Annotated in this window: 52 protein-coding genes (1 of these 52 cut by a window edge); 28 read left to right on the top strand and 24 right to left on the bottom strand. The window is 67.3% G+C overall.

What is annotated here, in order from left to right:
* The 3 genes from aliA to DDE23_RS19055 form a co-directional block, all read left to right on the top strand.
* Nucleotides 1-151: the end of a cyclohexanecarboxylate-CoA ligase gene (gene aliA / locus DDE23_RS19065; RefSeq protein ID WP_107754620.1), read on the top strand. Its footprint begins 1,493 nt before the window's first position; the window shows 151 of its 1,644 coding nt (coding positions 1,494-1,644); the start codon falls outside the window, past its left edge; its stop codon occupies nt 149-151.
* Nucleotides 148-906, top strand: a complete 759-nt coding sequence (locus tag DDE23_RS19060; protein WP_107754619.1) for an SDR family NAD(P)-dependent oxidoreductase — start codon at nt 148-150, stop codon at nt 904-906. The genes aliA and DDE23_RS19060 overlap by 4 nt, the downstream gene beginning before the upstream one ends.
* A 76-nt stretch (nt 907-982) precedes the next feature.
* The gene (locus DDE23_RS19055; protein ID WP_107754618.1) at nt 983-1,672 is read left to right on the top strand and encodes a GntR family transcriptional regulator; all 690 of its coding nucleotides are present in this window, start codon (nt 983-985) and stop codon (nt 1,670-1,672) included.
* Here DDE23_RS19055 and DDE23_RS19050 read toward each other — a convergent pair.
* The 6 genes from DDE23_RS19050 to DDE23_RS19025 all read right to left on the bottom strand — a co-directional run bounded on the left by DDE23_RS19050 (nt 1,669) and on the right by DDE23_RS19025 (nt 7,894).
* Nucleotides 1,669-2,118: a type II 3-dehydroquinate dehydratase gene (locus DDE23_RS19050; RefSeq protein ID WP_107754617.1), complete on the bottom strand. Its 450-nt coding sequence runs from the start codon at nt 2,116-2,118 to the stop codon at nt 1,669-1,671. The two genes, DDE23_RS19055 and DDE23_RS19050, sit on opposite strands and share 4 nt — an antisense overlap.
* Nucleotides 2,119-2,134: 16 nt before the next feature.
* On the bottom strand, nt 2,135-3,430 hold the full coding sequence (locus DDE23_RS19045; RefSeq protein ID WP_107754616.1) for a TRAP transporter large permease: 1,296 nt from the start codon (nt 3,428-3,430) through the stop codon (nt 2,135-2,137).
* On the bottom strand, nt 3,427-3,960 hold the full coding sequence (locus DDE23_RS19040; RefSeq protein WP_107754615.1) for a TRAP transporter small permease: 534 nt from the start codon (nt 3,958-3,960) through the stop codon (nt 3,427-3,429). The genes DDE23_RS19045 and DDE23_RS19040 overlap by 4 nt, the downstream gene beginning before the upstream one ends.
* Before the next feature lie 72 nt (nt 3,961-4,032).
* Entirely contained in the window at nt 4,033-5,022 is a 990-nt protein-coding gene (gene dctP, locus DDE23_RS19035) for a TRAP transporter substrate-binding protein DctP (RefSeq protein ID WP_107754614.1), read from the bottom strand.
* Between the two features lie 113 nt (nt 5,023-5,135).
* The gene (locus DDE23_RS19030; RefSeq protein WP_107754613.1) at nt 5,136-7,025 is read right to left on the bottom strand and encodes a bifunctional sugar phosphate isomerase/epimerase/4-hydroxyphenylpyruvate dioxygenase family protein; all 1,890 of its coding nucleotides are present in this window, start codon (nt 7,023-7,025) and stop codon (nt 5,136-5,138) included.
* Nucleotides 7,022-7,894, bottom strand: coding sequence for a shikimate dehydrogenase (locus DDE23_RS19025; RefSeq protein WP_238150057.1), 873 nt, complete (start codon nt 7,892-7,894; stop codon nt 7,022-7,024). The genes DDE23_RS19030 and DDE23_RS19025 overlap by 4 nt, the downstream gene beginning before the upstream one ends.
* Nucleotides 7,895-8,042: 148 nt before the next feature.
* On the opposite strand from DDE23_RS19025, the gene DDE23_RS19020 reads away from it, so the two are divergent.
* The 6 genes from DDE23_RS19020 to DDE23_RS18995 all read left to right on the top strand — a co-directional run bounded on the left by DDE23_RS19020 (nt 8,043) and on the right by DDE23_RS18995 (nt 14,258).
* Nucleotides 8,043-8,711 (top strand): TetR/AcrR family transcriptional regulator, encoded by a 669-nt coding sequence (locus tag DDE23_RS19020; RefSeq protein ID WP_107754612.1) that lies wholly within the window; start codon nt 8,043-8,045, stop codon nt 8,709-8,711.
* Nucleotides 8,712-8,805: 94 nt separating this feature from the next.
* On the top strand, nt 8,806-9,750 hold the full coding sequence (locus DDE23_RS19015) for a LysR substrate-binding domain-containing protein (RefSeq protein WP_211316898.1): 945 nt from the start codon (nt 8,806-8,808) through the stop codon (nt 9,748-9,750).
* A gap of 102 nt (nt 9,751-9,852) precedes the next feature.
* Nucleotides 9,853-11,370 carry an amidase gene (locus tag DDE23_RS19010; RefSeq protein WP_107754610.1) on the top strand — a complete coding sequence of 506 codons (1,518 nt, stop codon included), beginning with the start codon at nt 9,853-9,855 and terminating at the stop codon, nt 11,368-11,370.
* Between the two features lie 12 nt (nt 11,371-11,382).
* The gene (locus tag DDE23_RS19005; protein WP_107754609.1) at nt 11,383-12,666 is read left to right on the top strand and encodes a TRAP transporter large permease; all 1,284 of its coding nucleotides are present in this window, start codon (nt 11,383-11,385) and stop codon (nt 12,664-12,666) included.
* A gap of 23 nt (nt 12,667-12,689) precedes the next feature.
* On the top strand, nt 12,690-13,664 hold the full coding sequence (locus tag DDE23_RS19000; protein WP_107754608.1) for a TRAP transporter substrate-binding protein: 975 nt from the start codon (nt 12,690-12,692) through the stop codon (nt 13,662-13,664).
* Nucleotides 13,665-13,724: 60 nt separating this feature from the next.
* Nucleotides 13,725-14,258, top strand: a complete 534-nt coding sequence (locus DDE23_RS18995) for a TRAP transporter small permease (RefSeq protein WP_107754607.1) — start codon at nt 13,725-13,727, stop codon at nt 14,256-14,258.
* A gap of 351 nt (nt 14,259-14,609) precedes the next feature.
* On the opposite strand, the gene DDE23_RS18990 is transcribed toward DDE23_RS18995, so the two are convergent.
* Both DDE23_RS18990 and DDE23_RS18985 read right to left on the bottom strand, forming a co-directional pair.
* Entirely contained in the window at nt 14,610-16,526 is a 1,917-nt protein-coding gene (locus DDE23_RS18990; RefSeq protein WP_116548253.1) for a Hint domain-containing protein, read from the bottom strand.
* Nucleotides 16,527-16,648: 122 nt separating this feature from the next.
* Nucleotides 16,649-17,551 (bottom strand): LysR family transcriptional regulator, encoded by a 903-nt coding sequence (locus DDE23_RS18985; protein WP_107754885.1) that lies wholly within the window; start codon nt 17,549-17,551, stop codon nt 16,649-16,651.
* 159 nt (nt 17,552-17,710) lie between these two features.
* Between DDE23_RS18985 and guaD the strand changes: the two genes are divergently transcribed.
* On the top strand, nt 17,711-18,997 hold the full coding sequence (gene guaD, locus DDE23_RS18980; RefSeq protein WP_420330173.1) for a guanine deaminase: 1,287 nt from the start codon (nt 17,711-17,713) through the stop codon (nt 18,995-18,997).
* A 97-nt stretch (nt 18,998-19,094) separates the two neighbouring features.
* Here the strand turns inward: guaD and DDE23_RS18975 are convergent, their stop codons facing one another.
* Both DDE23_RS18975 and DDE23_RS24955 read right to left on the bottom strand, forming a co-directional pair.
* Nucleotides 19,095-20,216 carry a cobalamin-independent methionine synthase II family protein gene (locus DDE23_RS18975; RefSeq protein WP_107754883.1) on the bottom strand — a complete coding sequence of 374 codons (1,122 nt, stop codon included), beginning with the start codon at nt 20,214-20,216 and terminating at the stop codon, nt 19,095-19,097.
* 1,156 nt (nt 20,217-21,372) lie between these two features.
* A complete protein-coding gene (locus tag DDE23_RS24955; protein ID WP_133239594.1) occupies nt 21,373-22,062 on the bottom strand; it encodes a hypothetical protein in 690 nt (229 codons plus the stop codon).
* A 751-nt stretch (nt 22,063-22,813) separates the two neighbouring features.
* On the opposite strand from DDE23_RS24955, the gene DDE23_RS18970 reads away from it, so the two are divergent.
* Nucleotides 22,814-23,263, top strand: coding sequence for a hypothetical protein (locus DDE23_RS18970; protein WP_107754882.1), 450 nt, complete (start codon nt 22,814-22,816; stop codon nt 23,261-23,263).
* A gap of 155 nt (nt 23,264-23,418) precedes the next feature.
* Complete coding sequence (locus DDE23_RS18965) at nt 23,419-24,573, top strand: M20 aminoacylase family protein (RefSeq protein ID WP_107754881.1); 1,155 nt, start codon at nt 23,419-23,421, stop codon at nt 24,571-24,573.
* A gap of 349 nt (nt 24,574-24,922) precedes the next feature.
* On the opposite strand, the gene DDE23_RS18960 is transcribed toward DDE23_RS18965, so the two are convergent.
* The gene (locus DDE23_RS18960; protein WP_107754880.1) at nt 24,923-26,719 is read right to left on the bottom strand and encodes an ABC transporter transmembrane domain-containing protein; all 1,797 of its coding nucleotides are present in this window, start codon (nt 26,717-26,719) and stop codon (nt 24,923-24,925) included.
* Nucleotides 26,720-26,931: 212 nt separating this feature from the next.
* Here DDE23_RS18960 and DDE23_RS18955 point away from each other — a divergent pair, with 212 nt between their 5' ends.
* Complete coding sequence (locus tag DDE23_RS18955) at nt 26,932-28,860, top strand: DUF4139 domain-containing protein (RefSeq protein WP_107754879.1); 1,929 nt, start codon at nt 26,932-26,934, stop codon at nt 28,858-28,860.
* 68 nt (nt 28,861-28,928) lie between these two features.
* Here the strand turns inward: DDE23_RS18955 and DDE23_RS18950 are convergent, their stop codons facing one another.
* The 4 genes from DDE23_RS18950 to DDE23_RS18935 form a co-directional block, all read right to left on the bottom strand.
* Entirely contained in the window at nt 28,929-29,729 is an 801-nt protein-coding gene (locus tag DDE23_RS18950) for a DODA-type extradiol aromatic ring-opening family dioxygenase (protein ID WP_107754878.1), read from the bottom strand.
* A gap of 54 nt (nt 29,730-29,783) precedes the next feature.
* Nucleotides 29,784-30,212 carry a DoxX family protein gene (locus DDE23_RS18945; RefSeq protein WP_107754877.1) on the bottom strand — a complete coding sequence of 143 codons (429 nt, stop codon included), beginning with the start codon at nt 30,210-30,212 and terminating at the stop codon, nt 29,784-29,786.
* Nucleotides 30,213-30,308: 96 nt separating this feature from the next.
* Complete coding sequence (locus DDE23_RS18940) at nt 30,309-31,211, bottom strand: LysR family transcriptional regulator (protein ID WP_107754876.1); 903 nt, start codon at nt 31,209-31,211, stop codon at nt 30,309-30,311.
* Between the two features lie 72 nt (nt 31,212-31,283).
* A complete protein-coding gene (locus tag DDE23_RS18935; protein ID WP_107754875.1) occupies nt 31,284-31,673 on the bottom strand; it encodes a hypothetical protein in 390 nt (129 codons plus the stop codon).
* Nucleotides 31,674-31,753: 80 nt separating this feature from the next.
* Here DDE23_RS18935 and DDE23_RS18930 point away from each other — a divergent pair, with 80 nt between their 5' ends.
* The gene (locus DDE23_RS18930; protein ID WP_107754874.1) at nt 31,754-32,485 is read left to right on the top strand and encodes a Crp/Fnr family transcriptional regulator; all 732 of its coding nucleotides are present in this window, start codon (nt 31,754-31,756) and stop codon (nt 32,483-32,485) included.
* Between the two features lie 53 nt (nt 32,486-32,538).
* Here DDE23_RS18930 and DDE23_RS18925 read toward each other — a convergent pair whose 3' ends face one another.
* On the bottom strand, nt 32,539-34,029 hold the full coding sequence (locus DDE23_RS18925) for an amidohydrolase family protein (protein ID WP_107754873.1): 1,491 nt from the start codon (nt 34,027-34,029) through the stop codon (nt 32,539-32,541).
* A 250-nt stretch (nt 34,030-34,279) separates the two neighbouring features.
* Nucleotides 34,280-36,895 carry an ATP-dependent chaperone ClpB gene (clpB, locus tag DDE23_RS18920; protein ID WP_107754888.1) on the bottom strand — a complete coding sequence of 872 codons (2,616 nt, stop codon included), beginning with the start codon at nt 36,893-36,895 and terminating at the stop codon, nt 34,280-34,282.
* 175 nt (nt 36,896-37,070) lie between these two features.
* Here clpB and DDE23_RS18915 point away from each other — a divergent pair, with 175 nt between their 5' ends.
* From DDE23_RS18915 to DDE23_RS18865, 11 genes are all read left to right on the top strand, one after another.
* On the top strand, nt 37,071-37,358 hold the full coding sequence (locus DDE23_RS18915) for a PilZ domain-containing protein (protein WP_107754872.1): 288 nt from the start codon (nt 37,071-37,073) through the stop codon (nt 37,356-37,358).
* Nucleotides 37,355-37,702, top strand: coding sequence for a PilZ domain-containing protein (locus DDE23_RS18910; protein ID WP_107754871.1), 348 nt, complete (start codon nt 37,355-37,357; stop codon nt 37,700-37,702). The genes DDE23_RS18915 and DDE23_RS18910 overlap by 4 nt, the downstream gene beginning before the upstream one ends.
* Nucleotides 37,703-38,562: 860 nt before the next feature.
* Nucleotides 38,563-39,120, top strand: coding sequence for a NifU family protein (locus DDE23_RS18905; RefSeq protein ID WP_107754870.1), 558 nt, complete (start codon nt 38,563-38,565; stop codon nt 39,118-39,120).
* Nucleotides 39,110-39,691 carry a tRNA (adenosine(37)-N6)-threonylcarbamoyltransferase complex dimerization subunit type 1 TsaB gene (tsaB, locus tag DDE23_RS18900; protein WP_107754869.1) on the top strand — a complete coding sequence of 194 codons (582 nt, stop codon included), beginning with the start codon at nt 39,110-39,112 and terminating at the stop codon, nt 39,689-39,691. Before DDE23_RS18905 ends, tsaB begins: the two co-directional genes overlap by 11 nt.
* 352 nt (nt 39,692-40,043) lie before the next feature.
* Entirely contained in the window at nt 40,044-40,463 is a 420-nt protein-coding gene (locus tag DDE23_RS18895; protein WP_107754868.1) for a GNAT family N-acetyltransferase, read from the top strand.
* A gap of 169 nt (nt 40,464-40,632) precedes the next feature.
* Entirely contained in the window at nt 40,633-41,628 is a 996-nt protein-coding gene (locus tag DDE23_RS18890) for a BMP family lipoprotein (RefSeq protein ID WP_107754867.1), read from the top strand.
* A gap of 12 nt (nt 41,629-41,640) precedes the next feature.
* Entirely contained in the window at nt 41,641-43,203 is a 1,563-nt protein-coding gene (locus DDE23_RS18885; RefSeq protein WP_107754866.1) for an ABC transporter ATP-binding protein, read from the top strand.
* On the top strand, nt 43,200-44,291 hold the full coding sequence (locus DDE23_RS18880; protein WP_107754865.1) for an ABC transporter permease: 1,092 nt from the start codon (nt 43,200-43,202) through the stop codon (nt 44,289-44,291). The genes DDE23_RS18885 and DDE23_RS18880 overlap by 4 nt, the downstream gene beginning before the upstream one ends.
* Nucleotide 44,292: 1 nt before the next feature.
* Entirely contained in the window at nt 44,293-45,258 is a 966-nt protein-coding gene (locus tag DDE23_RS18875) for an ABC transporter permease (RefSeq protein ID WP_107754864.1), read from the top strand.
* A 123-nt stretch (nt 45,259-45,381) separates the two neighbouring features.
* Nucleotides 45,382-46,302 carry a sulfite exporter TauE/SafE family protein gene (locus DDE23_RS18870; RefSeq protein ID WP_107754863.1) on the top strand — a complete coding sequence of 307 codons (921 nt, stop codon included), beginning with the start codon at nt 45,382-45,384 and terminating at the stop codon, nt 46,300-46,302.
* Complete coding sequence (locus tag DDE23_RS18865) at nt 46,302-47,090, top strand: TIGR02186 family protein (RefSeq protein ID WP_107754862.1); 789 nt, start codon at nt 46,302-46,304, stop codon at nt 47,088-47,090. Before DDE23_RS18870 ends, DDE23_RS18865 begins: the two co-directional genes overlap by 1 nt.
* 3 nt (nt 47,091-47,093) lie before the next feature.
* Here the strand turns inward: DDE23_RS18865 and DDE23_RS18860 are convergent, their stop codons facing one another.
* The 4 genes from DDE23_RS18860 to thpR form a co-directional block, all read right to left on the bottom strand.
* Nucleotides 47,094-47,237: an entericidin A/B family lipoprotein gene (locus DDE23_RS18860; RefSeq protein ID WP_107754861.1), complete on the bottom strand. Its 144-nt coding sequence runs from the start codon at nt 47,235-47,237 to the stop codon at nt 47,094-47,096.
* 82 nt (nt 47,238-47,319) lie between these two features.
* A complete protein-coding gene (locus tag DDE23_RS18855; RefSeq protein ID WP_107754860.1) occupies nt 47,320-48,054 on the bottom strand; it encodes an SDR family oxidoreductase in 735 nt (244 codons plus the stop codon).
* Between the two features lie 3 nt (nt 48,055-48,057).
* The gene (locus tag DDE23_RS18850) at nt 48,058-48,294 is read right to left on the bottom strand and encodes an Lrp/AsnC ligand binding domain-containing protein (RefSeq protein WP_107754859.1); all 237 of its coding nucleotides are present in this window, start codon (nt 48,292-48,294) and stop codon (nt 48,058-48,060) included.
* A 53-nt stretch (nt 48,295-48,347) separates the two neighbouring features.
* Entirely contained in the window at nt 48,348-48,887 is a 540-nt protein-coding gene (gene thpR, locus DDE23_RS18845) for an RNA 2',3'-cyclic phosphodiesterase (protein ID WP_107754858.1), read from the bottom strand.
* A 98-nt stretch (nt 48,888-48,985) separates the two neighbouring features.
* Between thpR and DDE23_RS18840 the strand changes: the two genes are divergently transcribed.
* Nucleotides 48,986-49,357 (top strand): DUF6455 family protein, encoded by a 372-nt coding sequence (locus DDE23_RS18840; protein ID WP_107754857.1) that lies wholly within the window; start codon nt 48,986-48,988, stop codon nt 49,355-49,357.
* Between the two features lie 68 nt (nt 49,358-49,425).
* On the opposite strand, the gene DDE23_RS18835 is transcribed toward DDE23_RS18840, so the two are convergent.
* On the bottom strand, nt 49,426-51,048 hold the full coding sequence (locus tag DDE23_RS18835; RefSeq protein WP_107754856.1) for a BCCT family transporter: 1,623 nt from the start codon (nt 51,046-51,048) through the stop codon (nt 49,426-49,428).
* Between the two features lie 151 nt (nt 51,049-51,199).
* A complete protein-coding gene (locus DDE23_RS18830) occupies nt 51,200-52,732 on the bottom strand; it encodes an ATP-dependent DNA helicase (protein WP_107754855.1) in 1,533 nt (510 codons plus the stop codon).
* A 98-nt stretch (nt 52,733-52,830) separates the two neighbouring features.
* Between DDE23_RS18830 and DDE23_RS18825 the strand changes: the two genes are divergently transcribed.
* Both DDE23_RS18825 and DDE23_RS18820 read left to right on the top strand, forming a co-directional pair.
* Entirely contained in the window at nt 52,831-53,586 is a 756-nt protein-coding gene (locus DDE23_RS18825) for an HAD-IIB family hydrolase (RefSeq protein WP_107754854.1), read from the top strand.
* Nucleotides 53,579-54,805 (top strand): glycosyltransferase family protein, encoded by a 1,227-nt coding sequence (locus tag DDE23_RS18820; protein WP_107754853.1) that lies wholly within the window; start codon nt 53,579-53,581, stop codon nt 54,803-54,805. Before DDE23_RS18825 ends, DDE23_RS18820 begins: the two co-directional genes overlap by 8 nt.
* Here DDE23_RS18820 and DDE23_RS18815 read toward each other — a convergent pair.
* Nucleotides 54,802-56,469: a sugar phosphorylase gene (locus tag DDE23_RS18815; protein WP_107754852.1), complete on the bottom strand. Its 1,668-nt coding sequence runs from the start codon at nt 56,467-56,469 to the stop codon at nt 54,802-54,804. The genes DDE23_RS18820 and DDE23_RS18815 overlap by 4 nt on opposite strands.
* Nucleotides 56,470-56,739: the final 270 nt, after the last annotated feature.

Raw genomic sequence — 56,739 nt, 5'->3', positions numbered from 1 at the left:
GGCGATGCAGGCGCATCTGAAAGCGCATAATTTCGCCACGCAATACTGGCCCGAACGGCTGGAACTGCGCGAGGCGCTGCCCGCGACCGCCTCGGGCAAGGTGCAGAAATTCGCGCTGAGGCAGCTTCTGCGCGACGAGATGGGGCTGTGAGCCGGGGCCGGATCGCCCTGATCTCGGGCGCGGGCGGGCCGATGGGCCGGGCCGTGGCGCTGAGGCTCGCGGCCGAGGGGGTGGCGGGGCTGATGCTGACCGACATCTCCGCCCGCCGCCTGGACGAGACCGTCACCCTGTTGCGCGCCCTCCCCGATGCGCCCGTGGTGGCGGCCGAGCGCGCCGACGTGACCCTCGCGCCCGAGGCGCGGTCGGTCGCGGGCGCGGCGCTCGCGGCCTTCGGCCGGGTGGACCTGCTGGTCAATCTGGTCGGCGGCCTGCGCTCGCCCGACCTCTACCAGCCCTTCCTGACCATGGACGAGAGCCGCTGGCGGCAGACCTTCGATCTGAACCTGATGGGCGGTTTCCACCTGATGCAGGCGCTGGTGCCGGGGATGATCGACCGGGGCTTCGGCCGGGTGGTCAACACCGCCTCCATCGTTTTCGGTGGCGAAAGGGGGCAGGCCGATTACGCCGCCGCCAAGGCCGCCGTCGCCTCGCTCACCCGCACGCTCGCCGCCGAATTCGCGCCCCATGTCACGGTCAATTGCGTGGCGCCCGGCCTGACCAACACCTCGGTTACGCGCAACATGCCCCCGGCCGAAGTCGCGCGCCTGGTCGCGGGCAGCTTCATCCCGCGGCTGGCCGAGCCCGAGGAAACCGCCGCCGCCGTCGCCTTTTTCCTGCGCGACGAGGCGGCTTTCGTCACGGGCGAGGTTCTGGCCGTCTCGGGCGGTGTGCATCCGCATCTGTGACCCGACCGAAGCCCGATTGACTTTCCCGCCGAGTTTCGGCTTCTTCGCCGGGTTTGTCGGATATAAAGTCGAACCTATGGAATTTCTCAGATTCGAAACCGTTGCCCGCGAAGGCGAGACCATCGGCGATCTGGCCTATCGTCGGCTCAGGGCGGATATCGTCAACGGGCGGCTCAAACCGCTTGCCAAGCTGAAGCCGGATCTGCTGCGCGGCGATTATGGTGCCAGCGTCTCGACCCTGCGCGAGATCCTGAGCCGTCTGGCGGCCGAGGGGCTGGTCACCGCCGAAGGCCAGCGCGGCTTTCGCGTCGCCGCGATCAGCCGGGCCGATCTGCGCGAACTGGCCGATCTGCGCATCCTGCTGGAAACCACCGCGCTCAGACGCTCGATTGCCGAGGGCGACCTTGAATGGCAGGGCGCGGTCGTCGCCGCGCATTACACGCTGTCGGTGATCGAGGCCGAATTGATGGCTGGCAACCGCGCCTCGGTCGAGCGTTGGGTGCGCCACGACTGGGGCTTTCACCACGCCACCATCGCCGCCTGCCGGCAAGAGGCGCTGATGCAGACCCATGCCTCGGTCTTCGACCGCTACGCGCGCTATCACATGCTGGTGCTGGATTTCCGCGGCGAAGGCGTGGCGCAGCAGCACCGCGAATTGCGCGATCTGGTGCTGGCGCGCGACGCCGATGCCGCCTGCGCGCTTCTGGTCGATCACGTGCAGGCGGGCATGGATTACGTGCTGGCGACGGGGATGATCCCCTCCTAGGCGGCGCGCGACAGCTGGGCCAGCCGGGTCAGGGCAAAGGCATAGCCCTGGATGCCGAACCCCTCGATCTTGGCGGTCGCGGCCTTCGACACGTAAGACAGGTGCCGGAATTCGTCGCGCCGGAACAGCGGCGAGATATGCACCTCGATGATCGGGCCATCGTAGATCAGCAGCGCGTCCAGAATGGCGATCGAGGTCGAGGTGAAGCCGGCCGGGTTGATGAGGATGCCCGCCGCGGTGCCCCGCGCGCGCTTGATCCAGCCCATGATCTCGGCCTCGCTGTCGCTCTGGCGGAAATCGACGGCGATGCCCTGCGCCTCGGCCGTCTGGCGGCAGAGCGCCTCGACATCGGCGAGCGTGTCGTGGCCATAGACCTCGGGCTGGCGGGTGCCCAGCATGTCCAGATTGGGGCCGTTGATGACGAGGATGGTTTTCAGGTCGGACATTCAGGTCTCCGGGGGATCAGCCGCTGTAGCCGTAAAGCCGAGGCAGCCAGAGGATGAGGTCGGGAACGAAGGTGATGATCGCCAATCCCAGCACCATGACCGCCAGGAACGGCAGCAGGTGGCGGATGGTGGCGCCGGTCGGGGCCTTGGTGATCGACGAGACGACGAACAGCAAAAGCCCATAGGGTGGGGTGGCGAGGCCGATCATCGTGTTGACCACGACGATGACGCCGAAATGCACCGGGTCCACGCCCAGCGAGATGGCGGTCGGCAGGAAGATCGGCACGATGACCAGCAGGATCGCATTGGCCTCGAGCACGCAGCCCAACAGAAGCAGGATCACGTTGACCATCAGCAGGAACGAGAACCAGGTGAGCTGGGTGTCGCCCAGCGAGTCGCGGATCACATTGGGGACCTGCTCGACCGTGACGACATAGTTGAAGGCCAGCGCCCCGGCGATCAGGAAGCCGACGCTGGCGGTCGAGCGCGCGCTCTGGCGCACGGTGTCGAAGGCCTGCCGCAGGCTGACCGAGCGGTAGAACACCGTCGAGACGACGAAGGCATAGAGCGCGGCCAGCGCGGCGGCCTCGGTGGGCGTGGTGATGCCGCCATAGATGCCGACCAGCAGGATCACCGGCATCAGTAGGGCGGGCAGGGCGCGCAGCGTGACGCGCGGCATCTCGCGCAGCGGCACGGGTTCCTCGACCGGGTAATTGTGGACCCGCGCCTGCCAGGCGTTCACCATCATCAGCAGGACGCCCAGGATCAGCCCCGGCATCACGCCGCCCAGGAACAGGTAGCCGATCGAGGTATCCGAGACGAGCGCGAACAGCACCATCGGGATCGAGGGGGGGATGATCGGCCCGATAATGGCCGAGGCGGCGGTGATCGCCCCGGCATAGGCGCCGGGGTATTTTCCGTCCCGCGTCATCAGGTTGATGATGATCCGCCCCATGCCCACCGCATCGGCGATGGCCGAGCCCGACATGCCGGAAAAGATCAGCGACGAGACGACGTTGACATGGCCCAGCCCGCCCCGGAACCGCCCGACCAGCGCCTTGCAGAAATCAAGCAGACGGTCGGACAGGGATCCCACATTCATCAGGTCGGCGGCGAAGATGAAGAGCGGGATCGCCAGCAGCACGTACGAGCCATAGAGCCCGTTCAGCATCTGCTCGGTGGCGATGGACATGTCGCGGCCCATCAGCAGCAGATACAGGATCGACGAGCCCAGCATGGCATGGCCGATGGGCAGGCCGAGGACGGCGGTGAGCACGATCACCGCCACGATAAGGTCGAACTGCCAGCTCATTCGGTGAAATCCTTGCGTGTCGCCTCATGGGGGCCGGCCTCGCCCGACGGCACCCCGCGCCCGGTCAGCGCGCTCCAGCCGATCCAGGCGTAGCGCAGGATCGAGACCACCAGGAACACCATCAGGATCGAGAAGACCCAGCTGAAGGGAATGTCGAAATAGGCGGTGTCCTGGATCTTCATGAAGGTCACGAAATCCCAGTTGGCCGGGATGGCGATGGCATAGATCGCCACCAGCGCCGTGGCAAAGATCACCCGGAAGACCCGCCGCACCCGCGGCGAGACCGCGCCATAGACGATGTCGAAGCGGATCTCGTCCTCTTCCCGGGCCGAGACCGACTGGCCCCAGAGGATCACCCAAAGCCAGGCGATGACGCAGACCTCGACGGTCCAGCCGACCGGGCTGCCCATGACGTAGCGCATGAAGACCTGAAGGATGAAGCACAGGAACATGATCGCCAGCAGGATCCCGGGCACGGTATCGGCCAGGGTCGCGGCAAGTCGGGTCCAGCTGCGGGCAGGGGGGGGCATTCGGGCATCTCCGATGAAGGCGGGGCGGCGGGCAGGCGCTGCCGCCCGCCGCCCCGCCTGCCGCGGGCGGTGTTACTCGGCCAGGGCGTTGATCGCTTCCAGCATGCCCTCGGGCCAGCTGGCGGCAAACTCGCTTTCCAGATAGCGCGCCTGGGCATAGTCGCGGAACGCCGCGCGGTCGGGCTCATAGACCCGCAGCCCCTGGTCCTGGAAGAACTGCACCAGCTCGGCCTCGCGCGCCAGGTGACGCTCGGTGCTTTCGGCGATGGCGGTGTCGACGGCCGATTGCAGCAGCTGCTGCTGTTCGGGTGTCATGCCGTTCCAGGTGTCATTGGCGATGGCCAGCACGTCGAAGCCGATCAGATGCCCGGTCATGACGATCTGCGAGGTGACCTCGTAGAACCGCATGTTGTAATCGTTGGGCAGGGGGTTGTCCTGGCCGTCGATGGCCCCGGTCTGCAGCGCGGTATAGACCTCGGCATAGGCCAGCGGCGTCGGGTTGGCACCAATGGCCGAGCCCAGGAACTGCCAGGCGTCGCCGCCGGGCATGCGCAGGGTCAGCCCGTTCAGATCGGCGGGGGTCTGCACCTCGATCTCGGGCTTCAGGTTGACCTGACGGGTGCCGAAATAGACCGGCGCCAGCACATGGATGCCGATCCCCTCGGTCAGCGCCAGCAGCTGCTCGCCGACTTCGCTGTCGAATGTCCGCTGCAGGTGGTCGACGTCGTTGAACAGATAGGCCGAGGTGACGATCGACCATTCCGGCACCTGTTCGGCGATGGTCTGCGGCGCCACCAGCCCGATTTCCAGGTTGCCGCGCTGCAGGGCGATCAGTTCGGTCCCCTGCGACACCAGCGTGGCGCCGTTGAACACCTGCAGGTCGAACTCGGCCGCGACCGCTTCCGAGATCGCGGCGAAGGCCTCGGCCCGGATGTCGTTGTTCGACACCACCGACGACAGGCGCAGCACCGGCCGGTTCTGGGCGAAGAGCGGCGCGGCCGTCAGGGCCGTGGTGAGGGCAAGCCCGGTGGCAAGGGCCGCGCGGCGGGTAATGGGCGTCATGGTTTCCTCCCTTTGACGTCGGTTCAGATTCGGTCGTTCTCAGTTCCGCATTCTATGATCTATAGGTCAATATCAATAATCTCAGAGATTATCCATCCCTTCATGTCGCCGCTTCAGGTAGACGGCATCCCCTTGGGCCGCCCCAGCCGCTTCTGCGCGGCGATGCGGACCGGCGCATTGGCCGCGCCATAGCCGTCGTAACCACCGCGCCGCTCGACGATCTCGAAGAAGAGCCCATGCGCGAAGGGCCGCGAATAGAGCTGCAGGAACTCCCCGCCGCGCCCGTCCGCGTCGTAGAACAGGTTCAGCGCCCTGAGCCGCGCGATCTCGGTCTGCGGCAGGTCGAAGCGGGCGGCGAGGTCGTCGTAGTAATTGGCCGAGACCGGCAAGGGCTCGAACCCGCGCGCCGCCAGCGCCTCGGCGGTGGCGAGGATGTCGTCGGTGGCGAAGGCCAGATGCTGGACGATGGCGCCGAAACTCTCGGCCAGAAAGGCGCCGGCCAGCGTGCGATGCGTCTCGGCCCCGTTCAGCGTGATGCGGAACTCCCCGCCGGGCGCCGCCACCGCCTGACTGCGCACCAGCCCGTCGGGGTCGATGACATCGACCATCGGCGCCTTCTTCATCGCAAAGAGCGAGGTGTAGAACAGCGACCACGACAGCATTTCGTCATAGCTCATGGTCTGGGCGATGTGGTCGACGCGGCGCAGCCCGACGCCGGGCACCGGCTCGGACCCGGCGCCGAATTCCCGCGCCCAGACCCCGTCCAGCCCGCTGCCCTCGTCGAGGAAATGCAGCACCGACCCGCCGAGGCCCCGGATGCCCGGGATCTCCATCTCGGCCGGGCCGCGCGGCTGGGCAAAGACCTCGGCCCCCAGCGCCCGGGCCCGGTCCAGCGTGTCCGCGGCCGAGGCGACGCTCAGCCCCAGATCGCAGACACTGGTGCCATGCGTGGTGAAGATCGCCTCGGCGTGGCCGGACCGTTCGTGGTTCAGCACCAGCCGGATCCCGCCCTGTTGCCAGAGCGTCAGATCCTTGCCGACATGCCGCCCGGTCTGCACGAAACCGAGGCCCGACAGCGTCGCCGCCAGCGCCTCGGCCTCGGCGCCGCGGGTGGCGAATTCGACATAGGCCGTGTCCTGCGGCGGGGTCGGCGCGGGCATCGGCGGCAGATCGACCGTCAGCCCCGGCTCGGCCCGCCGTACCGCGTCCATCAGATCGACCAGCGAGCGGTGGCCGTCGCGGGCCAGCTGCTTGGTCTTGCCGCCGCGGAACTGGTCGTTGAAGATCTCGAGGCTGATCGGCCCGGCATAGCCCGTCGCCATCACCGCCCGCATGAACCCCTGCACATCCAGATCGCCCTCGCCGGGCATCGCGCGGAAATGCCGCGACCAATAGAGCAGATCCATCTCGATCCGCGGCGCATCGGCCAGCTGGACGAAAAAGATCCGGTCGCCGGGGATGCGGCGGATCGTGTCGGGATCGGTGCCGCGGGCCAGCGTGTGGAAACTGTCCAGGATCAGCCCGACATTCGGATGATCCGCGCGGCGCACGATCTCCCAGGCGTCGCGGTGGTCGTTGACATGGCGGCCCCAGGCCAGCGCCTCGTAGCCGACCCGCAGCCCGCGCTTGGCCGCCCGGACGCCGAGTTCGGCGAAATCCTCGGCCGAGCGGTCGATGCCGCCCTGCGCCTCGGGATGGACCGAGGAGCAGACCAGCACCAGATCGGTCCCCAGCTCCTGCATCAGGTCGAACTTGCGCTCCGCCCGGTCAAAGGCCCGGCGCCGCAGATCCCCCGGCAGCCCCTCGAAATCGCGGAACGGCTGGAACAGCAGCAGCTCCAGCCCGGCGTCGCGGATCCGCCGCCCGACCTCGCGCGGCGAGCGGGTGTCGGCGATGAAATCCTGCTCGAAGATCTCGATCCCGTCGAAACCCGCCGCGGCGATGGCGACGATCTTTTCCTCCAGAGTGCCCGAGATGGAGACGGTGGCGATGCCGGTCCTCATGCCTGCACCTCCCCGGCCGCGCCCAGCCGGTGGAAGGTGGCGCGCATCCGCTCGGGATCGGCGGGGCGGCCGGTGAACAGCTCGAAGGCCCGGACCGCCTGGAACACCGCCATGCCCTCGCCGCTCAGCACCCGGCAGCCACGCGCCGCCGCCGCGGTCAGAAGCGCGGTCGCCAGCGGCACATAGACGATATCGGCGACCCAGTGGCGCGGGCTCAGCGCCGAGGGGTCCAGCGGCGTGCCGGGCAGGGCCAGCATGCCGACGGGGGTGGCGTTGACGATGCCGTCCGCCTCGGCAACCCCGTCCTCGGTGACCCGGGCGGTCTCGGCCCCGGCATGGGCGTTGATCGAGGCCACCAGCGCCTCGGCCGCGGGGCGCGCCGTGTCCCGGATCAACAGCTGCCGCGCACCCAGATCCACCAGCGCATGCGCCACCGCCCCGCCCGCGCCCCCCGCCCCCAGCAGCAGCACCCTGTCCAGCCCCGCCCCCGGCAGGCCGCGCCGGAACCCTTCGGCGAAGCCCCAGGCATCGGTGTTGTGCCCCTGCCGCCGCCCGTTCCGGAAGACCACGGTATTGACCGCGCCGACCCGCTCGGCATTGGGCGAGAGCGTGTCGAGCAACGCCATCACCGCGCGCTTGTAGGGATAGGTCACGTTCAGGCCCGCATAACCCCCGGCCTCGGCCCGGTCGAGGATCCCGGCCAGATCGTCCGGCGTGCCCGCGGCGGTGTCGAAGAGGTCATAGCGATAGGTCATCCCCTGCGCCTGTCCCTCGGCCTCGTGCATGCCGGGGGTACGCGATTTCTGGATGCCGCGTCCGATCAGGCCCACGCGGACCGTCGTGCTGGCCGGGTCTTGCTGACGATGCACGCGGGTCTCCTCCCAGCTGCTTTCCCCCTTAATGTAACAACTGGTACAATTTTGCAAGCGAATATACCAGCCGGTTAATTTGCCGCCTGTCCGCGCCCTGCGCCCTGTGCTAGTCTCGCGTCCGGGTCGGGATAGAGGAGGGAAATCCGTGACTTCAGAGGCCGCCGAGGGGGCGAGGAGACGCTGGAAACAGAACCCCGAGGCCGTGCAGGAGGACATCCTGCGCGTCGCCGTGGCGGTTTTTTCCGAAAGCGGCCTGTCGGGTGCCCGCATCGACGAGATCGCGGCGCGGACCCAGACCTCGAAGCGGATGATCTACTATTACTTCGGGGACAAGATGGGCCTCTACATGCGGGCGCTCGAAGCCGCCTATGCCAAGGTCCGCGCGGGCGAGGATCAGCTGGACCTCGGCACGCTGCCGCCGGACGAGGCGCTGGCGCGGCTCGTCGCCTTCACCTTCGACCACCACCGCAGCAATCCCGATTTCATCCGCATGGTGATGATCGAGAACATCCACAACGCCGAGACCCTCGCCGCCTCCGAGGTGATCCGCAACATGAACGTCTCGGCCATCGAGAAGCTGCGCGACATCTGCCGCCGGGGCGAGGCCGAGGGCCTGTTCCGCCAGGGGCTGGACCCGGTGGCGCTGCATTGGCAGATCAGCGCGCTGAGCTTCTTCAACGTCTCGAACCGGCCGACCTTTTCCGCGCTCTTCGGCGAAGGCTTCTTCTCGGAGGAGGGGCAGAAGGCCCTGCGCCGCCAGATCGTCGATTCGCTTCTGGCCGAGGTCCGGCCGCGCGACACGCCCCGGCCCTGAAAGCGGGGCAGGGGGCCGGGATTACCCGATTGCGCCCGGCCCCGGTTTTCGCTTTCATCGGCCGCGAACCCCGGCACGGGGTGCGGAGGGCGCCATCCAACAGGACAGTTTCAAAAGGCAGCTCAGCCTGCGCCACCTGCGGGTCATCGCCGGTCTGGCGGAGCTGAAGCTGGTGGCGCGGGTGGCGCAGGCGCTGAACGTCACCCAGCCCGCCATCTCGAAGCAGATCACCGAACTTGAAGAGATCGTCGCCCAGCCCATCGTCACCCGCGACCGCAACCGCCTGTTCCTGACCCCGATCGGCGAGCGTCTGGCCGATCATGCCCGCGCCGTCCTCGCCCAGATCGACCGCGCCGCCTTCGATATCGAGGCCATGGCCAGCGGCGTCTCGGGCTCGGTGCAGGTGGGGGCGGTGTCCTCGGTCGCGCCCAGCCTGTTGCCCGGCGCCATCGCGCTTTTCAAATCCAGCGCCCCGCAGTCCAGCGTCTCGATCACCGAGGGGCATTTCGTCTCGCTCTATCCGCTGCTGGAGACGGGCCAGATCGACCTGCTGATCGCCCGGATCTGGCACCCGACCGAGATTGCCGAGGTCGCGCAGGCCGTGCTCTTCGAGGAACCGATCGTCGTCGTCACCGGCCGCGACCATGCCCTTGCGCATCAGGAGCGTGTCACCTGGGCACAGGCGGCGACCTGCCCCTGGATCCTGCCGCAGGCCAATTCCGTGGCGCGCCGGGCGGTCGATGCGATGTTCGCCGGCCACGGGTTGGTCCCGCCGACCAATGTCGTCGCCTCCTCCTCGCTGTCGCTCAATCTGGAGGTGCTGCGCCAGATGCCGGTGCTGGGCCTCTTTCCGCGCAGCCAGGCCAACGCCCATGCCGCGCGCGGCGATCTGGTGATCCTGCCGCTGGATACCGCGGGTCTTCTGTCGCAGGCCCGCTGCTTCTGGAAACCCGAAGCGGTCGAGACCAATGGCAGCGTCGACCTGTTCCGCCGCTGCCTGCTGCAGGTCGCCCGGGGCAAGACCATTCCCTTTGGTTAAGGTTTCGGCAGGAAGTTTCATTATTCCTGCCCGCCGATCCCGCCTATCAAAACCTCAGGTTTGGAGGAGGCGCAGACCACCCGGTCTGCAAAGCGGGGAACGATGGCCAGTGGCCCGTCATCATGGCCGGCGACCGAGATTGTCGCCCGGTTCGCGGATCAATCGCTGACGCCCAGCGCCTTTCTCGAGGCCTGCCTGGCGCGTATCTCGGCGTTCAATCCCCGGATCAACGCGCTGACCGCCTTCGACAGCGAAAGCGCCGTGGCGCAGGCGGCGCAATCGACCCGGCGCTGGCGGGATGGCAGGCCGATGGGTCTGCTCGACGGTCTGCCCATCGGCGTCAAGGACCTGCAGGACACCGCCAATCTGCTGACCACCCACGGCAGCCCCCGGGCGCGCGGCCATGTGCCGACCCGTGACCTGCCGATGGTGGCCCGGCTCAGGGCCGCGGGGGCCATCGTGCTGGCCAAGACCAATGTCCCCGAGCTGGGCGCGGGCGGCAACACCCGCAACCCGGTCTGGGGCGCGACCGGCAATCCCTTCGACCCGCGGCTGACGGCGGGCGGCTCGTCCGGCGGCTCGGCCGCGGCGCTGGCGGCGGATCTCGTGCCGCTGTGCACCGGTTCCGACACCGGCGGTTCGCTGCGCCTGCCCGCGGCGCTCTGCGGCATCGTCGGCTTCCGCCCCTCGGTCGATGTGATCGCCCATCCGACCCGGCCGCTGGGCTGGTCGGGGATCTCGGTGCTGGGACCGATGGCGCGGACCATGGACGACCTGATCCTGATGCTGCGCGCCTGCCATGGCGGCGACCCGGATGACCCGCTGTCCGTGCCCTCCGACCCCGCGCGTTTCGACCGGCTGGTCGCGAAGCCGCTGCATGAATTGCGGCTGGGTTTCAGCGAGGATTTCGGCGGCGCCCCCGTCGATCCCGACATCCGCGCCACCTTCCGCGCCCGGATCGCCGCGCTTTCCCCGCAGGTCGCCGAATGCCGCCCGGTCGATCTGGACCTCGGCCAGATGGACCGCACCTTCGACATCCTGCGCGCCGAGAGTTTCCTGGCCGGTTTCGGTCAGGCGATCCGCGAGGCGCCCGAGGATTTCGGTCCCTTCATCCACCGCAACGTGGAACTGGGCCTCACCTTCTCGCTGGCAGACCGCGCCTGGGCCCATGCCGAACAGACCCGCATCCTGCGCGCCTTCAACGCCCGGATCGCGGGACTGGACGCCATCCTGCTGCCCACCGCGCCGGTCTCGGCCTTTCCCTGGACGCAGGGCCATGCCGAACGCATCGACGGGCAGGAGATGGACATCTATTACCGCTGGCTGGCGCTGACCTATCGCGGCTCGCTGACCGGCGGCCCGTCCATCGTCCTGCCCTCGGGCCGCGACGGACAGGGCCTGCCCTTCGGCCTGCAGGTGCTGGGGCCGGTGCGGGGCGACGGGGCGCTGCTGGGCGTCGCCCGCACCCTTGAGGCCGCGCTCGCCCGCGCGCCCGAGACCGCGCGCCCGCGCCCCGACGAGGCGCGCCTCGCCCAAAGCCGGGTCGATCTGCGCTCCATCGTGACGCATCCGCCCCTCCATGCCGTGCGGTTCACCCCGCCGATCTCCACCGCCGTCTGAGAGAATGCGGATATGTGGCTGACCCCCTTCGTCTTTGTCCTCCTCCTGATAAGCGGGACCGCCTTTGCCTATCTGATGGGCGCGGTCTCGGTCGTCTCGTTCCTGATGGTCGGCAAGGCGCAATTCCTGTCGATCCTGCCGCAACGGATCTTCGCCCAGCTCGATGTCTTCGCCTTCATGGCGATGCCGCTCTTCATCCTCACGGCCGAGATCATGACCCGCGCGGGCGTCACCCGCAGCCTGATCGACTTCGCGCTGTCGATGGTCGGCCGGTTCCGCGGCGGGCTGGGGCATGTCAACATCCTGACCTCGGTGTTCTTCGCCGGTATCTCGGGCTCGGCCATCGCCGACAGCGCGGCGCTGTCGCGCACCTTCGTCCCCGAGATGGTCGAGCGCGGCTATAACCCCTATTACGCGGGCGCCATCACCGCCGCCTCGTCGATGATCGGCCCGATCATCCCGCCCTCGATCATCATGATCCTCTACGGCGGGCTGACCGGCGCCTCGGTCGCGGCGCTCTTCACCGCGGGGATCGTGCCCGGGATCCTGCTGGCACTGGCGCTGCTGGTCCTGAATTCGGTTCTGGCGCGGATCGGCAAGCACCCGGGCGGCGCCTCGCCCGACCTGCCGCGCTTCTGGCCCAGCCTGAAACGCGCCGCCCCGGCGCTGCTGCTGCCGGTGGTGATCCTGGGCTCGCTGGTGCTGGGCCTCGCCACGCCGACCGAGGGCTCGGCCATCGCCGTCCTCTTCGCCCTGATCGCCGGGCATTTCTACAACGGCCTTTCACGCAAGATGCTGGTCGAGGCGCTGGAAACCACCGCCCGCATGACCGGCACGATCTTCATCATCCTCGCCGCCATCTCGGTGCTGGGTTTCCTCGCCGGGCAGATGGGCTGGTCCGAGGCGCTGGCCGATTGGGTCGAGTCCATCGGCCTGACCGGCAACCGCTACCTGTTCTTCCTGATCGCCATCTTCCTGGTGGCCGGGATGTTCATGGACACGCCGGTGGCCATGACCCTGCTGATCCCGCTCTTCGTGCCGCAGGCCGTGGCCCAGGGGATCGACCCGGTGCATCTGGGGATCGTGCTGTGCTTCAACCTCTGCGTCGGGCTTATCACGCCGCCCTTGGGCAAATGCCTGGTCGTGGTCGCCGCGCTGACCGACCTCAATTACTGGCGCCTCGCCTACGCCGCGCTGCCCTTCATCGCTGTGCAGATCCTGCTGCTGCTGGCGCTGGGCTATTGGCCCGAACTGAGCCTCGCCCTGCCGCGACTGGCCGGGTTTTCCGTCAACTGAACGCTTTTTTGGGAGGAGAAGACATGAAAATCAAGGCTTTGGCCCTCGCGGCCCTGATGGCATCGGCCGCCCCGGTCGCCGCCGAGGTGAAGATCGCCCTCGACACCGCGCCCGACCTCGCCACTTCGGGCTCCTACAACTGGGCCCATGCCTTTGGCCAGGCGCTGACCGAGGCCGGCTTCGAGGTCCGCGAGATGCCGCGCGACGCGGTCGGCAACGAGGCCGAGAAATTCGACCAGATCACCACCGGCCTGCTGGAAGTCTCGCTTTCGGACATCCGCGTCGTGGCGCAGCTCGATCCCTTCATCTACGGCCTGCGGCTGCCCTATCTCTTCGACGACGCCGCCCATCTGCAGCGCGCCCTGACCGAGGGGCAGGTCTTCGATCAGGTGAACGAGGCGCTGGGCGCCGAGGACGCGATGCTGCTGGCCATCGCGCCGCTGGGGCCCTCCTCGGGCATCATCACCACCACCACCGCCATCCGCCGGCCGGAGGATATGGCAGGCCTCAGGATGCGCGCCCTCGATGACGCGCAGATCGCCATGTACGAGGCCTGGGGCAGCGCCGGCACCATCGTGCCCTGGGGCGAGGTCCCGGCCGGGCTGCAGACCGGGGTGATCGACGGCTATCTGAACTCGCCCTTCGTGCCGATCAGCTTCGGCCAGACCGATTTCGTCAGGAATTACGCCGATGCGGGGGTAATCATCCCGGCGCGGGCGATCCTCGCCTCGCGCTATTGGTATGACGGGCTCAGCGACGCGGAACGCGCCGCCGTCGATGCCGCGGTCGAAACCGCCAATGCCGCGACCGCCGACTGGCTGGCCGAGGTCGCCGAAAGCTCGCTCACCGCGCTGGAGGCGGCGGGCGTGACCGTTCAGCGCCTGACCGCCGAGGAACGCGAGGCCTTCCGCAGCCGCTCGCTGGCGGTCTACGATTCGGGCCTCATGCCCTCGGACGCCGTGGCCCGCTGGCAGGCCATCGCCGCCGCCAGCCGCTGACCCCGGCCCCGCGCGCGCCTGAAACGCGGCGCGCGCCCCTGCCTTTCGACAGAGATCCCCATGCGCAACGCCATCCTCGGCCTCAGCAACGCCCTCCATGCCCTGGCCCGCAGCGTCGCGGTCGCGGCGGTCGCGGGGATGTTCGTCACCGTGATAATCCAGGTCGTCGCGCGCTACGGCTTTGCCTCGCCGCCGGTCTGGACCGAGGATGTTGCGCGCTACATGATGGTCTGGACCGGGCTTCTGGGCGCCACGCTGTCCTTCAAGACCCGCGCCGATGCGGTGCTGATGGCCAGCGTCTTTCCACCCCGCCCGCATTGGCTGGGCTGGCTGGCCGCGGCGATCCACAGCGCCGCGGTGCTGACCTTCGTGCTGCCGGTGGTCTGGTTCTGCTTCATCGGCCTGCGGGGCGGCTTTTCCCGCGGCTACCTGGCCCGGCAGGCGGCGCTGACCATGGACACGCTGGGCATCGCCATGGTCTGGATCGCGGTGATCGTGCCGGTGTCGATGATCATCATCCTCATCCACCTCGCCGCCCGCTGGGCCGAACCGACCGGTCCCGCGCCTGCACCGACCGAGACCAGCCTCGACTGAGGCCCTATCTGGGTTTCGCCCTCGTGCCTCGGGCGACCGGAGGCGTGGGGCTGCCGCCCCCCGCACCCCCTGCTTCAAGGAGGGTTTTCCACCCTCCTTGAAAATCCTCCCGAGGATATTTTCAGAACAAAGATGGGGAACAGAGGGCGCTTGACCCTCATCTTCGTTCTGCAAATATCCTCGGGGGTCCGGGGGCAGAAGGCCCCCGGGGTCGCCCCAAGCGCTGCCCTCTCCGCGGCGGGAGGCGCGCGGGGTGGGCGGGTGGGAGCGTGCCTCCCGCCGCCTTGGGCTGAAAGAGGAAGGGCCGCCTTTGAGGGGCGGCCCTTGGTTGTCGGCGGGTCTTCGATGGGGTCAGGCGGCGAAGAGGGTCTTGGCCTCGGCGCCGGACAGGACCGGGCGGGCGGCGGCGAAACCGGCGCGGCCGGCTTCGGTGGCGAGCGCCGGGAAGAGCGCCAGCAGCTCGGCCCGGGTGCCGTCCTCCAGCGCGTCGACCACGGCTTCCGCGGGCTGGAAGCTTTCGGTCCAGGAGCCTTCGGCGCGGATGATCTCGTGGCGCTCGCACATGACGTGGATGTAGCTGACGGCTTCCAGCCCGGCGCGGTTGACACCCGGCAGGCCCAGCAGATCCTGCGCCGCGACCAGCACCTCGCGCTCGCCGAACATCAGCTCGGCCCGGGCGCCGGTGACCAGCATCCGGTGGCGGGGCGAGACCACGAGGTCGCGCTCGGGCAGGCCGCGGCCGAGGGAGCCTGCGGCGATCCGCACCGGCCCGACCTCGGGGCTGCCGGCGAGATCGGCCATCGTTAGGTCGCGCCGCCCGGTCCAGGTCAGCGGCTGGTAACCATGGTCGCGGGTCAGCACCTTGTCACCGGCCACCAATTCCTCGACCGCGACCCGGCCGCGGGTGGTGTCGATCAGCGTGCCGGGGGTGAAGCAGATGATCTCTTCGAAGCTCTTGAACTGCAGTTTCGAGCCGTCGTCGAAGATCACGTAGCCGGAGTAGGAATGGGTCCCGTCGCCGTTGTCGATATCGTCGGTGATCGTCACCTGCGGCGGGGTCTCGCCCGGCAGGGGATCGGGCAGCACCAGTTGGTCGAAGCCCGAACCGCCGTGCACGAAGCCGTTGGTGAAGGCCTGCACCTCGGCCCGGTCGTCGCCCGAGCCCAGCTGGATGCGCTCGATCTCGGTGAAGCTGGCGGTATTGCCGCCCGAGGCCATCGTGCCCTCTTCGTCGCCGGTATAGGTGACGGTGGTGCTTTCGGTCATCAGCGTGGCTTCGATCTTGTCGCCATCGGTCTCGCCCGTCTCGCCGCCGACAATCACATGATTGCCGAAGCCGTCGAAGACGCGGAAGGAATCGTCGCCCGAGCCGCCGTAAGCGGTGTCGTCGCCATTGCCCATGACCAGCGTGTCGTTGCCATAGCCCGGTTCGGTCGCATCGCCCGGCTCGCGCCCGCCGGTGTCGCCGAAGGCATCGTCGCCGTACATCAGGTTGTTGCCTTCACCCCCGATGATGAGGTCATTGCCCTCGCCGCCGATCAGCTTGTCGTCGCCCTCGTTGCCGAAGAGCGTGTCGTCGCCCGCATCGCCCCAGAGCGAATCGTCGCCCGCATTGCCCGACAGCAGGTCATTGCCTTCGCGCCCGAAGAGCCAGTCGGCGCCGTCGCCGCCGGAAATCGTGTCATCGCCCGCGCCGCCATAGACCGTGTCGTCGCCGCCATTGGCCTCGATCGCGTTTCCGCTTTCGTCCATCGCGTCGCCGTCGCCATCGGTATAACCGGTGTTCATCACCTCGCCCGTCGCGGCACCGTCGACCGTGCCGGGGCTGGCCAGCGTCACGGTGTCGTCCTGCGCCAGATCGGCGAAGGCGATTTCGGTCATGCCGGGCGTGGTATCGACCGCGGTGATCGAGATCTGGGTGATATGCACCAGATCGCCCGCCGCATCGAGCGGCAGCAGCATCTGGCTGGTCAGCCCGCTGACCGAATCGGTGACCGAGACGACCAGCAGCGTCTGCGGGCTGGTCACCGGGTTGCCCAGCGCGTCGAGGGAGCTGACATCGGCGGTGACCGTCGACAGGCCGGTGATCGAGCCGATCCCCCGGTCGCTGTAGAAATTGTCGCCCACCGCGATCCGTGACGGGTCGCCCCAGGCGGTCGCCACCGCGGAATCGGTGATCCCGGTCAACCCGCTGCCCAGCGACAGCGTATCGCCCGGGGCGAAGCCCGCCACATCGGTGAGGATCAGGTCGTTGAGCGTATTGGCCATGGGGGCAATCTCCAGCGGGAACGCATACTCGGTAGGTCGCTGGTCTAGGCGGGGAATGTGCGAATTCTCGGCCGGAAACGGGGCAATTGTTGGGCACCGGGAAACAAGGTGTCAACCGATCGTCAGGGGTGTTCCAGCGCCAGCCGCATGTGCCTGAGCAGGAAGTCGATGAAGCGCTGCACCTTGGGGTCCTGCAGCTTGCGGTGCGGATAGAGGCAGCCCAGGATCGCCGGGGGCGGCGGGGTCAGGGGCAGTACCTCGACCAGCCGGCCCGAGGCCAGATGCCCCGCCACCTCGAACCGCGGCTTCATGACGATGCCGCGGCCATCGAGCGCCCAGCTCAGCAGCACATCGCCCTCGTCGGCGTCGTAGCGGCCCCGCACCTCCAGCTTGACCAGCCCCTCGGGCGTCTCCAGCTGCCAGTAATATTCGGGCGAGCGGGGATAGCGCAGCAGCAGGCAATTATGCGCCAGCAGGTCGTCCGGCGCCTCGGGAAGGCCCTCGCGCGCCAGATACTCCGGCGCGGCGCACAACAGCCGCGGGCAATCCGCCACCTTGCGCAGTTTCAGCGCGGAATCGGGCGGCGTGCCCAGAAAGAAGGCCACGTCCAGCTCTTCCTCGAACAGATCGACCCGCCGGTCCGACAGCCTGAGCCGCACGTCGACCTCGGGGAAGAGGTCGCAAAACCGCGGCACGAGCGGCGCCACCAGCCGCCGCCCGACCCCCAGCGGCGCCGTCACCCGCACCGTGCCGCGCGGCCGCCCCTCGAACCCGGCAAGCGAGGCTTCGGCCTCCTCCAGCGAGGCGACGACACCCCGCACATGTTCATAGAACAGCCGCCCCGCCTCGGTCGGCACCAGCTTGCGCGTCGTGCGGTTCAAAAGCCGGGTGCCCAGCCGCGCCTCCAGCTCCTTGATCCGCTTCGAGGCCACGGCCGGCGTCAGCCGCAGGTCGCGCCCGCCCGAGGTGATCGAGCCCAGCTCGACCACCCGCACAAAGACCTTGAGGCTTTCCAGATAGGGCAATTGCTGGCGTTCCTCCCGTGCTATCCGCCCATTCCGTTGACAATAGCAGGTGTTTCCCCGGCGATTTTCAACGCTCACGCCAAACAGTCAAACGCTTTTGCCGGATTGTCGTGGCAGGATGCGGCCCTATCCTGCGGCGCCGGTCAAAGGAGCATGGACATGGATGAACGCATCTTGCGCGGGCGCGTGCTGCGCTTCCTGCGGCGGCCCGAGGGGGTCGGCGATACCGCCGCCTTCGAGCTTTTCGACGATGGCGCGGTGCATGTCCGCGACGGGCTGATCGCCTGGGTCGGCGATTTTGCGCAGGCCCCGGCGGGGATCGCCGTGACCGACCACCGCCCGCATCTGATCACCGCCGGTTTCATCGACGCCCATATCCATTTCCCGCAGGGCCAGATCACCGCGTCATGGGGCGCGCAGCTCTTGGATTGGCTGAACACCTATACCTTCCCGGCCGAGACAGCCTTCGCCGATCCCGCCCATGCCGCGCGGATGGCGACGGCCTTCTACGACCTCTTGCTCCGGAACGGTACCACCACGGCCTCGGCCTTCTGCTCGGTGCATCCCGCCTCGGTCGAGGCGTATTTCGCCGAAGGCCAGAAGCGGGGGATGCGCATGCTGGGCGGCAAGGTGCTGATGGACCGCAACGCGCCCGCAGCGCTGCTCGACACGCCGCAAACCGCCCATGACGACAGCGCGGCGCTGATCGCCCGCTGGCATGGAAGGGGCCGCGCGCTCTATGCCATCTCGCCCCGTTTCGCCCTCACCTCGACGCCCGCGCAGATGGAGGCGGCCGGGGCCCTGATCGCCGCGCATCCCGAGTGCCACGTCCAGACCCATCTGTCGGAAAACACCGACGAAATCGCCTTGGCCTGCGCGCTTTACCCAGAGGCCAGGGGCTATCTCGACATCTACGACCGCTACGGCATGCTGGGTCCGAAGGCGCTCTTGGGTCACGCCATCCACCTGACCGAGGCCGAGCGCGACCGCATCGCCGAAACCGGCTCGCACGCGGTCCATTGCCCGACCTCGAACTTCTTCCTGGGATCGGGACTTTTCGACGAGGCCGCGCTGGCGGCCCGCGGCGCCACCTCGGCCATCGCCACCGACATCGGCGCCGGGATGAGCTGGTCGATGCTCAGAACCGGCGGCGCGGCCTATGCCGTGGCCCAGCTGCAGAAACGCAGCCTCGACCCTTTCACCGCCTTCTGGTGGATCACCCGGGGCAATGCCGAGGTGCTGGGCCTCGCCGACCGCATCGGCACCCTGCAACCGGGCAGCGAGGCCGATCTGGTGGTGCTGAACAGCCATGCCACCCCGGACCTCGCGCTCAGGATGGAGGCCGCCCGCGACCTCAAGGACGAACTCTTCGCCCTCCTGATCCTCGGCGACGACCGCGTGGTGGCGGAAACCTATGTCGCGGGGAAAGCGTCGAAGCCCGCCTGACCCGCGCTTCTTTGTTCCTCAAATATCCCGGGGGGAGGCCGCAGGCCGGGGGGCAGCGCCCCCCAAGCGCCCGTAGGGTGCGTGCTCGCACCCACCGTCACGCCGAGGCCAGATCCGCCCCCGCGCGCAGGTTCCTGAGCTTCTTCCACGTCACCTCGGGGTCGATCTTGCCATAGCCCGCGAAAGTGCCGAAGCCGCAATCGGTCGAGGCGATGACGCGATCCTGTCCCACGATATCGATGAACCGCTGCAGGCGCTGGGCGATCAGCTGCGGGTGTTCGACGTAATTCGAGCAGGTGTCGATGACCCCCGGCGCCAGCACCTTGTCCTCGGGGATCTTCGCATCCCGCCAGACCGTCCATTCATGCTCGTGGCAGGGATTGGCGCTCTCGAACAGGATGGTCGAGGGATTGGCCCCCAGCACCACGTCGATCACCTTCTCCAGCGGGATGTCGTGGTCATGCGGCCCCTCGTAATTGCCCCAGCACAGATGCATCCGCATGCGGTCCTTCGGCAGCCCCTCGGTCGCCGCATTCAGCGCCTCGACATTCGCCGCCGCCACCTTGACGAATTCGTCCTGGCTCAGGTCCTGATAGCCGGTATGCGCCGACATGGCGAGGTCGGGGCAATCGAACTGGATGTCGAAGCCCGCGTCCAGAATCGCCTCGTATTCCGGCCGCATGGCGGTGGCGAGGTCGGCCAGATAGGCCTCATGGCTGGGGTAATACTTGTTCACCTGAAAGGCGGTAATCAGCCCCGGCGAGGCCGCGTTCATGAAGGCCCGCCCGGTATCGCCCCGCGCCGCCAGCGCCTCCTTGAAGCGCCGGATATCGTCGAGCGCGGGCTGCAGATTGACCAGCTTGACCTCGCCGATGCAGGAGGCCCGGGTGAATTCCTGGCTGCCCATGATCGCGCTCAGCTTCTTGGCCAGCGCGGGGTGGGCGGCCATGTCCTTGGCGGGCTTCCGGTCGATATGGCCGCCGAAGCCCGAGAGGCGCTCCTGCATATAGGTCGAATAGCCGACCTTGCCGAGCTCGCCATCCGAGACGATGCTCACCCCCGCCTCGCGCTGGCGCCGGATCGCCTCGACAATGGCGGCCTCGACGGTGGCCTCGAACTCGGCCGGATCATAGGCCTCGTGCTTGTCCTTGGCGATCAGCAAAGCCGAGAGCTTTTCCCCCCGCGGCAGGCTCCCCACATGGGTGGTGGCAATGGTCATGACGGGCTCCCCCTCCGGTGGTCTGGTCGGGGGTATATGAGCACCTGATATGGGGGAAGGGAAGGGGGAGGGTGTTCGGCCCTGAGCGGACAGTCGCCAAGCTGGCCCCGCGACGGCGCAGCCTCATCAAACCGGCCATCCGCAGTCCCGTGCAGCGCTGGCTGCAAGTAGTGGCAGCAATGCGCAGAGACGTGAAGTTGTGAGCGTAGGCCATCGACACTTCAACAGGAAGGTTCAAACCAAACGTAGCACCGTGGGATTGGACAGAGCATAGATTCCCCTCATGGAATATCACGCCAAACGAGAACGCGGCAGGGCTTATGTCAACATTGCTGGTCAGGCCGCCGATGCTGCCGTTTCCTGGATGTGATCTTTGAGGCATTGTCTGAAATCACCAGATTCGATCTTAAAATAAGAAGTGGGCATGCGCAAAGAGCGACGATACTAATTGAGGTGAATCACGAGTTTTCAGTGAGAAACCTAACGCCAAAGAGATCTTGAGGCGTTGGCTACCTAAAATATGAGTCCCCAAAATTCTGGCCACTCAACCCGATTGAGAAGCACGAGAAATAGACTTGCACAATAATCGATTTGCAGAAATTTCTTGCCAAAGAACTATCCCTTCGCACAGAAGCTGGTACTGTCAAGAGTTGACAAAATCATCCTAGAAGAGCCGTTTCTTCGGGTATCTCGTCGACCACACGCACCTGTCAAAAAAATATCGGGCCCGTGTCGTACTTAGGATGGGCGTTATCGACCTGTGCGGGTGTCGCAAAGATTTGTTTCGTTTCAGGAGGGGCAAAGACCTGCGAAACTAAGTCTAGCTTGGCCGTCATCGGGCGCCAGCTGCCTCCGTCGCACGCAAGCGGCCGACGCTCTCGAATTGACCGAACCACTATTACAGCGCGTCTCACCCTTGCCTTCGTCCAATCAATGCGAAGGGACCTTCGCCTGGGGCGCGCGCCGACTATGGCCTCGAGAACTCGCACTTCCTCACTGGTGCAAACGCTACCCACCGTCACTCAAAGGCGCATAACCTGGAGGCGGCTCGTAAACTTTTCCGCGTTGGACTTCTGTCGTAACTCAAACGGGCGGGGTGGAACCCGTCCGTCTTCCCGTCACGGAGACTGTCATTTGTTCAACTGCACTGTGACATTTATCGCAGTCCTGTGCACGAAAGATAGAAGTTTGAGCTTAGAATTTCATCGACGCTTACAGATGGGAGGTCACTTGCCACAAAACAGGCAAAGTCAGAGAGCCTCCTGATGCCGGTTTGGGCGCTCAAGTCGATGGCAACGGCTGAAAGAGACCTTGCCGCTTCTTCAAATCGAACCGACTCTAACGATGCGAATGCCTGCAAAAGAAACCCATTATAGAAAGGGGCCTTGTTGTTCCCCGAAATTTCCAGCAAATGCGCAGCCACCAGCAGGTACGAAATCAGTCCTTCCGGGCTTTCATCGGGCAGAGAATTATAGGAGGGAGAGCCGCCATCGCGCTGATGTGCTCGAATTAGATATAGCTTTCCATTGAAATATGCAGAGACTTCTTCAGGATTGTGGTTGTTTGTCCATGATTCAAGGTCTGGGGTGAATGTTGGGGGGTGAACATCTGTGAACGCCTTTCCCCAGCTTGCCCAGGCAAAGTAGTATCCAAGATATGAGCAAGGATTCGGAACCGCTGATGAATCAACTTCATACTCAAGAAGACCCACATCAGAAGTACATCCCGCTGCATCAGCTTCCCAAGCACTTCCTTCCGAAGGCAACAAGGTCGCGGTTGCAACCAGCAACAGCATTGTGAGGATGGGGCGGCCTTCTTTCCGAGTTCTTCTTATCATGCGCTTCATTTTGGCCTTCCATGTATTCACGCTGCCAGGAAAAATTCTCTTGGAGGATTGCGCAGCAAACGCTCAGGTAGTCTGGTCTACTAGGTCGGATCCTTCGTAGGGCAATTCGGCCCAAAGCGGGGCACCATCAATTTTTTGGTTTACGAAAAACCGTTGTACCGCCGCCCAAGCGACAGAGCCAACAGAGAGCGCCGGATGCGCTCCCTTTTCCCATTTGGGACGCCACCTGAGTAGACGGATAGCACCGAGAGTGACTCCTAAACTGACCTGGGCGCTGTTCTTCAACTCACGGCTCATGCTTGCTCACTTGAGCCGGCTAGTCGCTTGGGCGACCTGAATTCGCGCATACCGGCACCTGAGTTCTACCTCCGTCCAGGTTCCGAACCAAACCATAGCCTGTACCCCAAGCGGTGAAACGCACTACGGCTTGACGCTAGCAATCAGAGCAGGCGCAGCAAATAGCTTTTTTGCTCCAGGGGCCGAAAGGTCACCGTGCATTGACCATGATCCGGCTCGCTAGGGTCAGGGCGCGTTCTCGCGTCATGTTCTGGCTATGACACGAGAACGAGTCCCGACCGGCCCTTTTTCACATGTCCCGTGTGGGATTCATCTGCGCAGACCAGACCTAGGGGCCGGGCGCGGCAAACTTCCGTTACCCGCCCATGGTCGCTTCTGCCCCAAAAAAACTCCCACCTAGACACCCCCCACCTCCCTCAGGCACCCTCACTCCACCCCATCGCGGAGACCCCCCATGCGCCAGCCCCTCCTCCTCGCCGCCGCCTTCCTTCTCCCGCTCCCCGCCGTCGCCCAGCTTCAGCCCGGGTTCTGGTCCTTCCCCGGCCAGCCGACCCTGCCCGAGGCCGAGCTTGCCGCGCTCTGTGTCACCGGTTTCTCGCTGGTGCTGAGCGACGGCGGCAGCCTGAGCTACCTGCCGGGCGAGGGCGGGGCGCTCTGGCAGGATTCGGCGATGACCTGTGTCCCGGACGGCGCCGATGCCTGGACCTGCGAGGGCTGGGTCGACAATGGCGCGGGGCCGGAGGCCAGCCGCCACAGCACCAGCGCCAGCACCGAGGACGGCGCGCTCCGGCTGGAAACCAGGGTCGAGGGGCAGAGTGGCCAGCCCGTCGTCACCTGGCCCCAGCCCTGTCCGCCCGCGGCGGTCCGGGCCGCGCTGGCCCTGGGGATCATGCCTCGGGACTGACCCGCACCCGTGGGACTTTCCTGCCAGAAGGGTGACCCGCCCCGCCAAGCGCTTGACTTTCCAGCATCCCTGCCGCTGTCCCACGCGCGGGACATCCCTCCCCCTTGCCAAACCGCCCGCCCGGGGTCAGCCTGACGCGGCAGCAGGAGAGCCCCATGACCATCCCGACCCGTATCCAGGATTTCGCCGCCGATCTCACCGCCATCCGCCGCGACCTGCACGAACATCCCGAACTCGGGTTCCAGGAGGTCCGCACCGCGGGCGTGGTCGCCGCCGAGCTGGAGCGCCTCGGGATCGAGGTCACGACCGGGATCGGCAAGACCGGCGTGGTGGGGGTCCTGAAGGGCAACCGCCCCGGCCGCACCATCGGGCTCAGGGCCGACATGGACGCGCTGCCGATCCACGAGCAGACCAACCTGCCCTATGCCTCGAAAACCCCCGGCGTGATGCATGCCTGCGGCCATGACGCCCATACGACGATGCTGCTGGGCGCGGCCCGTTACCTGGCCGAGACACGCGATTTTGCCGGCACCGCGGTGTTCATCTTCCAGCCGGCCGAGGAAGGCCTCGGCGGCGCCCGGGCGATGATCGCCGACGGCCTCTTCCGGCGCTTCCCCTGCGACGAGATCTACGGGCTGCACAATTCCCCGTTCCACGCCCCGGGCGAGGTCGGCGTGAAGCCGGGTCCGGCGATGGCGGGGGCGAATTTCTTCGACATCCGGGTGACCGGGAAGGGCGCCCATGCGGCGATGCCGGAGGCCTCGGTCGATGCGCTGATGGTGGCGGCGGGGCTGGTCGGGCAGATCCAGACGATCAAGGCCCGCAACGTCGCCTCGGCCGAGCGGATCGTGGTCTCGGTTACCCAGATCCACGCGGGCGCGGCTTACAACGTGATCCCCGAGACCGCGGCGCTGGCCGGAACGGTGCGCTACTTCAACCGCGAGACGGCGGCACTGGTGACCGCGCGGATGCAGGCGCTTTGCGACGGGGCGGCGGCGGCCTATGGCTGCCAGATCACGCTGGAGATGCGCAATGTCTTCGACGTGCTGGAGAATGATCCGACGCTCTCGCAGGCCATGCTTGAGGCCGCGGCCGGGCTGGTCGGAGAACAGGCGCAGGAGAAGAGTGAGCTGGTCATGGGCTCCGAGGATTTCGCCGACATGCTGCAGGTCGTCCCGGGTGCCTATTGCACGCTGGGGCATGGCTCGGGCGTGGCGCTGCACAACCCGGGCTATGTCATTGACGATGCCTCGCTCCCCCTCGGTGCCGCGCTGATGGCCCGGATGATCGAGACGCGCGGCGCGGCCTGAGGCGGAAGCGGCGGGAGGCGCGCTCCCGCCCGCCCACCCCGCGCGCCTCCCGCCGCGGAGAGGGCAGCGCTTGGGGTTGGCCCCGGGGGGCCAGCCCCCCGGACCCCCCGGCGTATTTTCGGCAAAGTGATGAGAAGGGCGGGGCGTCTGGTCGGGGCGCCATCCGCACATCTTCGTTCTGCAAATATCCTCCGGGGGTGAATTGGCCGTCAGGCCAAGAGGGGGGCAGAAAGCCCCCCTTCCTTCGGTGCGGCGGCACGCCGCGCCGCTGGTCGCCCGCCGTTTCGGCTCTCGCGGCCTCGGCGCCGGAGGCGTCGGGGCCGACGGCGAAACCCCTCGTCCGGCCGCCTCACCCTGCCGCGCTGTCTTCCGCATGCTCGGTGAATTGCAGCCGGGCCAGCCGGGCGTAGAGGCCGCCTTGCGCTACCAGTTCGGCATGGGTGCCCTCGGCGACGATGCGGCCGCCTTCGAAGACCACGATCCGGTCCGCCTTGCGCACCGTCGCCAGCCGGTGGGCCACGACCAGCGTCGTGCGGCCCTCGGAGAGCCGTTCGACCGCCTGTTGCACCAGCCGCTCGCTTTCCGCGTCGAGCGCCGAGGTCGCTTCGTCCAGCAGCAGCACCGGCGCGTCGCGCAGGATGGCGCGGGCGATGGCGATGCGCTGTTTCTGGCCGCCCGACAGCATCACGCCGCGTTCGCCCAGCTGGGTGTCGTAGCCCTCGGGCAGGGCGGCGATGAAGTCATGCGCGGCCGCTGCGCGGGCGGCGTCCTCGATCTCGGCGTCCGTGGCCCCGGGGCGGCCGAAGCGGATGTTCTCGCGCGCGCTCAGGGCGAAGATCGCCGGGTCCTGCGGCACCAGCGCCAGCGCGCCGCGCAGCGATGCGCGGTTCATGTCGCGCAGGTCCACGCCATCGAGCCGCACCACCCCCTGCTGCGGGTCGTAGAACCGCAGCAGCAGCTGGATCATCGTCGATTTCCCCGCGCCCGAGGGGCCGACCAGCGCCACCGTTTCGCCGGGCCGAACATGCAGCGTCACCCCGTCCAGCGCCGATTGCGTCGGGCGCGAGGGGTAGTGGAAGCGCACCGCCTCGAAGCTCACCGCGCCGCGCACCGGGGCGGGCAGGGCGACCGGCGCATCGGGGTCGCGCACCGTGTCGATGGTGTCCATCAGCTCGACCAGCCGTTCGGTGGCTCCGGCGGCCCGTTGCAGCTCGCCCCAGATCTCGGACAGGGCGCCGACCGAGCCCGCGACCAGCACCGAATAGATCACGAATTGCACCAGTTCGCCGATCGACATGGTGCCGGCGCGGACGTCCAGCGCGCCGATCCACAGCACACCCACGATGCCCGAGAAGACCAGCGCGATGATGACCACGGTCATCGCCGCCCGGGTGGCGATGCGGATCAGGGCGATGTCGAAGCTCTTCTCCGTCACCCGGTCGAAGGCGGCGATGGACAGGGGTTCGTGCGTATAGGCCTGCACGGTCTGGGCTGCCCCCAGCGCCTCGGACGCGTTGCCCGAGGAGGCGGCGATCCAGTCCTGGTTCTCACGCGAGAGGCGGCGCAGGCGGCGGCCCAGCGTGACGATGGGCACGATGACGGCCGGGACCAGCAGCAGCACGAGGCCGGTCAGCTTGGGCGAGGTCAGCGCCAGCAGTGCCAGGCCGCCGACCAGCATCAGCAGGTTCCTCAGCGCGATCGAGATCGAGGAGCCGACGATCGACTGGATCAGCGTGGTGTCGGTGGTGATGCGCGACAGCACCTCGCCCGACAGGATCTTCTCGAAGAAGGCGGGCGACATGCCGATGGTCCGGGCGAAAAGCGCCTTGCGGATATCGGCCACAACCCGTTCACCCAGCCGCGTCACCATGTAATAGCGCGCGCCGGTGCCGAAGGCGAGGAGCCCGGCCAGCGCCAGCGCCGCCACGAAATATTCGTTGAGGAGTTGCAGCTCGCCCGCGCCGAAGCCATCGACCACCCGGCGCACCGCCAGAGGCAGCGCCAGCGAGACCGAGGCGGTCAGCACCAGCGCCAGCAGCGCGCCGCCCAGCAGCCCCTTGTAGACGCTGAGGAAGGGCCAGAGCCCGGCCAGCGAGCCGATCCGGCGCGAGGTCGCGCGCGTCTCGGTCTTGGAGATGTCGGTCATCGTGCCCTCCACGGCCCTTGGGAGTTTGCGTTTAGGTCACTCACGGGCCTGGGGCAAGCGCAAGGCGGTCGCACCCCTCTGCGGTGCCGGGCGTGGGCCGGGCGGGAGGGTGCCGTTCACGGCAAGGTTGCGAACAGGTGATCGGCTCCCCCCTTGGCCTGTGACCGCGCATTGGGCAAGGTGCGCTCAATTCATCCCCCCGGAGTTCACCCATGTCCTTGCCCGTCCCCCGTCGCCTGCGCCGTGCCCTGATCCTGTCGCTCAGCGGCCTCGTTCTGGCCTTTCCGCTGGCCGCCGAGACCTCGATCAACGCGGTCACCCTGTCCACCGCCGGGCTCGCCATGATCGAGGCCGAGGGCCAGCTGGGCGTCGAGCCGATGCGCCTGTCGGTGGCGCGGGGCGATATCGACGATTTCCTGAAAAGCCTCTGGGTTCTCGATCCGGCGGGCGGGGTGCCTTACGTCACCATGACCGGCCCCGGCAGTTTCGAGGATGCTTTCGCGCATTTCCCCTTCGGCCCCGAGGATGTGACCGATCCGGTGCGTCTGTTCGGCACGATGGTCGGTGCGCCGCTGGTGGTCGAGCGTCGGGGCGAAAGCTGGCAGGGGCTCAACATGGGCGTGACTCAGCGCCCGGGCGAGCATGGCACGATCAACGTCCTGAACCTGCAGGGCGATGACGGGGTGATGCATTCCTTCGTCATGGATGATGCGCTGGGCGTGCGTTTCGCCGAGGCTGCCGATCAGGCGACCCTGACCGAGGCGCTCAGGGCCTGGCGTGGCGCGGCCAACCCGCGCCGGATCGAGCTGACGCTCGACAGCGACAACGAGACCCCGCGCGAGGTGGGGCTTGTGTACCTCCAGAACGCGCCGCTCTGGCGCACCGCCTGGCGCGCGGTCGACACGCCCGAGGGGATCCGTCTGATCGGCTGGGCGGTGGTCGAGAACACCACCGGGATCGACTGGCAGGATGTGCAGCTGACGCTGGCCACCGGCTCGGTCCGGGCCATCGAGGCGCAGCTCTATGCCCGTACCTATGCCCGGCGCGAACAGGCGCTGGAGCCGCAGGCGGCGCCGCCGATGGTGACTGCTGCGGCGCCCCTCTACCGGGGTGCGATCGGCGCCATGGCCGAGGCGGCGGGCGCCCCCTCCATCGCCATGCAGGACAGCATGGCCTCGGTTCAGGTCACCGCCGACGATGGCGACAGCTTCAGCCGCTTCACGCTGGACACGCCGGTCTCGCTGCCCGCGGGCCAGATGATGAGCGTGCCGTTCCTGTCGGAACTCCTGCCCGATGCGCGGCTGGTGCTCTATCGCGGCGGGCAGGGCGACCGCAATCCGGTGATCGCGCTGTCGCTGGAAAACCCGCTGCCGCTGCGGCTGCCGGCCGGTGTGCTGACCCTTTATGAGGACGGGCGAGGCCATGCCGGCGATGCGATGATCCCGGAACTGGCGCCCGGCGCGACCGAGGTCGTCGATTTCGCCCGCGACACGGCGGTCGAGGTGCGCGAGGAATCGACCAATACCGAAACCCTGCGCGAGATGCGGATCGTCGACGGCATCCTGACCGTGACCGAGGATCTGGAGCGCCGCGTCACCTATCGCATCGAAGGCGCCCCCGATGCCGAGCGCGAGGTGACCATCGACCATCCCCGCAACCCGGGCTGGAACGTCAGCAGCACCACCGGGGCCGAGGAACGCCCCGATGCCTGGCGCTGGGTGGTGGCGGTCGGCGCGGGTGAGCGCGCCAGCCTGACGGTGACCGAGCGCCAGCCGCGGCTGCGCCGGATGGGGGTCATCGACATGGACCTCAACACGCTGGCCTATTGGGAAGGCCGGGCCGAGGATGCGCAGGTGCGCGAGCTGCTGGCCCAGGTCGGCCAGCTGCGGCGCGAGATCCTGGACGCCGAGAACGAGCAGCGCCGTCAGGCGGGCGAGGTGCAGACGCTGGAGCGCGAGCAGCAGCGGCTGGTCAGCCTGATCGTGCAGCTGGGCGACGACAGCCAGGCCAACCGCGACCGCCGCGCCCGGGTCGATGCCATCGACGGCGCCATTGCCGAGGCGCAGGCGGCGAGCGAGGCCGCGGCGCAAAGCGCGGTCAATCTGCGGGCCCGGATCTCGGCGCTGCTGCAGCCGCGCTGAGGCCACCCTCCACGCAGGAAAACGGCCGCCGGGTTTCCCGGCGGCCGTTTGTCGTGTGAGGGGTGCCTTCAGCCGAAGCGATAGCTCGAGGCGGTGACGCCGCCCATCAGCCCGACATCGTGGTAGATCCGCGTCGCCGTCTCGCCTTCGGCCGCGCCCAGGGCTGCGAAGAGTGGCACGAAATGGTCCTCCTCGCGGTGGCAGACGCGGGCATAGGGCGCCTTTTCCCATTCGATCAGCGACTGGGTGCGCCGGGCCGGTGCCTCGTGCAGCACGTCGTCCAGCCAGGTGTCGAAGGCCTCGGACGGGACCTTGGCGGCGGGTCCGAACATCCTGAGGTTATGGAAACTCAGCCCCGAGCCCACGATCATCACGCCTTCGTCCCGCAGGGGGGCCAGGGCGCGGCCCAGGGCGAAATGTTCCTCGGGCGAATAGCCGTGGCGCATGGAGACCTGATAGACTGGCACATTGGCCTCGGGGAACATGATGTAGAGCGGCGCGAAGGTGCCGTGGTCGAAACCCTGCCTGGCGTCAAGCCGGGTGGGCAGCCCCGCCTCGCGCAGCAGGCTCGCGGTGCGCTGGGCCAGATCGCCCGGGGCGCCGGGCGCGGGGTAGGTGATGGAATAGGTTTCCTGCGGGAAGCCGTAGTAATCATAGAGCATCGGCGGATGGGCCGCGCTCATCACGGCGAAATCCTCGGTCTCCCAATGGCCCGAGATGACCAGCACCGCCTTCGGCAGGTCGGGCAGCTCGGCGACCATCGCCTTGAGGCTGGCTTCGAGGTTGCGGAACTGCGCGCGCATCTGCGGCAGCCAGGGCCAGGGGCCACCGCCGTGCGAGATGAAATAGGTGGGCATACGTCGGGTCATCGGAACCTCCGGGGGGTAGGGGCGGCCGGCGGGGCCGCCCCGGGGAAGGATAGCTCAGGCGCGGTCGTCGCGCAGCGCATAGGCGCCGCCGCCGATCAGGGCCTGCACCACCAAAGCGACGGTCCAGAAGGCGGGATATTCCCAGCCACCGCCCTCGACCGAGAAGAAGAAGCCGTTCGAGCCATGGCCGAAATAGGCGGCGCCCACCATGACCGGGATCAGCACGATCGAGACCCAGCGGGTCCACAGACCGGCGATCAGCATCAGGCCGCCGAGGATTTCCACGGCGATGGTGACATAGGCCAGGAAGGGCGGCAGGCCGATCGAGGCGAAATAGCCGGCGGTCCCGGCCGGGGTGAAGACGGAATATTTCATCCAGCCATGGGCGATGAACAGGACGCCCATCGACACGCGCAGGATCAGCGCGGCAATGTCGGCATTGGCGGGGCGGGTGGCCGAAGTCGGCGCGGTGGTGGTGGTCATGAGGGTCTCCGGGAAAGGCTTGGCCGCAGGCTGCGGCGATGCGTGCCCCTCATATGCCACCCGGCCCCTGCGGTGATAATCCGCTGCCTTGGCAGTTCATTCGTTCCGATCTGGAAGGAATGGATCGACATCGCCGAATTCCCGGCTGAGGAAGTCGATGAGCACCCGCACCTTGACCGGCAGGTGCCGCCCGGCCGGGTAGAGGGCGAAAATCCCTGACGGCGGGGGTTCCGTCGCGGGCAGCAGGACCTCGACCCGCCCGGCGGCCAGGCTGGCCTGGGCGGTGAAGCCGGGCACCCGGGCGATGCCCAGCCCGTGCTCGGCGGCCAGCAGGCAGGCCAGCGCGCTGCTGTAACGGATGCGACCGCGTACCGTGAGCGTCCGCTCGCCAAACCGCCAGAGCGCCGGGTCGCGCAGCGTCGTGTCCAGGATGCATTCATGGCCCGCCAGCGCCTCCAGCGTCTCGGGGCGGCCGTGCCGGGTCAGATAGGCGGGGCTCGCCACCATCAGGATCCGCGTCTGTCCCAGCCGCCGGGCGATCAGCGAACTGTCGGCCGGATGGCCGACGCGGATCGCCGCATCCATGCCCTCGTCCACCAGATTGACGAAACGGTCGGTGAACGAGACATCCAGCTCGATCCCCGGATAGGCGGCGGCGAAATCATTGAGCGCCCGGGCCAGCTGCATCGTGCCCAGCGACATGGGCGCCGTCAGCCTCAGCCGCCCGCGCGGGGCCTCGCCCGCGTCGCGCAGGCTCTGATCCAGGGTGTCGAGATCGCCCAGGATGTTGCGGATCTGGGCGAAATAGCTCTGCCCCAGCTCGGTCGGGGCCAGCGCCCGGGTCGTGCGGTTCAGAAGCCGGGTGCCCAGTTCCCCCTCGAGCGCCGAAATGAGCTTCGAGGCCTGCCCGGCGCTGGTCCCGAGCTTGCGGGCCGCCGCGGCGAAGCTGCCGGTCTCCATCACGGCGATGAACATGCGGTCGGCGGCAAGCCTGTCCATCCGGGCCCTTCCCTGCAAGATCAGCGCAGTATCGGTGATGGGCCCGGCAGGGGGAAGGGGGATTGCGCGCGGTCAGGCCGGCCGGCCGAGCAGATCGACCAGCAGCCTTTCCACGGTCTGCGAGGAGAAGGGGCGCAGCAGGATCGGCAGGACGCTGGTCTGGTTGCCCGCCTCCCATTCGTCCTCGGCATCGTCGCCAAGAAGGACGATCCGCCCGCCCCGCGCCGCGACCAGAGTGTCGATCCGTGCGGCGGCCACGGCTTTGGCCCCCGCCTCGACAAAGGCGATGGAGATGCGGTCCAGCCCCTCGATCAGCGCCAGGGCCTGATCGCATTCGCTGGCCGTGAGAACGACGGCCGCGGGGGCATAATCCCGCACCGTATCCTCAAGATCCTTGAGCACGACGAAGTCACGCAGCATCAGCACGTAGACCTCGCCGTTCATCGAGTCGGTATCGTCCATCCATTTCCTCCGAAGGAAAGGGACCATGGAACGAATCCGCCGGTTGCGCATTTAACTGCGACATAGCCAGAGAGGTTTCTATGCCCGGCACATCCTGCAAGAACTGCCCTTTGCGCAAACGGTCGATGTTCTTGCCGTTCACAGAGGAAGAGCTTGCTTTCATGGAGACCTTCAAGACCGGAGAGCTGAAGGTCGATCCGCGCACCACGATCCTTCTGGAAGGATCGAACTCGCCCCAGCTCTATACCGTGCTGGACGGGATGGGCACCCGCTACACCACGCTCGAAAACGGCAAGCGGCAGGTCATCAACTTCCTCTTTCCCGGTGATTTCGCCGGGTTGCAGGCCGGGATCATGGGCGAGATGAAGCATTCGGTCGAAGCCTCGACGCATATGACGCTCTGCGTTTTTCGCCGGGACGATCTGTGGGAAGTGTTCCGCCGCTATCCCGAACGGGCCTATGACCTGACCTGGATCGGCGCAGTCGAGGAGCATTTCCTGGGCGAGACCATCGCCTCGCTGGGCCAGCGCGACGCCACGCAGCGGATCGCCTGGGCGCTGGTCAGGATCTACGAGCGGCTCAAGGCGGCGGGGCTGGAAAAGGACGGGTTCGTGCCCTTGCCCTTCCGCCAGCAGGATCTGGCGGACGCGCTGGGCCTGTCGCTGGTCCATACCAACAAGACCCTGAAGGCGCTGCGCGACATCGGTCTGGCGCAATGGAGCGAGGGGCAGCTGGAACTCCTGAAGGTCGAGGATCTGGCCTCGCTCGCCATGATAGACCTGGAACGACCCCAGGCGCGGCCGTTGATGTAGCCCCCGGACCGGAAAGGGGGCGCCGTCGCCCGGCGCCCCCCTGGTTGCGCCGCTCACATGCGGGGCAGGCCGCCCTCGTCCGGGGCGAAATCGCCGCCGGCGCGCATCCGCACATTGTAGAGCGATTCAACCGCCCGGGCGCGGACCTCTTCGGCGTCGACCGACAGCAGACGGCCGCCGCGCTTGAGGAACTTGCCGTCGACGATCACCGTGTCGACGTTGCGGTTGTCGGGCGAATGGACCAGCGTCGAATGCAGGTCGGCGACCGGCGCCATGCCCAGGTCATTGCCGCGGATCAGGATGATATCCGCCTGCTTGCCGGGGGTGATCGAGCCGCTGTGCCCGCCAAAGCCGAAGGCCCGGGCGCCGTTGATCGTCGCCATCTCCAGGCATTGCGTCGGCGTTGCGCGCTCGAACCCGGCGGTGGGGCTTTCGGCCTCGCCGATCAGGGTGGCATAGCACAGCCGCATCTGCTCGAACATCGACACGCGGTTGAGCGAGGTGGCGTCGAACGACAGGCAGACGTTCACCCCCTCGTTCATCTGCAACATCATCTGCTGCACGACATCGGCCTCGCGCGTGCGGTGGATATGGGCGAATTCATTGCCCAGCGAGATCGAGTTCGAGGCCCCGGTGCGGGCCAGAACCGCGCGGTCCTCGGCGGTGAAGAGCAGCGAATGCACGAAGATCATGCGCTCGGTCACCCAGCCCTCGCGGTCCATCTCGACCACATCGACCTTGGCGGCGGGCGACTGGCCGCCGTGCAGGATGACCGGCAGGTTGTTGTCGCGCGCCACGCCCAGCTCCTCGCGCCAGACCAGCGGCAGGCCGCCCGGGGCGCGGACCGAAAAGCCGTAGTCAACGCGGCCGTCCCATTCGTTGCCGCCGCCGAACCAGTCGCGGTTGGCCCGCAGCGCGTCTTGCAGGTCCATCGTCTGCTCGGAGGGCGTCGGATCGGCACCGCCATAGGCATAGCGCCCGCGCAGCCCGCTTTCGACCATGGCGCGGATCTCGGCATCGACATGGGCGCCCGAGAGGGTGTTATGGGCGTAGTTCATCACCGTGGTGATGCCCGCGTCGATCGCCTCGGCCATGCACAGGCGCACGGCGTTGTAGTAATCCTCGGGCTGGTGGTGATGGCCGAGGCCGCGCTTCAGATCGACATAGCCCCGGCCGGGGACGATCATGTTCTTGAACAGCGAGTTCCACATGTGCCAATGCGTCTCGACCATGCCGGGCATCACCAGCATGGTCGAGCAGTCGATCACCTCGGCGCCCGGCACATCGAGGCTGGCGGCCACGGCGACGATGCGGCCGTCCTGCACATGGATATCGCCCGCGCGCAGATTGCCCAGCTCCGGGTCCATGGTGGCGATCATGCCGCCCTTCAGCAGGTAGTTCCCGCCCGAGGGGATGGCACTGGCGCCGGTCTCCTGCGCCTTGGCGCGCGCGGCCACGAGGCCCGCGCCGACGAGGCCCGCACTCCCCATCAGAAGCCCCCGGCGGCTGAGGCCTTTCGGCGCGGTCGAATTGGTGTCGCTCATCGTCTCTCTCCCTGTGACGGTGATGGCTTTCTGATCCGAATATCATAAGAGAATCATATGATATGATTATTTTCGAAACTTACGCATGTGATGGAAAAATAGTCAAACGCTAAAAAACTCGGCATCACTTTTGAATATCTGCATGGGGCAGGGGCGGCGGGGGGCGAGTCAGGGAAGACGAGGCGCGGCATGGAAAAAGGGCGCCGGTTTCCCGGCGCCCCTCTCTGTGTCGTCAGGCCGGCGTGGCCTGTCAGTGGACCACTTTCATCCGCGGCTGGTCCCCGGCATCGCCATGGGCCTGCCCGGCGATCACCAGCCCTTCGGGCCCTGCCGTCACCGGCACGGTCGAGCCGTCCAGCACGTCGCCCGCCAGCAGCATCTGCGCCAGAGGGTCCTGCAACGTGCGCTGGATCACCCGCTTCAGGGGCCGCGCGCCATAGACCGGGTCATAGCCCTTGTCGGCCAGCCAGACCCGCGCCGCATCGTCCAGTTCCAGCACGATCTTGCGCGATTCCAGCCGTTTCTCCAGCCGCTTGAGCTGGATCTTGACGATCCCGTCCATATCCGGCCGACGCAGGCGGTCGAAGATGATCGTCTCGTCCAGACGGTTCAGGAACTCGGGCCGGAAATGGGCCCGGACCGCCTCCATCACATGCTCCTTGGCCTCGGCCGCATCGACGCCTTCCGGCAGATGGCTCAGCGCCTGCGAGCCCAGGTTCGAGGTCAGGATGATGAGCGTCTGCTTGAAGTCGACCGTCCGGCCCTGGCTGTCGGTCAGCATCCCGTCGTCCAGCACCTGCAACAGCACGTTGAAGACGTCGGGATGGGCCTTTTCCACCTCGTCGAACAAGACGACCTGATAGGGCCTGCGCCGCACCGCTTCGGTCAGCACGCCGCCTTCGTCATAGCCGACATAGCCGGGCGGCGCGCCGATCAGCCGGGCGACCGAGTGCTTCTCCATGTATTCCGACATGTCGATGCGCACCATCGCCTGATCGTCGTCGAACAGGAATTCGGCGACGGCCTTGGTCAGTTCGGTCTTGCCCACCCCGGTCGGGCCCAGGAACAGGAAGCTGCCCAGCGGGCGGTTTTCATCGTTCAGCCCGGCGCGGGCCCGGCGGACGGCATTGGCCACCGCATGGACCGCGTGGTTCTGGCCGATGACCCGCTTGTGCAGACCCTCTTCCATGCGCAGGAGCTTGTCGCGCTCGCCCTCCAGCATCCGCGTGGTCGGGATGCCGGTCCAGCGTTCGACCACCTCGGCGATCTGCTCGGGCCGGACGGCGTCGCCCACCAGCTTCTGCGCATCGCGCGCCTCGGCCTCGGCCAGCGCCCGCTCCAGTTCCGGGATCGTGCCGTATTGCAGCTGCCCGGCCTTGGCGAAATCGCCGGTCCGCTTGGCCCCGTCCAGATCGGCGCGCGCCTTCTCCAGCTTCTCTTTCAGCCCCCGCGCGGCTTCCAGCGCGTCGCGCTCGGATTGCCAGGCGGTGGTCAGTTCCGAAGATTGCTGTTGCAGGTCCGACAGTTCCACTTCCAGCTTGGCCAGACGGTCACGGCTGGCCGCGTCGTCTTCCTTTTTCAGCGCCTCGACCTCGATCTGCTTTTGCAGGATGTCGCGGTCCAGCGCGTCCAGTTCCTCGGGCTTCGAGTCGATCTGCATCCGCAGCCGCGCGGCGGCCTCGTCCATCAGGTCGATGGCCTTGTCCGGCAGGAAGCGGTCAGTGATGTAGCGATGACTGAGCGTCGCCGCCGCCACCAGCGCCGAGTCGCTGATGCGGATCCCGTGGTGGAGTTCGTATTTCTCCTTGATGCCCCGCAGGATCGAGATCGTGTCCTCGACCGTCGGCTCGGCGATGAACACCGGCTGGAAGCGACGGGCCAGCGCCGCGTCCTTCTCCACATGCTTGCGGTATTCATCGAGCGTGGTGGCGCCGATGCAATGCAGCTCGCCCCGCGCCAGCGCCGGTTTGATGAGGTTGGCGGCGTCCATCGCCCCCTCGGATTTGCCCGCGCCGACGAGCGTGTGCATTTCGTCGATGAAGAGGATGATCTCGCCCGCCGCGGCGGTGATTTCGTTGAGCACGCCTTTCAGCCGCTCCTCGAACTCGCCGCGGTACTTGGCGCCCGCGATCAGCGAGCCCATGTCGAGCGCCATCAGGGTCTTGTCGCGCAGGCTTTCGGGCACGTCGCCGTTGACGATCCTCAGCGCGAGGCCTTCCGCGATCGCGGTCTTGCCCACGCCCGGTTCGCCGATCAGCACCGGGTTGTTCTTCGACCGGCGGCTCAGCACCTGCATGGCGCGGCGGATTTCCTCGTCGCGGCCGATGATGGGGTCGATCTTGCCGTCGCGCGCCGCCTGCGTCAGGTCGCGGGCGTATTTCTTCAACGCCTCGAAACTGTCCTCGGCATTGGCGCTGTCGGCGGTCCGGCCCTTGCGGACATCGTTGATCGCCGTGTTCAGCCCCTGCGCGGTGACCGCGCCCGCGTCCAGCGCCTCTTTCGCGGGCGATTTCACCATCGCCAGCGCCATCAGGATGCGTTCCACGGGGACATAGCTGTCGCCCGCCTTCTGGGCCAGTTTCTCGGCCTCATCCAGCACCCGCACCAGCGCGCTGTCGGTATAGACCTGACCCGCATCGCCCGAGACCTTCGGATGCTTGCCCACCGCCAGATCGACGGCCTGACGCACCCGCTCGGGGTTGCCACCGGCGCGGCGGATCAGGTTGGCGGCCATGCCCTGATCGTCGTCCATCAGGGCCTTGAGCAGGTGTTCGGGGGTCAGCCGCTGGTGGGTCTCCCGCGCGGCAATGGTGTTCGCGGCCTGAAGGAACCCGCGAGCGCGTTCCGTGAACTTTTCAAGGTTCATCGTCGTCTCCATCTCCAAGCGCCCGTCCGTCGAGGCATGCCCGACCATCGGCGCATCCCCCCTTGCGGGCCTCGATGCCTATGTGGGGGGCGCAAAACCGCCGATCAAGAGAGCTGTTAACCGCGAGGCAATCTTATGCCCGCAGGCTGAACGAAAACCGGATGGGAGATGGAATATGCCGAATCGCGCTCTGCGGTTGCCGACGCGGGCATTGGTCCAGGTGCGGGCCCCGATGGGGCTTTTCGATGCGACGCTGGGGAATGTGTCCGCGAACGGGGCACGGCTACTGGGCGTGCCCGACCGGATGCTGCGGATCGGGGATTTCGTGGCGATCCTCTGCGTCGGCCACCAGCACCCGGCCGAGGTCCGCTGGCATTTCGACGATACCTGCGGCCTGATGTTCGAGGAGCCGCTCAGCGAGTATGAGATCGAGGCGATCCTGGGCTCGCGGGTGCTGTATTGAGCGCGGCGCCGCGCTACCGGGAATACCGCTGCCCCTGCGCCGCCTCGGTGGTGGCGTTGACCGGAGAGGGGCGGCAGCGGGCCGAGATCGTCAACGTCAGCAGCACCGGCGCGCGGCTGTCCGGGGCGGCGGGGCTGGAAGAGGGCGCGACCCTGCGGCTGGAGATCATGGCGGGGATGGAGCCGCTGAAGGCCGAGGTCCGCTGGGTCCGCGGCCCCCTCGCCGGGCTGCGCTTCGCCCGGCCGCTCGGGCCCGCGATGATCGCCCGTCTGCGCGGCGTAGCCGGTGCCGCACCGGCCCGCCCCTGGTCCCCCCGCGCCGCCGGCGCCCGGGAGTGGCGGTAGGGGGAGCGGTTTCGCCCTGGGCCTTCGGCCTGCGGGCGACCATGGCGGGGGGCCAGCCCCCCGCACCCCCCGCCAAAGGGGGTTTTCCACCCCCTTTGGATACCCCCGAGGATATTTGCAGAACAAAGATGGGACAAAGGCGTGTCTCGGGTCATGCCTTGAGCGCGGATCAGACGGGGTTTGTCCACTGCCGCGTGCCAGGGATGGCACCGCCTTGTTCCTGGACCTTCGGCTCGTTGCCTGTTCCTTGAAGCGCAGCGCCACTCGGCCCACGATGCCGTGTGTCGGTCCCGGGCTCGGGCTGCGCATCCCTCCAACCGGTCGCGGCCACTGCCTTTTGACCTGCGTCGATCAAGGTGACTGTCTCCTGAAGTGCCCGTCTCCTGACGTCGGCGGCTGCCGTCCTCGGTAGCGCAGGCGATGACGCTCTGGCGAGTCCGGGGGGGCAGGCGGCTGGCGGGTTCTTCCTTTCGCCGACCGAAATCGTACTGGGGGACTTCAGAGCGGGGCGTGATCGTGCATCGCTTCGGATGCCCCGCGTTCAGGCGTCACCCTGCGCGACGCCCCGTGAGCAACCGGGGCAGCGGGAGCCGGCCCCAGGACCCGCGCCCGGAAACGCTCGCTCGGAGCGGCGGACCGCCTTGGCTGCGGCCGGCCGATTGGACAAAGGGCAAAGGCATCGGAGGCTGTCCTGCCGGCGACAGCGAAACGAAGAACGGGGACGCCGACGGTGGCCGGCCTTCCGCGCCTTTGCCTCCCGGGCAAGCCCCGAAACGAGTGCTGCGCTCCCGGGCCGCAGCCGCCCTTCCTTGACTCGTGCCGAGCGCGACCGCATATCCCCTCAAACGGAGGCGCGCGCCATGTTCATTCAAACCGAATCCACTCCCAACCCCGCCACATTGAAGTTCCTGCCCGGACAGGACGTCCTGGGCCAGGGCACGGCCGATTTCCCCGATGCCGCCAGCGCCGCAACCTCGCCGCTGGCCCGGGCGATCTTTGCCGCGCCCGGCGTGACCGGCGTGTTCCTGGGCGCCGATTTCATCACCGTGACCAAGGCCGAGGCCACCGACTGGGCCCATGCCAAGCCGGCGATCCTGGGCGCGATCCTGGAGCATTACCAATCCGGGCGCCCGGCGCTGGAAGGCGAGGCCGAGGCGGCGCATGCCGTGCAGGAAGGCCCCGACGGGGTGGTGGTCGAGCAGATCAAGGAACTCCTCGACACGCGGGTCCGCCCGGCGGTGGCGCAGGATGGCGGCGACATCACCTTCCACGGTTTTGACCGGGGGGTGGTCTATCTGCACATGAAGGGCGCCTGCGCCGGATGCCCCTCGTCGACGATGACGCTGAAGATGGGCATCGAGAACCTGCTGCGGCACTACATCCCCGAAGTGACCGAGGTGCGCCAGGTTGCTGTCTGACCCGGTGATCCTGGGCTTCGACAGCTCGGGACCCTGGATCGAGGCCGCGGTGATCCGGGGTGACGAGACCCTGGCGCTGCGGCGGATCGAGATGGCGAAAGGGCAGGGCGAGGCGCTGCCCGGGGTGCTGGCGGGCGCCCTGGCCGAGGCCGGATTGGGCTGGCAGGACCTCAGCGCGCTGGGCGTCGGCACCGGCCCCGGCAATTTCACCGGCATCCGCATCGCCACGGCGATGGCCCGGGGGCTGGCGCTGGGGCTGGGCATTCCGGCCATCGGCGTGACCCGGTTCGAGGCGATGGCGCTGGGCGGCCCGCTGCTGCCGGTGATCGTGCCCGCGCTGCGCGGCCGCTCCTGGATGGCCATGCCGGGTGAGGCGCCGGTCCAGACCGATACGCCCCCGGCCGAGGCAATTGGCGAGGGCCTGACTCCGCCCGCGCATCCCCTCGCCCTGGCGATCGCCCAACTCGCGCGCGCCCGTCAGGGAACCCCGCAACCGCGCCCGGCCCCGCTCTATCTGCGCGACGCCGATGCCGCCCCGTCCTCCGAGCCGCCGCCGGTCTTGATCGGCTGACTGGCGCCCCGCGGCGGGAGGCACGCTCCCACCCGCCCACCCCGCGCGCCTCCCGCCGCGGAGAGGGCAGCGATTGTGGCAGCCCCGGGGGCCTTCTGCCCCCGGACCCCCGAGGATATTTAAGGAACGGAGATGGCGGATTAGCGCCTTCCTAACTCACATCTTCGTTCTGCAAATATCCTCGGGGGGTGAATTGGCCGTCAGGCCAAGAGGGGGGGCAGACGGCCCCCCTTTCTGTTTCGGCGCGGCGGCACGCCGCGCCGTTGGTCGCCCGACGAGCCCGCGCCAGCGGGGGAGGAGGGCGAAACACCTCCCCCGTTGCCGGGCTGCGCGGGGCGGGCTAGTCAGGCGCATGAGCCCTGAAGACCTCGCCGCCCTCCATGCCGCCGCCTTCACCGCGCCTCCGCCCTGGAGTGCGGCCTCCTTTGCCGGGTTGCTGGCCAGTCCCACCGTGTCCCTCTTGGCCGATCCGGGGGGGCGGGCCTTTGCGCTTGGACGGGTGGTGGCCGGCGAGGCGGAGCTTCTGACGCTGGCCACCGATCCGGGCGCGCGGCGGCAGGGTCTGGCGCGGGCCTGTCTGGCGGGATTCGACCGTGCGGCCCGGGAGCGGGGGGCGCTCTGCGCCTTCCTCGAGGTGGCCGAGGATAACGCTGCGGCACGGGCCCTCTATGCCGCCTGTGGCTGGACCCGGCAGGGGCGGCGGCCCGGCTATTACGTCGCGCCAGGGGGCGAAAAGATCGCCGCATTGATCCTTTGCAAGTCGCTCGCCTGAGAATTAACCTGCTGATGGCCAGACGATTCCCTTCCTTGTCCGTTTGGTAAAATTCGCTTGACGGGCCATACGCGCGTGGACCTAGATTGCCCATGATCCGAAACTTCGGCTCAGCCGCGACGGGCCGACAGCCTGCGGCCATTGACGACCCAACTGGGAGACAAAAACCATGAAACTCACCCGTACCCTTCTCGGCGCGACCGCCGTGGCTGCGCTGACGGCTGGTGCTGCCTGGGCCGAGCCCGCGCTGATCTATGACCTTGGCGGCAAGTTCGACAAATCCTTCAACGAGATGGCCTATACCGGGGCGATGCGCTGGGCCGAAGAGACCGGCATGGAGTTCCGCGACATCGAGCTGCAGTCCGAGACCCAGCGCGAGCAGGCGATCCGCCGCTTCGCCGAGGCGGGCTACAACCCGGTCGTCATGACGGGCTTCTCGATGGCGACGCCGCTTGAAGTCGTCGCCGCCGATTATCCGGACACCACCTTCGTCATCATCGACGGCGTGGTCGATCTGCCGAACGTCCGCTCGGTGCTCTTCTCCGAGCAGGAAGGGTCGTATCTGGTCGGCATGGCCGCGGGCATGGCCACCGAGAGCAACACCGTCAGCTTCGTCGGTGGCATGGACGTGCCGCTGATCCGCGCCTTTGCCTGCGGCTATGCCCAGGGCGCGCATGCGGCCAATGCCGACATCAACGTGATCGTCAACTACACCGGCACCACCCCCGCCGCCTGGAACGACCCGGTGCGCGGCAGCGAGATCACCGCGGCGCAGATCAGCCAGGGCTCGGACGTGGTCTTCGCGGCGGCGGGCGGCACGGGCGTCGGCGTCCTGCAGCGGGCGGTCGATGACGGCATCCTGTCGATCGGCGTCGATTCGAACCAGAACTACCTGCACCCGGGCCAGGTCCTGACCTCGATGATGAAGCGCGTCGACAATGCCGTGTTCGACGCTTTCACCGCCGGTCCGGAGATGGAAACCGGCGTTCACGTGATGAACCTGCAATCGGGGGGCGTGGGCTGGGCTCTGGACGAGCACAACGACGCGCTGATCACCCAGGAGATGCGCGATGCGCTGGCGGCGGCCGAGGCCTCGATCTCGTCCGGCGAGCTGGCGGTGCACGATTACCGCTCGGACAACACCTGCCCCTATTCGGTCGAGTGAGGCCCGAGGTCGATGGTCGCTGACGTGACCGGGGGGGCGGCTGACGCCGCCCCCGCCATCGAGCTTCGCGGGATTTCCAAGGCCTTCGGCCCGGTCCAGGCGAACAAGGACATCAACATCCGGGTGCGCAAGGGCACCATCCACGGCATCATCGGCGAGAATGGCGCGGGCAAGTCGACGCTGATGTCGATCCTCTACGGGTTCTACAAGGCCGATTCGGGCGAGATCCTGATCGACGGCAAGCCCACGCAGATCGCCGATTCCCTGGCCGCGATCCGTGCCGGGATCGGCATGGTGTTCCAGCATTTCAAGCTGGTCGAGAATTTCACGGTGCTGGAGAATGTCATTCTCGGCTCCGAAGGGGGGGCGCTGCTCAAGCCCTCGAAGGCCAGGGCGCGCAAATTGCTGACGCAGCTGGCCCATGATTACGAGATGCATGTCGACCCCGATGCGCTGATCGAGGATCTCTCGGTCGGCCACCAGCAGCGGGTCGAGATCCTCAAGGCCCTTTACCGCGAGGCCAATATCCAGATCCTGGACGAGCCGACCGGCGTGCTGACCCCGGCCGAGGCTGACCATTTGTTCCGTATCCTCAAGGGGTTGCGTGAGCAGGGCAAGACCATCGTCCTGATTACCCACAAGCTGCGCGAGATCATGGAAGTGACCGACGAGGTGTCGGTCATGCGCCGGGGCGAGATGGTGGCGACCGTCACCACGGCCGAGACCAGCCCGGCCGAGCTGGCCGAGCTGATGGTCGGCCGCAAGGTGCTGCTCGACGTGCAGAAGACCCCGGCCCAGCCCGGCGAGGTGGTGATGTCGGCCCGCGGGCTGACCGTCACCGACCGCCACGGGGTCGAGAAGCTGCGCGGCATCGACCTCGACATCCGCCGGGGCGAGATCCTGGGCATCGCCGGGGTCGCGGGCAACGGCCAGTCGGAACTGCTGGAGGTTCTGGCGGGGATGATGGCCGGGACCGGCACCATGACCATGCTCGGCGAAGAGATGGACCTCACGCTCAGGCGCGACAATGCCCGGACCCGGCGCGAGGACAGCATCGCCCATGTGCATGAGGACCGGCACCGCTGCGGGCTGATCCTCGATTTCATGGCCTGGGAAAACGTGGCCTTCGGCTATCACAACGCGCCGGAATACCAGAAGAACGCGCTGCTGATGGACAACCACGCGATCCTTGAGGACGCCAAGGGCAAGATCGAGCGTTTCGACGTGCGCCCGCCCAATCCGATGCTGACGGCCGAGAGTTTCTCGGGCGGGAACCAGCAGAAGATCGTCCTGGCGCGCGAGATCGAGCGCAACCCCGACCTGCTGCTGGTCGGCCAGCCCACAAGGGGCGTCGATATCGGCGCCATCGAGTTCATCCACAAGCGGCTGATCGAGCTTCGCGATCAGGGCAAGGCGATCCTGCTGGTCTCGGTCGAACTGGATGAGATCCTGTCGCTTTCCGACCGGATCGTGGTCATGTTCGACGGCCGCATCATGGGCGAGCGCGACCCCGAACAGACCAATGCGCAGGAACTGGGCCTTCTGATGGCCGGCGTGACGGGAGAGGCCGCATGAAAACCATGCCGAAATGGGCCGACGTCCTGCTGGTCCCGCTGATTTCGCTTGTCATCGCCTTCGCGCTCTCGGCGCTGGTGATCCTGGCCATCGGAGAGGACCCGGTCCGCGCCATGGAGCTGATGGTGACGGGGTCGCTGGGCTCCACCTATGGCTGGGGCTACACGCTTTACTATACGACCAACTTCCTGCTGACCGGCCTGGCCGTGTCGATCGCCTTCCAGGCCAAGCTCTTCAACATCGGGGGCGAGGGGCAGGCGATGATCGGCGGGCTGGGCGTGGCGCTGGTGTGCCTGTTCATCCCCTGGCCCAACTGGTGGCTGGCGATGATCGCGGCGATCCTGGCCTCGGCGCTGTTCGGGGCGATGTGGGCGGCGATCCCGGCCTGGCTTCAGGCCAAGGCGGGCAGCCATATCGTCATCACGACGATCATGTTCAACTTCATCGCCGCCTCGCTGATGAACTACCTGCTCAGCCATGTGCTGCGGCCGACGACCTCGATGGACCCGGCGACGGCGCGCTTCGACAACGTACTGAGGCTGCCGCGGCTGCATGACATCCTGGGGCTGGTGGGGATCGACTTTTCCCGCTCGGGTCCGGCCAACATCATGCTGTTCGTGGCGCTGGCCTTCTGCGTGCTGGCCTATGTCCTGCTCTGGCGCACGCGCCTCGGGTTCGAGATCCGCGCCTTCGGCCAGTCCGAGGCCGCGGCGCATTACGCCGGCATCTCCAGCTTCAAGATCATCATGGTCGCCATGCTGATCTCGGGCGCGCTGGCCGGCACGATGGCGGTCAATTCGGTGATGGGCGGGCCGCAGCGGCTGGTGATGAACGCGGTCGAAGGCGCGGGCTTCATCGGCATCGCCGTGGCGCTGATGGGCCGTTCGCATCCGATCGGGATCATCGCCCCGGCGCTGCTGTTCGGCTTCCTGTTCCAGGGCGGCTCGGAACTGGCGATCGAGACCTCGATCCCGCGCGATATGATCGTCATCATCCAGGCGCTGGTCATCATGTTCACCGGGGCGCTGGACAATATGGTGCGCCGACCGCTCGAACTTCTGTTCCTCGCGCTGCGGCGGAGGGCCTGACATGGATATCGCAACCTTCGTCCAGATCTTCGAATCGACGTTGCGGCTGGCCACGCCCCTTCTGTTCGCCTGCCTCGCCGGGCTGTTTTCCGAACGGGCCGGGATCTTCGACATCGGGCTCGAGGGGAAACTGCTGGTCGCGGCCTTCTTTTCGGCCTCCATCGCCTATGTCACGGGCTCGGCCTGGCTGGGGCTGGCGGCGGGGATCGGGGCTTCGGTCGTCTTCTCGCTGATCCATGGCGTGGCCTCGATCACCTTCCGGGGCAACCAGCTGATCTCGGGCGTGGCGATCAACTTCCTGGCCGCGGGGATGACCGTGGTCGTGGCGCAGAGCTGGTTCCAGCAGGGCGGCCGCACGCCGCCCCTCGTGGGAGACGCGCGCTTCGACCGGCTGTCCCTGCCTTTCGCCAATGCGCTGCATGACGTGCCGGTGGTCGGGCAGATCTATGGCCAGATCCTGAACCAGCATTCGATTCTGGTCTATTTCGGCCTTCTCTGCGTGCCGCTGACCTGGTGGGTGCTCTATCGCACGCGCTTTGGCCTGAGGCTGCGCGCGGTGGGCGAGAACCCGGCCGCGGTCGATACGGCGGGCATCTCGGTCGTGCGGCTGCGCTATGCGGCCATCGTCATCGCCGGGGTTCTGTGCGGCATCGGCGGCGCGTATCTCTCGACGGCGCTGGCGGCGGGCTTCGTCAAGGACATGTCGGCCGGTCGCGGCTATATCGCGCTGGCGGCGCTGATCTTCGCCAAGTGGCGGCCATGGCATGCGCTGGGGGCGGTGCTGCTGTTCGGCATGCTCGAGGCCATCGCCAACCGCTGGCCGAACCTCGATCTGGGGATCATCACCCTGCCCAACCAGTTCATGACGGCGCTGCCCTATATCCTGACCGTGGTCATTCTGGCGGGCTTTGTCGGCAAGGCGATCCCGCCCCGCGCCGGTGGCGAACCCTACGTCAAGGAACGATGACGCGCAGCAGGCCGGTGCCCCGATGGGACCGGCCTGCCCGCGATAATAATTTGGTATCCCCCAACCGGTAAATTTCATGGCAAAGCCCCTGTAACCGGCGGGGTTCTTGTCCTATTCAGACTCATGTTGGTCTATCTTCCCATTGCCGAGGTCTCGACGAACCTCTTCACCCTCCTGGGCGTTGGCGCCGGGGTCGGCATGCTGTCGGGCATGTTCGGGGTGGGCGGCGGCTTTCTGATCACGCCCCTGCTGTTCTTCATCGGCATTCCCCCCGCCGTGGCCGTGGCCACGGGCGCCAATCAGGTGGTGGCCTCGTCCATCTCGGGCGTGCTGGCGCATCTGCGGCGCAAGACGGTGGATCTGAAGATGGGAACCGTGCTGCTGATCGGCGGCCTCATAGGCTCGTCGCTGGGGATCATCGTCTTCCGCTGGCTCAGCGCCCTGGGCCAGATCGACCTGGCGGTGCAGCTGTCCTATGTCATCTTCCTGGGCATCGTCGGCGGCCTCATGCTGCAAGAGAGCCTGCGCGCCTGGTATCGGACCAAGAAATCCGGCTCGCCCCGGCGCAAGCTGCACCAGCACACCTGGGTCCACGCGCTGCCCTTCAAGATGAAGTTCCGCGTCTCGGGCCTCTATATCAGCGTGATCCCGCCCCTGCTGGTCGGGGCGGCGGTGGGTGTCCTGTCGGCGGTCATGGGCGTCGGCGGCGGGTTCATCATGGTCCCCGCGATGATCTATCTGCTGGGGATGCCGACCAAGGTCGTGGTCGGGACCTCGCTGTTCCAGATCATCTTTACCACCGCCTACACCACGGTCATGCACGCCGTTACCGGCCATTCGGTCGATGTGATGCTGGCCTTCTTCCTGATCCTTGGCGGCGTGATCGGCGCGCAATTCGGCACCCAGATCGGCACAAGGCTCAAGGCCGAGCAATTGCGCATCCTGCTGGCGCTGCTGGTGATCCTGGTCTGCCTGAAGGTGGCGACCGACCTGCTGATCCGCCCGGACGAGCTGTATTCGGTCCGCGTTCTGGGGGGCTTCTGATGCGGGCGCTCTGGCTGGTTCTGCTGCTCCTCGTCGCGCTGCCCGCGCGGGCGGGCGAGATCGTCGGCGCGCTGAGCCAGAACCGAGTCGCCCTGACCGCCAGCTTCTCGGGTTCCGAGATCCTGATCTTCGGCGCCATCCGCCGCACGGCCGAGGATCTGCTGGCCGAAGCCGAGGCCGAGGCGGCCGGCGGGGTGGATTACGACGTCATCATCGTCATCGAGGGGCCGCGCCAGCCGATCGCCGTCTGGCGCAAGGACCGCCGCGCCGGGATCTGGATGAACGTGGATTCGGTGACCATGGCCTCGGTCCCGTCGTTCTATGCCGTGGCGACCTCGGGTCCCTTGAACCAGATCCTCTCGCCCGAGGCGGATGCGGCATACCGCATTTCGGCCCGGCAGGCGATCCGGGCGGAACAGGTGGGCGACGGCTCGCCGCAGGCGCTGCTCTTCGCCGAGGCGCTGCTCAGGATCCGCGAACGCTCGGCGCATTACATGGCGCTTGACCGGTTCGTGCATCTCGACCGCGACATCCTGTTTCGCGCCAATGTCCGGCTCCCCGCCAACCTGACCGAGGGCGCCTATACGACGCGCATGTATCTGGTGCAGGATGGCGAGGTGGTGAACCAGTTCCGCACGGCGATCTTCGTGCGCAAGGACGGGCTGGAGCGCTGGCTGCACGAGCTGGCCTATGAGCAACCCCTGCTCTACGGCTTTCTCGCGCTGGCCATCGCCATCGTCGCCGGCTGGGGCGCCTCGGCCCTGTTCCGGCTGATCCGCCAGCAATAGCCGTCAGATATCCGACTGGACCTGACGGGCGGTGCTGGAGACGGCCTGGCCGGCAGCCTGGACGTCGCGGCCCGCGCCTTCGACGGTTTCGCAACCGGCAACGGCGGTGACAGCGGCAAGGGTCAGAACGAGGATCAGCGGTTTCATGATTGTCTCATTGCTTGTTGGGGAAAGGGAAACGCGCGGCACCGTCTCCGGTTCCCGCGCGTGACGCCTTTTCCGCCCAACCTCAGCCGCGACCCAGCCAGGGCATGTTGGTGGCCATGATCGACAGGAAGGGAATGTTGGCCCCCTTGGGCAGGCTGGCCATGTGCAGCACCGCCGAGGCCACCTCGGGCAGTTCCATAATCGGCTCGGCCATCAGCCTGCCATCGGCCTGGGTGACGCCCCTGGCGATCTGGTCGGCCAGCGCGGTGCGCACATTGCCGATGTCGATCTGCCCGGCGGCGATGTCGAAGGGGCGCCCGTCCAGCGCCAGCGTCTTGGTCAGCCCGGTCACCGCGTGCTTGGTCGCGGTATAGGCCACCGAGCCCGGGCGCGGGGCATGGGCGCTGACCGAGCCGTTGTTGATGATCCGCCCGCCCATCGGCGCCTGCCGCCGCATCTGGCGAAAGGCGGCGCGGGCGCAGAGGAACATGCCGGTCAGGTTCACGTCGACCATGGCCCGCCAATCCTCGACCGACAGATCGTCGATCAGCGTGCCGAGGATCGCCTTGCCGGCATTGTTGAACAGCACATCGACCCGGCCGAAACGCGCGATGGTCGCGGCAAAGGCCGCATCGACCGCCGCCGCATCGGTCACGTCGCATTCCAGCGCCAGCGCGTCCGGATTGTCGCCCGCCAGTTCGGCCAGTTTGCCTGCGCTGCGAGCCAGCAGCGCGACCTGCCAACCCTCGGCCAGAAAGCGTTCGGCCGTGGCGCGCCCGATCCCGGCGCTGGCCCCGGTGATGACGATGACCGGCATGGCTCAGAACGCCTTGAAGGTCATGGTGGTCAGCGTGCGCACGATATCGGGCACGCCGAACAGGTTCTCGCTGAGGTAATGGCCGACATCCTCGTCGGCCGGGATATAGACCTTGGCGATCAGATCCCAATCGCCCGAGGTCGAGAACAATTCCGACACGATCTCGCGGTCATAGATGGCGCGGGCCACCTCGTAGGTCTTGCCGGGGGTGCAGCGGAACTGGACGAAGACGCAATGCATGGGGGCCTCCTGATTTCGGGGCAGGTTAGGCAGAGGGCGCGGGCGGCGCAAGGTCAGCCGAGCTTGTAGCGGGCGAGCGGGTCGTAGACCGGCCCCTCGGGGCGCAGGGTGGAGCGGTAGAGCACCATTTCCTCGGCCAGCCACAGGTCCGAGGTCAGGGGCTCGACCGCCTGCATGGCGCGGGCCAGCGCTTCGGGCTGGGCCTCGCCCTTGCGGAAGCGGCCCAGCGTCACATGGGGGACGTATTTGCGTCCCGGCACCTCGATCCCGACCTCGCGCGCGGCGCGGGCGCTCTTCATGTGCAGCGCGCTCAGCCGCGCGTCGCCGGCGATCCGGGCAAAGACCGCGTCGGGGTCATTGCCGCCGAAACTGCCCAGACCGTCCAGCCTGAGCAGGGGCGCATACCGGGCCATCGCCTCCAGCGCATTGTGGAAGTCCTCCAGCACCGGTTCGGGCTGCCGGTCCAGAAAGACCAGCGTGATATGGAAGGTCTCGGGCTCCAGCGGGCGGGGCAGGGGCAGGCGATGCTGCGCGATGGTCAGCCGGTCGAGGATCGGCTCGGGCAGCGGCAGGGCGAGAAAAGCGCGGATCATGTCCCTGCGTAACGGGCGCCTTGAGCCAGATCAAGGCGCGGCGGGGCAGGGGCGGCTAGGAAAGGGGCGAAGATCCGCAGCCGCAAGGGAGGCTCCTGATGATGGAACGGTTCCTGCGCATGTTCCGGCTCAGTCGCGACATGCATGAGATCGAGGCGATGACCGACACCGAACTCGCCGATCTGGGCGTCAGCCGGACCGAGGCGCTGTCGCTGGCGGTGCTGCCCGACGATGTGCCCGTACGGGTCGGCGCCATGGCACGGATCTACGGGCTTGAGGTGGATGATCTGCTGGCCGACCGCCGCGTCTGGCACGAGCTTTTGCACGGCTGCAACCATTGCACGGATCTGGCCACCTGCCACCGCTTCATGGCCCGGGCCGAGCCCGAGGCGCCGGTCGATCCGGCGGCGCTGGCCTTCTGCCCGAACCGGGCGACCTTCGACCATCTGTCACGGTCGCTGGCGGGCTGAGACTTTCCCCGTGACGAAACGGGCGGCAGGTTCCCCTGCCGCCCGATCCAGTTTCAGCGTGGCCTGCTTCAGCGAGGCTCGTCCATCAGGCCCTTGATGAGGGCGTAACAGGCCAGAAGCAGCACGATGGCGAAGGGGAAGCCGGTCGAAACCGCCATCGCCTGCAACGCGCCCAGCCCGCCGCCGATCAACAGCGCCGCCGCAACCAGCCCCTCGAACGTGGCCCAGAAGACCCGCTGCGCCACCGGCGCATCGACCTTGCCGCCCGCGGTGATCGTGTCGATCACCAGCGAACCCGAGTCCGACGAGGTGACGAAGAACACGATCACCAGCACGATGGACAAGAGCGAGGCGATGAAGGTCAGCGGCATCTGCGTCAGCATCTCGAAGAGCTTCAGTTCCAGCGCCGCGTCCTGGGCTCCGGTGAAGCCTTCGACGATCAGCTGGTCCAGCGCCGCGCCGCCCAGCACCGTCATCCAGACGATCGAGACGGCGGTCGGGATCAGCAGCACGCAGGTGATGAACTCGCGCACCGTGCGGCCGCGGCTGACGCGGGCGATGAACATGCCGACGAACGGCGACCAGCTGATCCACCAGGCCCAGTAGAAGGCCGTCCAGCCCTGCGAGAAGTTCGCATCCTCGCGGCCGAAGGGGTTCGACAGCGGGATCAGCTCGCTGGCATAGGCGCCGACATTGTCGACCAGATCGCCGAACAGCGTCATCGTCGGCCCGGCGAACAGGATGAACAGCACCAGCACCGCGGCCAGCACCAGGTTGACCTCGGACAGCAGTTTCACCCCGCCATCGAGGCCCCGCAGCACCGAGAAGAGCGCGGCGCCGGTAATCAGCGCGATCAGCACGATCTGCGAGGTGGTGCCGATCGGCACGCCGAACAGGTAGTTGAGCCCGGCATTCGCCTGTTGCGCGCCGACCCCCAGCGAGGTGGCCAGCCCGAAGAGCGTGGCAAAGACCGCCAGGATGTCGATGACATGCCCGGGCCAGCCCCAGATCCTTTCGCCGAAGATCGGGTAGAAGATCGAGCGCACGGTCAGCGGCAGGCCCTTGTTATAGGCGAAAAGCGCCAGCGACAGGGCGACGATGGCATAGATCGCCCAGGGGTGCAGGCCCCAGTGGAAGATCGTCGCCGCCATCCCCAGCGCATGCGAGGCGGCGGCATCGCCCTCGGCCCCGCCCAGCGGCGCCCAGTCGGTGCGCACGCCGTTTTCCAGCGTGACCCCGCCGAACGAGGTGGAATAATGCGAGATCGGCTCGCTCACGCCATAGAACATGAGGCCGATACCCATTCCGGCCGCAAAAAGCATGGCGAACCAGCCGGCATAGCCGTAATCGGGCGTGGCATCCCGGCCGCCGATCCGCACCTTGCCCAGGGGCGAGACGATCAGGCCAAGGCAGACCAGCACGAAGATGTTGCCGGCCAGCAGGAAGAACCAGTCGAAGGTCGAGGTGAGGAAATCCCTCATGCCGGTGAAGACCGGGCCGATGGTGTTCTGGAAGGCCATGGTGATGATGACGAACGCCACCACCGACAGACCGGACACGGCAAAGACCGGGTTATGGATGTCCAGACCCAGAAGCTGGACGTTGTTCTGACCGATTTCGTAATCGGTCTCGATCAGATTTGCAGGCCCCTCGGGGGCGGGTATGGCGTCGCCGTCGGTGGAATCGGACAAGCCTTCCCTCCTTTTTGGTTATCGGTTTCGCTATTTTCCGGGGGCGTCTCCCACCGGATCGCCCTGCGTAACGCGTCTGTTACCGACATGAAAGGCCGCAAGCGACGCTTTTTGCTACAAAATGACGCATGCAGGGTGCGTCTTGGGCGTCTTACTCGCCCTGTGCTTCCAGCGCGAAGGGGGCAGGCGTGCCGCCCAGATCGTCAATCCTGAGGGGCCCCGAGGGCCGCGCCAGCCGGTTTCTGACCACCCAATAGAGCCGGTGCTCGGCCCGGGTGATCGCCACATAGGCCAGCCGTTTCCACAGGGCCACACCGGCTTCTGTCCGCCCCATCCGGGCCGCGACAAAGAGGTCGGGGGCGAAGACCTGCACCTCGGGCCATTGGCTGCCCTGCGCCTTGTGGATCGTCACCGCCGCGCCATGCAGGAAGGCTGCGCCCATGCCCGCGGCGAAGGGGATGAAGGGCTCTTCCTCGCCCTCCCGCTCGATCTTGATGATCGAGGCGGCCGAGACCTGCGGCTCCTCGGCGCCGAAGACATGCAGCCGCGAGAAGCCGGGCCGCTTGCCGGGGCCGAGGTAGACGCATTGCGCGCCCTTGATGAGGCCCCGCGCCTCAAGGTCGATGCGGCGCTTGCGGTGCTTGAGCGGCAATTCCAGCCCGTCGCAGATCAGCGGCTCGCCCGGCATGAGGTCGGTTTCCGGCGCGCCATGGGCGGCGCGGAAGGCGTGGATCAGCTTGATCCGCGTCGCGTTGCGCCAGACCAGCACCGGCGAGCGCGCCATCAGGTCGCTTTCCACCCGCCCGGCCCAGACCACGCGCTCGTCGCGCTGGGCGGTCTCCTCGATCATCCGCTCGAATTGCTCGAATTCCAACGCGGGATCGGCCACCGCATGGGCCAGGTCCAGGATCGGGTTGTCCTGCGTCTGGCGGTGGATGCGGTGCAGGACCAGCTTCTGCTTTTCGGGCAGCGTGTCGAAGACCATCTCGCCCGATTGCCCGACCGGCGCCAGCTGCGCCGGGTCGCCGAACAGGATCAGCGTCTGGAAGATTTCCTGCAAATCCTCCATCTGGCGGGCGTCCAGCATGGAGCTTTCATCCACAAATCCGATATCGAGCGGATCCTCGCGCCGTTTCCAGCCCTTGATGAAATCGGAGCCCCTGAGCCCCGCCGCGGCCAGCGCGCCGGGGATCGACTTGACGGTCTCGTAGAACGCCTTGGCCCGGTCCAGCGCCGTGTCGGGCAGGTTCTCGATCACCGGGCGCTCGATATTGCCCTCCAGCCATTCGGCGATCTTCTCGTATTCCGGGTCATAGACCGGGGTATAGAGGATGCGGTGAATGGTGGTCGCGGGCACGCCCCTGTTACGCAGGACCGAGGCCGCCTTGTTGGTCGGCGCCAGGATCGCCAGCGTGCGCCGCTCCTTGCGCCGCCGCCCCTCGTAATCGCCGCTGACGGTTTCGACCCCCGCCGCGTCCAGCGCCTTGGTCAGTTCGGCCAGCAGCATCGTCTTGCCCGAGCCCGCCTTGCCGATCACCGCCATCAGCGCCTTGTCGGCGTCGGGGTCGGGCGCGTCCGAGGATTCACCCGCCAGATCGACGCCCGCCTTCTGCATGACGTCGGCCAGGGCATCCCAGGCGGCGGCCTGGTCATCGGAAAAGGTGAGGGTCGTCGCGGCGGTCATGGGCGCGACATTAGGGCAGGGCGGGGGCCGGGGAAAGCGGACTTTCGGGGTGGTCGCCGCGCCGCAGCGTGCTAGGCTTTGTCGGGAAGGGAGATCGCGTGCGGCTGATCGTCTTTACCGACCTCGACGGGACCTTGCTGAATCACCGGACCTATGACGCGCGGCCCGCCCGGCCGATGCTGGACAGGCTGGCGGGGCTGGGGGTGCCGGTGATCCTCGCCTCCTCGAAGACCGCGGCCGAGATCGCGGTCTGGCAGCGCGACCTCGGCCTGACCCGCTGGCCCGCCATTGTCGAGAACGGCGCGGCGCTGGCCGAAGGGGCGTTCGACGACAGCGCGTACCGGCGGATCCGGGCGGAACTGGCGCGCCTCGCCGCCCCGTTCCGCGGCTTCGGCGACATGAAGCCGGCCGAGGTCGCGGCGCTGACCGGCCTGACCCCCGAGACCGCCGCGCTGGCGCAGACCCGCGCCCATTCCGAGCCCGGCCTCTGGCAGGGAACCGAGGCGGCGCTGCCCGCGTTCCTCGAGACGCTCAAGGCCCGGGGCATCACCGCCCGGCGCGGCGGGCGCTTTCTGACACTGTCTTTCGGCGGCACCAAGGCGGGCCGGATGGCCGACCTCGCCGCCCGCTTCAAGGCCGATACGACCATCGCGCTGGGCGACGCGCCCAACGATGCCGAGATGCTGGCCGCCGCTGATCACGCGGTGATCGTCCGCAACGACCACGGGCCGGGCATCGCGCCCTTGCCCGACGAGACGCGAGTCATCCGCACCGGGGCGTCCGGCCCGGAAGGCTGGCGCGAGGGCATGGCGGCGGTGCTGGACCGCCTGGGGATCGGAGAGACGGATGGCTGACTTCCACCAGAACGGCAACATCGCCCAGTTCCACAACCTGCGCACCCGCCCGCTGGAGGAACTGGAATACCGGCTGGAGACCTTCGCCCAGACCCGCAAGATCAGCCTGATCCTTCCGTCCCTCTATTCCGAACTGGAAGGTCCGGCGCTGGAGAACATCCTGGCCGAACTCGCCAAGGTCAAATACCTGCACCGCATCATCATCGGCCTCGACGCTGCCGATGAGGGGCAATTCCGCGCCGCCCGCCGCTTCTTTGCCCGGTTGCCGATCAACCATGTGGTGCTGTGGAACGACGGGCCCCGGATCCAGAGCCTGATGCAGCGGCTGGAGCCGCACGGCCTGTGGCCGATCGAGGCGGGCAAGGGCCGCAACGTCTGGGGCTGCATCGGCTATCTGATCGCCTGCGCCGACAGCGCGGTGATGGCGATCCACGATTGCGATATCGTCACCTACAACCGCGAAATGCTGTCGCGGCTGGTCTATCCTGTGGCGCATCCGGCCTTTCCCTATCACCTGTCCAAGGGCTTTTACCCGCGGATCGGCAACAACCGGCTGGGCGGCCGGGTGACCCGCAATCTGGTCAGCCCCCTGCTGATTTCCTTGAAGAAAGTGCTGGGGGACAGCGATTACATCGACTACCTGCGCGCCTTCCGCTACCCTTTGTCCGGCGAATTCGCCATGCGCACGGCGACGCTGCCCGACCTGCGCATGCCCTCCGACTGGGGGCTCGAAATCGGCGTCCTGTCCGAGGCCTGGCGCAACCTCGGGCCCCGCGCCGTCTGTCAGGTCGAGATCGCCGATGTCTACGACCACAAGCATCAGGACCTCTCGGCCGAGGACGCGCAGACCGGCCTCAACCGCATGTCGATGGACATCTGCAAGGCGATCTTCCGCAAGATGGCGGCGGATGGCGTGGTGCTCAGCCCCAATATCTTCCGCACGCTGAAGGCCACCTATTATCGCCGCGCGCTGGACATGCTGGAGGTCTATTCCAACGACGCGCAGATGAACGGCCTCAGCTTCGACCGCCCGGCCGAGGAACGCTCGATCCAGCTTTTCGCCGAGAACATCATCCAGGCCGGGCAGGTGTTTCTGGAGAACCCGCAGGAACTGCCCTTCATCCCCAACTGGAATCTGGTCAACGCCGCCGAACCCGATTTCCTGACCGATTTCCGCGCCGCGGTTGCGGCGGATATGAAGGACAGCGAGCCCGGCTAGCCGATATTGCTGATCCAGCGGCATTGATAGGGGGCGAAGGGGATCGGGCCGTCGGGGGTGATCCGCTCGCCGCTCAGGAGGTCGCGCCATTCCTCGTCCTCGATGAGGTTCAGCGCATAGCCGTCGAGTTCCAGCGCCTCGTCCGAGACATTGTGCAGTGCGAAGATGGATTGCTGCCGGTCAAGCGATTGCCGCCAGACGCCGAGCAGCCGGTCCTCCAGCTGCAAGGTCAATTGCGTGGCGTTCGGATGGAAACCGGCCTGCCGCGAGCGGATGCGGAGGCGGCGCTGCATCTCGGACAGGACCCGCGCCTGATCGCTGGCGGGATCGTCGAGCCGCGCCAGCAGGTCGGGATAATGCCAGCGATGGCGGTTGATCGCCCGGTTCATGCCGCGCCGCGTCACCGCCTCGTGGTCATTGGGCGTGGCCAGCAGCGAATGGATGTAGAAGGCCGGGATCCCCTCCAGCGACATGACGATGGTCTGCGAGCAGAGGAAGCGGGCGATCTTCGCGCTTTCCTCGCCGTTGAAGGTCCGGCTCATGGCGTCGAAATAGCCGCAATTCAGTTCATAGACGGCCTGCTGCCCGCCCGGCAGCGCCCGCATCGACGCCAGACCACCCGCCGACTGGATGCTGGTTATAAGCCGCAGCACCTCGTCGGGCGGCAGGATCCCCTCGACCGGGCGCATGCCGATCCCGTCATGGCTGGCGGTGAAGTTGAAATAGGCGCAGCCCAGGGGCGCGGGCGGCATGGCCCGGAGCCAGCGCCTGAGATGGCGCACATTCCCCGACAGAAGCGCGTGCAGCACCAGGGGCGGCAGGGGGAAGTTGTAGACCATATGCGCCTCGTCCCGGCGGCCGAAATAGCTGAGGTTCTCGGCCTTGGGGACATTGGTCTCGGTCAGCAGGACGACCTTTTCGGTGGCGAAATCCGCCAGAACGCGCATCAGTTTGACGATGGCATGGGTCTGCGGCAGGTGGATCGAGGGCGAGCCGGGCTCCTTCCAGACGAAGGCCACGGCATCGAGCCGGATGATCCGCACCCCCTGGTCGATATGCAGGCGCAGGAGGCGGATGATCTCCAGCAGCACCTCCGGATTGTGGAAATCGAGGTCGACCTGATCGTGGCTGAAGGTGCACCAGACATGACGGGTGCCGCGGTTGGTCTCGACCGCGCGCAGGAGGGGCGTGGTGCGGGGGCGGACCACGGCCGAGAGGTCGTCCTCGGGCGAGGCCTCCTTGAAGAAGCCGTCATAGGGCGGCTTGCCCTGCCGGTACTCGGTGAACCAGGGGCCCTGGCTCGACACATGGTTGAGAACCATGTCGGACATCAGCGTGAAGGCTGCGCCGATGCGGCGGATATCGGGCCAGTCGCCCAGCGCCGGATCGACGCGGGTGTAATCGGTGACGGCGAAACCATCGTCCGAGGTAAAGGGGAAGAAGGGCAGGATATGCACGCCGTTCAGCGCGCCGCCCAGCCGCCGGTCGAGGAAATCCAGCAGCAGGTCCAAGGGCTTGTGGCTGCCGTCGGTGATGGAATTGCCATAGGTGATGACCATAGCGTCCCGCTCGGACCAGAGCGCGTTCGAGGGCCGCCGCGGCCGCTGGCGCCGGGCGCGCCCCTCGGGCCAGAAGGCGGCGATCACGGCGCCGGTCAGGGCCATCGCGTCGCGCCCGGGGTAGAGCGTGACGAGCAAGCCGTGCAGGCGGCTGCGCAGGCTGCGGGTGACGGCAGGATCGGGGATGGGGACCTCGACTTGGCTTGGGCTGACGGGGAAAGTGTATCGCCCGGGGGCCAAAGGACAAGCCGCGGGCCGCCCAGAGGCGCCGTCACCCCGGCGCTGCCCGCTGGCTGGGCGCCGCTGCCCGATCCGGCGGCGCCTGTCGGATGGGCACAGCGGCGGGAGGCGCGCTCCCACCCGCCCACCCCGCGC

The organism is Pararhodobacter aggregans, from assembly GCF_003075525.1.
GTDB lineage: Bacteria > Pseudomonadota > Alphaproteobacteria > Rhodobacterales > Rhodobacteraceae > Pararhodobacter > Pararhodobacter aggregans.
The sequence above is the reverse complement of the archived record's forward strand: the minus strand, read 5'-3'. Positions and strand labels throughout refer to the sequence as shown.

Coding starts and splice junctions, on each gene's coding strand:
- DDE23_RS19055 (WP_107754618.1), top strand. CDS start 983: ATGGAATTTCTCAGATTCGAAACCGTTGCCCGCGAAGGCGAGACCATC.
- DDE23_RS19050 (WP_107754617.1), bottom strand. CDS start 2,118: ATGTCCGACCTGAAAACCATCCTCGTCATCAACGGCCCCAATCTGGAC.
- DDE23_RS19045 (WP_107754616.1), bottom strand. CDS start 3,430: ATGAGCTGGCAGTTCGACCTTATCGTGGCGGTGATCGTGCTCACCGCC.
- DDE23_RS19040 (WP_107754615.1), bottom strand. CDS start 3,960: ATGCCCCCCCCTGCCCGCAGCTGGACCCGACTTGCCGCGACCCTGGCC.
- dctP (WP_107754614.1), bottom strand. CDS start 5,022: ATGACGCCCATTACCCGCCGCGCGGCCCTTGCCACCGGGCTTGCCCTC.
- DDE23_RS19030 (WP_107754613.1), bottom strand. CDS start 7,025: ATGAGGACCGGCATCGCCACCGTCTCCATCTCGGGCACTCTGGAGGAA.
- DDE23_RS19010 (WP_107754610.1), top strand. CDS start 9,853: ATGGCCAGTGGCCCGTCATCATGGCCGGCGACCGAGATTGTCGCCCGG.
- DDE23_RS19005 (WP_107754609.1), top strand. CDS start 11,383: ATGTGGCTGACCCCCTTCGTCTTTGTCCTCCTCCTGATAAGCGGGACC.
- DDE23_RS19000 (WP_107754608.1), top strand. CDS start 12,690: ATGAAAATCAAGGCTTTGGCCCTCGCGGCCCTGATGGCATCGGCCGCC.
- DDE23_RS18995 (WP_107754607.1), top strand. CDS start 13,725: ATGCGCAACGCCATCCTCGGCCTCAGCAACGCCCTCCATGCCCTGGCC.
- DDE23_RS18990 (WP_116548253.1), bottom strand. CDS start 16,526: ATGGCCAATACGCTCAACGACCTGATCCTCACCGATGTGGCGGGCTTC.
- guaD (WP_420330173.1), top strand. CDS start 17,711: ATGGATGAACGCATCTTGCGCGGGCGCGTGCTGCGCTTCCTGCGGCGG.
- DDE23_RS18975 (WP_107754883.1), bottom strand. CDS start 20,216: ATGACCATTGCCACCACCCATGTGGGGAGCCTGCCGCGGGGGGAAAAG.
- DDE23_RS24955 (WP_133239594.1), bottom strand. CDS start 22,062: ATGAAGCGCATGATAAGAAGAACTCGGAAAGAAGGCCGCCCCATCCTC.
- DDE23_RS18970 (WP_107754882.1), top strand. CDS start 22,814: ATGCGCCAGCCCCTCCTCCTCGCCGCCGCCTTCCTTCTCCCGCTCCCC.
- DDE23_RS18965 (WP_107754881.1), top strand. CDS start 23,419: ATGACCATCCCGACCCGTATCCAGGATTTCGCCGCCGATCTCACCGCC.
- DDE23_RS18960 (WP_107754880.1), bottom strand. CDS start 26,719: ATGACCGACATCTCCAAGACCGAGACGCGCGCGACCTCGCGCCGGATC.
- DDE23_RS18955 (WP_107754879.1), top strand. CDS start 26,932: ATGTCCTTGCCCGTCCCCCGTCGCCTGCGCCGTGCCCTGATCCTGTCG.
- DDE23_RS18950 (WP_107754878.1), bottom strand. CDS start 29,729: ATGACCCGACGTATGCCCACCTATTTCATCTCGCACGGCGGTGGCCCC.
- DDE23_RS18945 (WP_107754877.1), bottom strand. CDS start 30,212: ATGACCACCACCACCGCGCCGACTTCGGCCACCCGCCCCGCCAATGCC.
- DDE23_RS18940 (WP_107754876.1), bottom strand. CDS start 31,211: ATGGACAGGCTTGCCGCCGACCGCATGTTCATCGCCGTGATGGAGACC.
- DDE23_RS18935 (WP_107754875.1), bottom strand. CDS start 31,673: ATGGACGATACCGACTCGATGAACGGCGAGGTCTACGTGCTGATGCTG.
- DDE23_RS18930 (WP_107754874.1), top strand. CDS start 31,754: ATGCCCGGCACATCCTGCAAGAACTGCCCTTTGCGCAAACGGTCGATG.
- DDE23_RS18925 (WP_107754873.1), bottom strand. CDS start 34,029: ATGAGCGACACCAATTCGACCGCGCCGAAAGGCCTCAGCCGCCGGGGG.
- clpB (WP_107754888.1), bottom strand. CDS start 36,895: ATGAACCTTGAAAAGTTCACGGAACGCGCTCGCGGGTTCCTTCAGGCC.
- DDE23_RS18915 (WP_107754872.1), top strand. CDS start 37,071: ATGCCGAATCGCGCTCTGCGGTTGCCGACGCGGGCATTGGTCCAGGTG.
- DDE23_RS18905 (WP_107754870.1), top strand. CDS start 38,563: ATGTTCATTCAAACCGAATCCACTCCCAACCCCGCCACATTGAAGTTC.
- DDE23_RS18895 (WP_107754868.1), top strand. CDS start 40,044: ATGAGCCCTGAAGACCTCGCCGCCCTCCATGCCGCCGCCTTCACCGCG.
- DDE23_RS18890 (WP_107754867.1), top strand. CDS start 40,633: ATGAAACTCACCCGTACCCTTCTCGGCGCGACCGCCGTGGCTGCGCTG.
- DDE23_RS18885 (WP_107754866.1), top strand. CDS start 41,641: ATGGTCGCTGACGTGACCGGGGGGGCGGCTGACGCCGCCCCCGCCATC.
- DDE23_RS18880 (WP_107754865.1), top strand. CDS start 43,200: ATGAAAACCATGCCGAAATGGGCCGACGTCCTGCTGGTCCCGCTGATT.
- DDE23_RS18875 (WP_107754864.1), top strand. CDS start 44,293: ATGGATATCGCAACCTTCGTCCAGATCTTCGAATCGACGTTGCGGCTG.
- DDE23_RS18870 (WP_107754863.1), top strand. CDS start 45,382: ATGTTGGTCTATCTTCCCATTGCCGAGGTCTCGACGAACCTCTTCACC.
- DDE23_RS18865 (WP_107754862.1), top strand. CDS start 46,302: ATGCGGGCGCTCTGGCTGGTTCTGCTGCTCCTCGTCGCGCTGCCCGCG.
- DDE23_RS18860 (WP_107754861.1), bottom strand. CDS start 47,237: ATGAAACCGCTGATCCTCGTTCTGACCCTTGCCGCTGTCACCGCCGTT.
- DDE23_RS18855 (WP_107754860.1), bottom strand. CDS start 48,054: ATGCCGGTCATCGTCATCACCGGGGCCAGCGCCGGGATCGGGCGCGCC.
- DDE23_RS18850 (WP_107754859.1), bottom strand. CDS start 48,294: ATGCATTGCGTCTTCGTCCAGTTCCGCTGCACCCCCGGCAAGACCTAC.
- thpR (WP_107754858.1), bottom strand. CDS start 48,887: ATGATCCGCGCTTTTCTCGCCCTGCCGCTGCCCGAGCCGATCCTCGAC.
- DDE23_RS18840 (WP_107754857.1), top strand. CDS start 48,986: ATGATGGAACGGTTCCTGCGCATGTTCCGGCTCAGTCGCGACATGCAT.
- DDE23_RS18830 (WP_107754855.1), bottom strand. CDS start 52,732: ATGACCGCCGCGACGACCCTCACCTTTTCCGATGACCAGGCCGCCGCC.
- DDE23_RS18820 (WP_107754853.1), top strand. CDS start 53,579: ATGGCTGACTTCCACCAGAACGGCAACATCGCCCAGTTCCACAACCTG.
- DDE23_RS18815 (WP_107754852.1), bottom strand. CDS start 56,469: ATGGCCCTGACCGGCGCCGTGATCGCCGCCTTCTGGCCCGAGGGGCGC.